This is a genomic window from Micromonospora sp. NPDC049645, from assembly GCF_040675155.1.
GTDB lineage: Bacteria > Actinomycetota > Actinomycetes > Mycobacteriales > Micromonosporaceae > Micromonospora.
Genome location: NZ_JBFAOI010000012.1, coordinates 55,896 through 110,933, shown reverse-complemented (window position 1 = coordinate 110,933; position 55,038 = coordinate 55,896). Strand labels below are relative to the sequence as shown.

The following is a 55,038-nucleotide window of genomic DNA, read 5'->3' as shown; positions in this document are numbered from 1 at the left end:
TCGACCGGGCGGTCCACCGCACCGGACAGGTGATCATTCCGTATGGACCGTCGCGATGAACGAACCGGTGACCAGCGAGACGTACGCGGCGCAGCTGCGGCGGCTGGCCGACCTGACCGCGCGGGTGCGCGAGCAACGCGCCGAGGCGCACACCTGGTACGAGCGGCAGTGCGCTGCCGCCGAACGGGCCGTCGCCGACGCGACCGAGCAGCTCCGAAGCGCCGAGGAGGAGCTCGTCGCCGCCCGTGAGCAGCAGGAACGGGTCGACGCCGAGGTGAACCACCTGTGGCAGCAGGTCCGCTCGCGCCTCGGCGCCCGCCGCCTCGGTGGCCCGCCCGCCCCGGCGAACGGCAGCGGGGCCACCGACCCCGTGCCCTTGCTCGCCAGGGCCCGCGACCTGCTCGACCGGGCCGGGCAGCCGGGCGAACTGCCGGGCTCGGTCAACCCGCTGCTGGCGCTCTGCGGGGTCGCCGGCGGTGTGCTGGCGTACGCGCTGGGCGCCGGTGCCCGTGCGCTCGGCGTCGGGTACGGCGGCGACCTGGCGGTCGGACTGCCGGTGTTGGCGCTGGTGGTGACACTGCTCGGGCCGCTGGTCGGGCTGGTGCCGGCCCGGGTGCTGGCCGACCGCCGGCACGCGGTGCTCGGCCCCCGACCGATCACGGTGGTGATCGGCGCGGGTCTGCTGACCACCGTGCTGCTCCTGGTGCTCGGCCGCTGACCCCGCGCGCGGTCCCGCCGGCGCGGGGCCCTCCCGCCGGGCGTGATCGACTCGGCTTCCTGGAAACCGCGCTGTCCCTGCCTCCCGGACACCGCGACTTCCTGAAACGCGAGTCGATCGCCCGGCGGGTCTCAGGCCGGGACGAGCACGGCCTCGCGGAGCAGCCGGCGGGCCAGGGTGACCCGGTCCGCGTCGTCGGGCAGGCCGGGCAGGTCACCGACCCGGGTGACGGTGCCGGTGAGCAGGGCGCGGGCCGCCGGCTCGCAGCTCGCCGGCAGGGTGATGGTGCGATCGAAGAGCCGCACCGCCACCGTCTGCGGATCGTGCGGCACCAGCTGCCAGCGCAGACCCGGCCGCAGGGTGACCCGGGAGTCGGCGTTCAGGGTGGCCAGCGCGTCGGCCTGGGCCAGTGGTCGGATCGGCGCCGGGCGTGCGGCCCGCCAGGCGCGCTGGCGCAGGCGCGCGGCGACCGCGCCCGGGTCGGCGCGCAGCAGCCAGTCCCGCAGAGCCTCCACGGTCTCGGTCAGCTCCGGCTCGATCGCGTCCGGGTCGGCGACGTCGGTGCCGAACGGCAGGCTGGCCCGCAGCCGCTGGTCCTCCGCGGCCAGCGCCAACAACTCCTCGACCAGGGCGTAGCGGGTGAGCGCGCGGACGCCCACGGTCAGGTGCAGCGAGCTGGCGTCCTGCGCCTGCGCGCTGTGCAGCCACCCCCGGGGCAGGTAGAGGGCGTCGCCGGGAGCGAGCACCACGTCCAGCGCGGCCGGCCCCTGCGCGGTGGCCCCGACCTCGTCGGCGCGTCCGCCCCACGGCTGCTTCTCCAGCGGGTCGGGCAGCACCGGCGGGTGGATCCGCCAGTGCTTGCGGCCGTCGACCTGAAGCACGAACACGTCGTGGGTGTCGTAGTGGGTGGCGAAACCCTGACTGCCGGCCGGGGTGAGGTACGCGTTGATCTGCAGTGGCTGGTTGAGCGCAAGGCCCAGGTCCCTGGCGAAGTCGACGAGCGGCGGCCAGATCCGGTGCAGACCCTGCAACACCAGGGTGGCGCCGGAGGCGTACTGCTCCAGGACCCGCTCGTCGAGCACCTGGTCGCCGATCTCGGCGCCCGCGCCGCCGCCGCCGGTCCAGCGCGCCGCCGCGACCAGTTGGCCGTCCTTGGCGACGCGCAGAAACGGGGTACGCAGACCGCGCCGGCTCAGCAGCTCGTCGGCGTCGGCGGGGCTGAACAGGTCGGTGAAGCCAGCCGGGTCGGGCAGTTCGGCCGCGCGGGACAGCAGCGGCGTGTGGCCCCAGTGCGCCGCGGCGAACTTGGCCGGTTCGACCGAGACGCAGCGGGCCAGCGCCGCGGCGGCGTCCGGGGACGGAACCGCCGGGCGGTGGTGGCCGCCCGGCGGGTCGAGGTACGTCATGGCGTGCCGCTACCGGGCGCTGCCGTCGGCGCCACCGTCCTGCTGGCCCGGGGTGGCGCCACCGTCGGCGGGGCCCTCCGCGCCGCCGTCGGCACCACCGTCGTGCTGGCCCGGGGTGGCGCCACCGTCGGCGGGGCCCTCCGCGCCGCCGTCGGCACCACCGTCGTGCTGGCCCGGGGTGGCACCGCCGTCGGCGGGGCCCTCCGCGCCGCCGTCGGCACCACCGTCGTGCTGACCGGGGGTCGCGCCGCCGTCGGCCGGGCCCTCCGCGCCGCCGCCCCCGGTGGTCTGCATGTCGTCATCGTTGAGTGCCATCGGTACTCCCTCGGGTGTGCCGCCCCGCCGTAGCGCCGGGGTCCGTCATGCTGCGGGTGGTACCCCACGCGCGATCTTCTCTAACCCTCACCGTAGACGCCGAACCGGGGCGACACGGGCAGTTCGCGAGCGGCGGCGGAGAGTGCCAGGATGGGGCGGTGATCCTGGTGGGCACGTCCGGCTGGCAGTACCGGGACTGGCGCGGACGCTTCTACCCGCAGCGGTTGCCGCAGCGACTCTGGCTGGAGCACTTCGCCGCCGGGTTCGCCACGGTGGAGGTGAACAACGCCTTCTACCGGCTGCCCGAGCGGGACACCTTCGCCGCCTGGCGGGCACGGACCCCGGCGGATTTCTGCGTGGCGGTGAAGATGAGCCGCTACCTCACCCACATCAAGCGGCTCCGGGATCCGGCCGAGCCGGTGGCCCGGTTCCTCGGTCGCGCCACCGCGCTCGGTGACCGGCTGGGTCCGGTGCTGCTGCAACTACCACCGAACCTGCGGGCGGACGTCGAGGCGCTCGACGCGACGTTGCGCCTGTTTCCGGCCGAGGTGCGGGTCGCGGTCGAGCCCCGGCACCCCTCCTGGTGGACCGACGCCACCCGGGCGGTGCTGGAGCGGCGTCGGGCGGCGCTGGTCTGGGCGGACCGGCTGGGTCGGCCGGTCGCCCCACGCTGGCGCACCACCGACTTCGGGTACCTGCGGCTGCACGAGGGTCGGGCGCGGCCGTGGCCGCACTACGGGCGTGCCGCGTTGCGGTCCTGGGTGAGCCGGCTGACCGACGCCTTCGGCGCGGGCGAGCCGGCGTACGTCTATTTCAACAACGACCCGGGTGGCGCCGCGATCGTGGACGCCGTGGCGTTCGCCGCGTTGGCCCGCCGGGCCGGGCATCCGGTGTCGCGGGTGCCGAGCGCCGCCGAGGCGGACGCCTCCGACGACTGAGCCCGCCCGACGACTGAGCCCGCCCGACGGTGGTCGGGCGGGCTCACGGTGTCACACCGTCACGGCATCATCACGGCGAGGTCCTTGGGCATGGTGTCCTTCACGTCCTGCCACTCACCCTGGGTGACATGGCGGCGCAGCGTGTCCAGCACCACCTGCGTCACCCGCTCCGCGCCACCCTCCGCGTCGTACGGGAAGCCCTGCCGCACCTCGTAGAGGAAGTCGTCGCGGTTGAGCTTGATCGGCACGTCGGACGGCACCCAGCCGTCGAAGTAGATTCCCCGGACCAGCACCGGCAGCTGCTGGGCGAACTCCACGCTCTCGTCCACCGGCAGCCGGTCGCGCAGCAGGTGCAGCACCGTGCGCAGGGCCGCGTACGACTGGTTGCGTCGCTCCTTCGGCCAGCCGTAGGCGTTCTCGATGTCCTTGAGAATGAGGTTCGTCTTGTCCAGCGAGGACTCGAACGCTGAGATCATCGCGTCAGCCATCGGTCGACCCCCGTTCCGTGGTGTCCCACCGTCGGTCGTCGGCGCGGCGCGGCGGCCCCACCGGGCCACGGCGGGCCCGCACCGGGCTGCCCTGCGGGGCGCGCCGGGCGTTGTCGGCCGTGCCGACCACGTGCAGGACGGCACCGCGCCGTCGATCCGTCACCAGTCGAACCGTCATCCCCGTCACCTCCGTGTCGTCTCCGGTGTCGGCCGGCCGCGGACGGCCGTACCCACCGCGTCCACCCTGCTCCCGGGTCGGGTGAGGCGGCCTCACCCCGATCGGGTGAGGTCAGTCGACGTTGAGGAGATCCGCGAGGGTCGCGGCGTTGGTCTGCGCGTAGTCGCGGTAGCAATTGTTCATGAGCACGTGGGTCTGCCCGGCCTCGTCGGCCAGCTCGCGCAGCTTCGGCGCCCAGTCGGCCAGCTCCCGCTTGGAGTAGTGGTAGCCGAACTTCTCGTGAATGTCCTTGCTGGTCCACTTGTCGCTGTGACCGTGGAAGCGCATGACCGCGAGGTCCGCGGTGGCGGCCAGCACCGGGGGCAGCGACGAGCGGTGGCCCTGCGGCATGTCCACGCAGACGTACGGCAGCTGGTGCTCGCGCAGGAAGGTCAGGGTCTCCTCGGCGTTGTCGCCGTCGAACCAGGAGGCATGCCGGAACTCGAACACCGGACGCAGCGGCGCGCAGCGCTTCGCCACCTCCAGCAGGTACTGCTTGTTGGCCCGCTTGATGGTGAACCAGGGCGGGAACTGGAACAGCAGCGCGCCCAGCTTGCCCGCCTCCACCAGCGGGTCCAGCGCGGACAGGAAGCGCGTCCACACCTCCTCGTACGACTGCGCGGGCAGGTCGTCGGGGTAGACGTTCTTCTTGTCGGTCTCCGGGCGCAGGTCCTTGTAGATGGCGCTCACCCGGGTGGGGTGCCCGGTCAGCAGGCTGAACGCCTTGATGTTGAAGGTGAAGCCGGCCGGGGTGCGCTCGGCCCACAGCCGCGCGGTCGCCTCGGCCGGCGGCGAGTAGTAGGTCGCGTCCACTTCGACCAGCGGAAACTTCCGGGCGTAGTAGGCCAGCCGCTTCTCCGGGGTGTCGGCGGTCTGCGGATACCACCCCGAGTCCAGCAGGGTGCGGTCGGTCCAGGACGCGGTGCCCACCAGGATGTCACCCATGGCTGAAGTCCATCGCGTCGCGGACCGACCGGCAACCGCTGGTCTCGCTCAGGCCGCCCGCCGCTCGCGGGTCTGCTTGCACGCCACGCAGGTGGTGGCGGACGGGAAGATTTCCAGCCGCTCCACCGGAATCGCCGCCGCGCAGCCCTCGCACCAGCCGTAGGTGCCCTCCTCCAGCCGGCCGAGGGCGTGCTCGTACTGGCCACGGCGGTCGAGGATGGTGCGCAACAGGGACTGGGCGGTGTCCCGCTCGGCCGTCTTGGTGCCACTGTCGGCCTGGTCGTCGCCGGCGGTGTCGCCGACCTCCACCAGACGCAGCACCTGGCTCTGGAGCACGGCCTGGTTGTACTCCTCGGTCAGCTCGTCGTAGCGCGCCTGGAGGGACTGCCGGATCTGATCGATCTCCGTCTGGGACCGGGTCGCACCGACCGTGTCGTGGACGAGCATCGCTGCCTGCCTTTCCTGGGCCTGTGGCTCAAGGTGAACCGGGCGCCGGCGGCGCGGAGCCCCGGTCACGGTCGCGTTCGGTACGCGGGCGATCACCCGCGCTCTGTGAGCCGGGCGAGTACCCGCCGGATCGGCCGCGCAAACCGACAAATTCTCGGTGCTCGTCAGTCGTCCCCGCCGGGCTCCACGAGCGCGGGCCGGCGGGGGTCGTCGGCCCGTACCACCACGTCGGCGAAGCTCGCCGGGACGACCTCCTCGGCGTACCGGTCGAAGGCCGGCAGCGCCCAGTACTGGGCCGGTTCGGTGCGTCGGCGCAACGCCGCCGGGGACAGCTCCAGGTGGACGGTGACGTCGAAGGGCAGACCGCCGCCGAGCAGCAGCGAACCGCTGACCAACACGACGCCACCGGGTGCCAGGTCGACGTAGTGGGCGCGGCTGGCCCGGTCGGCGTCGGCGTCCCACAGCGACGGGAGGAGCCGGCCGGTACCACCCGGGCCGGCCGGATCGAGCACCTCGCGGCGCAGTCCGGCCTCGTCGACCCAGCCCTCGTAGAAGGAGCCCGGGTTGGTACGCCCCAACTCGAAGCGCAGCGACGCGGGGCGGAGGAAGTCGGTGGCGCGGACGTGCAGCACCGGGTGACCCTGGGCGCGCAGGGGGTCGACAAGCGCGGCGGCCAGCTCGTCCGCCCTGGCGGCGGGGGCGCCGTCGACCGCCACCCGCAGCCGCGCGGGCCCGGCGGCGGCGGTCGCGGCGCGGGTCGCCGCGTCGGCCAGCCGGCCGGTCAGCTCGGTGACGAGCAGGTCGGGCGAGATGGGGCGGATGCGCACCGGACCATCCTGCCCCGGCCGCGGGTGGTCGGTGACGCCGGTCAGCCGGTGCGGTCGATGGTGACCCGGGCGTCGTCGGCCAGCCGGTAGCCCACGCCGTAGACGGTGGTGACCAGCGGGACGTCCACGCCGACCTTGCCGCGCAGCCGGCGCACGTGCACGTCGACGGTACGCACGCCGGCGTGCTCGTAGCCCCAGACGGCGTTGAGCAGTTGCAGCCGGGTGAACACCCGGCGCGGGTGGGCGACCAGGTGCAGCAGCAGGTCGAACTCCAGCCGGGTCAGCGGCAGCGGCTCCTCGTCGCGCAGCACCGAGCGCGACGAGGCGAGGATGTGCAGGGCGGGAATCGTCGAGCTGAGCGGGCGGGCCGACGCCCGGCCGGCGGGCGCCTGGTCGGGCCGGCGTTCGGCCGGGACCGACCCGATGATCACGCCCTCGCCCCGTTCCAGCATTTCCCGGGCGGCCTCCAGCAGCCGACGTGCCGCCGGGGTCAGCGACTCCTCACAGGCCAGTGGGATGGACAGCGTCACGGTGAGCACGGGCGCGGCGGTGTTCGCCGGGCGACGCTGACCGCCAGGAGGTCGACCGGGCACCGCGGGTTGGGACGTATGCCATCCGGCGCGCGACGAGGCGGGGCTGACCGACATGGTCCTCCTTGGGCTGGTCCGGGTATCTCCCCACGGCCCGGGACGCCGCTTCATCGATGCTTCCCGGCGCCTGGGCGAGGGTCAAGAGGCGGCTACGTTGCATGAATGTGACAATTGACGAACACATCGGAGCCGGATGCTCGCTCTGCGTACGAGGCCTGATGATTACAGCAGAGTCGCCGAGATGCCCCGTTACGGGGGTCCCCGACCGGTTCACCAGGCTGGTCACCTCACCGCCGGACCGGCGTTCAGCTGCTGTGATCCACGCTGATCGGGGCATCGTCGGCCAGCCGGTAACCGACCCCGTAGACCGTGGTGACCACCTCCGAGCCGGTCAGCTTGGCGCGCAGCCGGCGCACGTGCACGTCCACCGTCCGGGCCACCGCGTGCTCGTAGCCCCAGACGCTGGAGAGCAGTTGCAGGCGTGTGAAGACCCGGCGGGGCCGCTCGGCGAGGAACAGCAGCAGCTCGTACTCGATGCGGGTCAGCGGGATGACCTGGCCGCCGTGGCGGACCACCCGCGAGCCGGCCAGGATGCGGATGTGGCCCGCCTCGGCGGACGGCCCTGCGGTGGCGGGGCGCACGGCCGGCAGCGGCGCCGGCGCCCCGTCCTGCGCGGCACGCAGTTGACCCTCGCCCGATTCGGCCAGCTCGCCGAGCAACTGCACCAACCGGGCCAGCCGGGGGCTCAGCGGCCCCGGGGTGAGGTCGAGGGTGATGGTCAGGGTCGGACCGGTGCGCGGTCGGGCCGGGCGCACCCCCGGGTGGCGGCGCGTGGGGATGGCGACGACGGACATGGTGCCTCCTGAGTGGCGGTACGCCCGCCACGCCGGGTGTGGCGTGACGGTCAGTGGCGCGCCCACCCGGCGTTGACCGGGGACGCGAGGGGCGAGGAACGGTGCAGGGGGGTCGGGCCGAGCGCCGGCAGGCCGGCGATCCGCCAGGCCGCGAACCCACCGATCACGTCGGTGGCCCGGTGCAGGCCGAGGTCCTGCAGCGCGGCGGCGGCCAGCGACGAGGTGTAGCCCTCCTGGCAGAGGATCATCACCGGTACGTCGTAGTCGACGGCCTGCGGCAGCCGGGCCGGGCAGCGGGGGTCGAAGCGCCACTCCAGCACGTTGCGCTCGACGGTGAGCGAGCCCGGCACCACGCCGTGCGCGGCTCGTTGCGCGGCCGGGCGGATGTCGACCAGCAGCGCTCCGGCCCGGTACGCCAGGTGCGCCCGCTCCGGGTCCAGTCGGTGCAGTCGGTCCCGCGCGGCGGTCAGGATCTCGTCGATGCCCCGGGAGCCCGGCGGCGGCACGGGGGCGGGACACTGCGCGGCGGTTGTCGGCATTCTCGGTTCCTTCCGGGTGACAGGGGATCTCGGTTCCGCGCGGGCTACCAGGACCGGCCGGCCTCGGCGACCTCGGCGACCCGCAGCCGCCCGTCCAGCAGGTGGTAGCGGGTCATCCGCAGCAGCGCCGGCCGGTAGACGTGCACACTGACCGCCGGCTCCGCGCCCCGGTTGGTCACCTGGTGCACGTGGCGGGGGCCGAAGCGGCGACCCGCGCCGGCGGGAAGCAGTCGGGGGCGCAGTCGGCCGGCGGCGACCGTCTGCTCGGTGAGCACGCCAGCGACCACCCGGAACGCCCCGGAGGAGCCACCGTGATCGTGCAGGTCGGTGCCCTGTCCCGGCAGCCAGCTCAGCGCCCACACCTCGTGCTCGTCGTTGGCGGCGAGGCGGGCGTACCAGCGCTCCGTGGGGTCGAAGCGCAACGTGACCGGCCAGCCGGCCGGATCGGCCCAGCCGGCGGCGACGGTGAGCAGGTCGGGCTCCGGACGGTGGTGCGTCATGGCGGTTCCTCGCGGGTCGTTCGGCGGGGTGCTCCCGTACTCTAGACGGCAAAGCCTATAGGTTTAGTAGGTAATTCCGTCTGTTGGGACGCGAGTTCGGCCGCGCCGGTCGATCAACGCAGCACCGGCGGGTCCGCCCGATAGCCCGGCAGCGACGGCCAGCGCACGGTCAACACCACCGAGGCGCGCTCGGCGAACCAGGAGTGGTCCACCCCACGGGCCCACACCACGTAGTCGCCGGGCGCGGCCAGCCGTACCGTCCGGTCCGGCAGCTCCACCCGGAAACACCCCTCGACGAGTACGAGCAGAGTGGTCCGCACCTCGCCGGTCGCCCACCTGGACCGGGCCTGCCCGGGCGGATGCACGCCCCACTTCACCTCGACGTCGGTGCTGTGCCGGATCTCCCCCGGCGGCGCGAAGTGACCGAGCAGCCAACCCGCGTTGGTGGCGCCGTCGACGCCCGCGTTGCCCACGTACACCGTCTCACCCATCGGACCCTCCCCCAGCGCGCCGGCCGAGCAACCTATCAGGGCCGGTGCGACTAACCTGGTTCGGTGACCGAGGACCTTGACGCCGAGACGTTGGCGTTCGCGCACCGGATGTTCGACCTGGCCCGAGCCGGCTCCACCGAGGAGCTGGCCGCACAGCTCGACGCCGGCCTACCGGTCAACCTCACCAACGACAAGGGCGACACGCTGCTCATCCTGGCCGCGTACCACGCCCACCCGGACACGGTGGCCGCCCTGCTCAGTCGCGGCGCCGACCACTCCCGGGCCAACGACCGGGGTCAGACCGCGTTGGCCGCCGCGGTCTTTCGCAGCAGCACCGAAGCGGTCCGCGCGCTGCTCGCCGCCGGCGCGGACCCGGCACACGGCAACCCGTCGGCCATCGAGACCGCGCTCTTCTTCGACCTGCCCGAGATGACCGCGCTGCTGCGCGTCGGCTGACACCGGTACGGCCGGCCGGTATACAGGGTCGATGGAAGATCCTCTGCCGGAGCAGATGCGGGCCGCGAGCACGGCCCTGCTGGCGGCCCTCGACCCCGCCGCCCGCGAAAGCGCCGTGCGCCCGTTCGACGACGAGTCGGCGCGACGCTGGTTGGAATACCGGCCCCGGCCCCGACCGGGCGTCTGCCTCGCCGAGCTCGACGTCGCCGGCCGCAAGGCCGCACATCGGCTGCTGGCCACCGCGCTCAGCCCCTCGGCGTACGCGCAGGCGATGGCGATCATCTCGCTGGAGGAGGTGCTGGACCGGGCCGAGGGTTGGCAGCGCGGGCGGCACAGCGCCGACTACTGGGTGGCCGTGTTCGGCGACCCGGCGCGCGACGACCGCTGGGCGTGGCGGCTCGAAGGACACCACCTCTCGGTCAACATGACCGTGGTGGACGACCAGGTCTCCCCCGCGCCGATCTTCTTCGGCGCGAACCCGGCCGCGGTCCGCTACGCCGGCCGCCCGGTCTCCCGCCCACTCGGCGTGGAGGAGGACCTGGCCCGGGCCCTGCTCGACGCGCTGGGGCCGGCTGAGCGGGCCGCCGCGATCATCGCCGACGAGGCGCCGGCGGACATCATCAGCGCCACCCGTGCACGGGTCGACGCGCCGCTGGAACCGCTCGGGGTGCCGGCGGAGAGGCTGGGACCCACCGGCCGCGCGCTGCTCGACCAGGTGGTCGCGCTCTACCTCGACCGGCTACCGCCCGAGCTGGCCATCCGGGAGGCGGCACGGCTGGACGCCGGCCCGCTGCACTTCGCCTGGGCCGGCCCGACCGTCCCCGGGCAGCGGCACTACTACCGGGTGCAGGGCGACGACCTGCTGATCGAGTACGACAACACCAGCGCGGACGGCAACCACGCGCACACCGTGCTGCGCCGCCCCGCCAGCGACTTCGGCGCCGACGTCCTAGCAACCCACCACCAATCCCACCCCCACTAACCCCCACCCCCACCCCCGTCCCGTCCCACCCCCACCCTCACTCCGTCGATCTTGCAGTTTCGGTGGTCGAATCGCCCGGGTGGACGGCTTTTGTCGGTGCAGAAAGTGCAAGATCGACGCGTGCGGGGCGGGGGCGGGGCGCGGGCGGGGCGGGGGGGCGGGGTTAGGGGTGGCCTAGGTCCAGGCCGTGCTCCTCTAGGGCGGCCTGGAGGATTCCGAGCGCCTTCGGGCCCATGCCGTGCAGCTTGGCCAGGTCCGCTCGGGGGACGCCGGCGAGCTGCCGCAGCGTGGTGTAGCCGGCGTCGTGCAGGGCCCGGGTCGCGGGCGCGCCGATCTTCGGAAGAGCGTCCAGGATGGAGGTCACCGGTGGAGGGTAGACCGACCAGCCGCACTGATGCCCGACCGCCGCGCACGGGCCGGCCGGGCGGCTCGCGCGTCCAGCAGGCCGGGCTCGCGCGTCGAGCAGACCGGCTCGCGCGTCCAGCAGACCGGCTCGCGCGTCCAGCAGACCGGCTCGCGCGTCGAGCAAGCCGGCGGGCAGGTCGAGCAAGCCGGCTCGCAGGTCGAGCAAGCCGGCGGGCAGGTCGAGCAAGCCGGCTCGCAGGTCGAGCAAGCCGGCTCGCAGGTCGAGCAAGCCGGCTCGCAGGTCGAGCAAGCCGGCTCGCAGGTCGAGCAGGCCGGGGGGCAGGTCGAGATCAGGGGCTGGCGATCTCGCCGGTGGAGCTGGCGAGCGCGTCCAGGCCGCCGGCCTCGGCGCGGCCGGAGTCGAACTGGCGCATCAGCCGGGCGCCCAGGTGCACGCCGACCCCGCCGACGGCGAGCGCGACCAGCTCGGTGACCAGCATCGCGACCGACGCGCCGCGCTCCGGGGAGTGGGAGCGAACCAGGCAGGTGAGCAGGAACATGGCGGCCATCACCGCGTTCACCAGGTTGAAGGCGACGGCGGTGCGGCGGGTACGGTCGCCGGGTACGTCCCACAGGTCGACCATGCCGGCCACGGCGGTCAGCGCGGCGGCGACGAGAGCGGCGACGCCCGTCCAGTAACCGACCTCGCCGAGGAACACGGGCCCGCCGACGACGTCGGCGAGGTCGAAGACGGTGGCACTGACGAAGAGCCCGAGCGGGAACGTCACCAGCATCGGTTGGATCGGATGCCCCTGCACCCGCAGCCGGCTCTGCATCGGTCCTCCCCCAGATCGGCGCAGCTCACCCGACCAGAGTGCTACCCGAGGCCGGTCGAAGCGAAACGATGCCGCCCGACTCGCCGCTGACCGGACGAACGGACACCACAGGGCCTTGATCAGCTCGCGTTTCAGGAAACCGGGTCCATCCAACGGCCGGGACACCCCGACGTCTGGACCGATCCACTCGGGTTTCAGGAAACCGCGCCATCCCGCAAGCCCCGACAACCCGCCTTCAGGAAACGCGAGTCGATCACCGCGCCCGAGTGCGGGCGCGCGCGCCCGAATGCGCCGCGCGGACAGGCCGCCGCATGGACAGGGCCGGTCAGTTGTCGCGTTGGCGGGAGACCGTACGGACCAGACGCTCGGCCACCTCGCGCAGCGGGATGTCCAGCGACGACGCGGCGGTACGCAGCACGTCGAGGGCTTCGGCCGGCGGGCACCCGCGCTGCGTCATGATCACGCCGACGGCCTGGCCCACCACGCCGTCGTGCAGCAGCGAGGCGTCCCGCTCGTCGGCGAGGGTGAGCTGCCGGCCACGGTCGCGGACGGCGGCGAGCAGCAGGCCGGCGTGTTCGGCGAGCAGCATGGCGGTCAGTTGGTGCTGCGGGGTCAACAGGTCCGGGGCGGCGGCGTAGAGGTTGATCGCGCCGATCACCTGGTCGTCGATGTCCACCGGCGCGGAGATCACCCCGCGTACGCCGAGGTCACGGGCGCGTGTCGTCCAGGCCGGCCAGCGGGGTTCACCGGCCAGGTCGGCGGCGAGGATCATCTCGCGGCGCTGGATCGCGCTCATCGCCGGCGAGTCCGGCCCGTGGCGCAGGTCGTCGAGCCCGGCCAGCCGCTCGTCGGAGGCGGCCACCCCGGCCGGTTCGCCGGCCCGCAGGGCGGTGAAACCGCACCAGCGCACCCCGGCCACCGCGTCCCGGGTGACCCGGACCAGCGCCAGCAGCGCCTCATCAAAGTCGGTCAGGGCGATCAGGCCGGCGGTCAGCTCCCGTAACAGCGCGGCTGTTTCCAGGACGCCGAGGGTGTGCACCGCCGGTTCCCGCGTGTCGAGGTTCACCGGTTCGCAGCCTCCGTGCACTCCCACGCCTGCCCGACGGGCACCGTCACCTGTGTCATCGTCTGCTCTCTCCCGACTCGACCGACCAGCCCTACTACCCTGGGAAACACGGGTCGAAACGGCGTAAATCGGGGCCCCTTCCGCACCCGGAGGCGCGAGCGGGGCCCCGACGATCCACGTCAGCGCGAAGCGCCGCTGAGCCGCCGCCCGATCGACGCGATCAGGCGGTCGAGCTCGGACCCGAACGGATTGTCGTGCACCAGGTACGTCCAGGTGGCGGTGGGCCGGACCAGGGTGCCGTCGTCGGGCTGCCAGTCCTCATCGAATTCGGTCTCGTTGAAGGTGGCGATGGTGCGGGCCTCGATCTCCGGGATCAGGTCGTTGAACGCCGGCACCGCGGCCCGGTGGAACTCGTCCAGCGGGTCCAGCCGGCCCAGCGCGCGCAGGTGCACGCCCTCGCGGACCTCCGACAACTCGGCCAGGTGCTCCGCCCAGAGCCGGTCCAGGTGGTAGAGCGCGATCGACCGGGCGGCACGGGCGAGCAGGTCCTCGTCCATCTCGCCGGCCTTCTCCGGCTCCTTCTCCAGCAGCATCACCGCGGCCACGTCGCTGGTCAGCAGGCGCTCCCGGCGCGCGGCGAGCGCCTTGCGCTGCTGCTCGATCACCACGCTGTAGCGCCAGGTGTTGCGGTGGATCTCGTGGTTGACGCCCTCAGCGACCCGCTGAGCGTGCTCCACCGCGTAGTCCACCTGCTCGTCGGTGACCAGGCCGTCGGCGTTCATCCGCGGCGACGCCGGCACCGAGTCGGCGGCGTGCCGGACGACCAGGTCGTCCTCCAGGCTGACGAAGAAGACCGAACCGCCCGGGTCGCCCTGCCGGCCGGCCCGACCGCGCAGCTGGTCGTCCACGCGGCGGCTGTCGTGCCGGCCGCTGCCGATCACGTAGAGCCCGCCCAGCTCGGCCACCCGCTCCTGGTCGCTCTGGTCGCTGCCGCCGAGGCGGATGTCGACGCCCCGGCCGGCCATCTGGGTGGAGACGGTCACCGCGCCGTACGCGCCGGCCTCGGCGATGATCGCCGCCTCCTCGTCGTCGTTCTTGGCGTTCAGCACGACGCAGGGCACCCCGGCGGCGTTCAGCCCGGCGGCCAGCCCTTCGGACTCCTTGACGTCGAGGGTGCCGACCAGCACCGGCCGCCCCTTGGCGTGCCAGCGCTGGATCTCGTCGATCAGCGCCTCGTCCTTCTCGGCCCGGGTGGCGTAGATGCGGTCCGGCTCGTCCTCGCGGATGCACGGCGTGTTCGGCGGGATCACCGCGACCTCGAGGCCGAAGAACTCCCGCAGCTGGTCGCCGACCAGCACCGCGGTCGCGGTCATTCCGCAGACCTTCGGGTATAGCGCGATGTACGCCTGCATGGCGATGGTGCCGAGCACCTCGCCCTCGGCGGTGGCGTCGAGACCCTCCTTGGCCTCGACCGCGGCCTGCAGACCGTCCGGCCAGCGGCGGCGCTGGGCCACCCGGCCGCGCATCTCGTCGACCAGCTCGACCGAGCCGTCCCGGACGATGTAGTCCACGTCACGGTGCAACAGGGCGTGCGCGTGCAGTGCCACGTTGACCGCGGAGAGCTGCGCGACGTGCTCCTCGTCGTACAGGTCGATGCCGAGCTTGGCCTCGATGGCGGCCAGGCCGGCGGAGGTGAACGCCACGCTCCGCCCGTCCTCGGCGACCGTGTAGTGCTTGCCCTTGCGCAGGCCACGGACCAGCGCGGCGGCGGCGTGCACCGGGTCCTGCTCGCCCGGCACCGCGCCGGCCAGGACCATCGGCACCCGCGCCTCGTCGATCATGATCGAGTCGGCCTCGTCGACGATCGCGGTGGTCAACGCGGGCTGCACCCGGTCTTCCACGTCGGTGACCAGCTGGTCGCGCAGGTAGTCGAAGCCCGCCTCGCTGACCGAGACGTAGGTGACGTCGCAGGCGTACGCGTCGCGCCGCTCCTGCGGGGTGGAAGCCTCGTTGACCCAGCCGACGGTGAGGCCGAGCAGGGTGTAGACCGGCTCCATCCACTGGGCGTCCCGGCGGGCCAGGTAGTCGTTGATGGTGAGCACGTGCACCGGCCCGTTGCCGAGCCGGACGTGCCCGTACGCGGCGATGGTGGCGGTCAGTGTCTTGCCCTCGCCGGTGGCCATTTCGGCGACCTTGCCGGAGAGCAGCGACATCGCGCCGAGCAGCTGCACGTCGTACGGCCGCTGGTCGAGGCCGCGACGGGCGGCCTCGCGGCCGACGGCGCAGATCTCCTCGTAACCGACGGCGGCGCCCGCGGCCTCGGTCAGCTCGGCGTCGTCGAGCGCGGCGAGGTCAGCCTCGCGCGCCTCGATCGCGGGGAGCAGCTTCTCCAGCGGAGCAAGATCCACGGTCGAGCCGGGGCGCTGGAGGAACCGCCGGAACTTGCTCTTGAACCGTTGCGACACACCCATGAGCGGCAACGGTACGCGATTCCGGCCGCCGCGCGCGGCCCGGTGGCCCGCCAAGTTGGCCGCGCGGCGGCGGAGTTCACCCGACCAGCAGTTGGTGGCTGGCGAGCTCCCGGTAGAGCGGGTCGGTGGCGGTCAGCTCGGCGTGGGTGCCCACGGCCACCACCCGACCGCCGTCGAGGACGACGATCTGGTCGGCGTCGACCACGGTGGCGAGCCGGTGCGCCACGATCAACAGGGTCCGGCGGATGGCCACGGCGTCGATGGCGCGGCGCAGCGCGGCCTCGTTGCGGGAGTCGAGGTTGCTGGTCGGCTCGTCGAGCAGCAGCACCGGCGGGCCGGCGAGCAGCGCGCGGGCGATGGCCAGCCGCTGCCGTTCACCCCCGGAGAGCAGGACACCGCCCTCCCCCACCTGCACGTCGAGGCCCTGCGGGGTGCGCTGCGCCAGATGGGCCAGGTTGACCTCGTCGAGGACCTCGCGCAGCCGGTCGTCGGTGGCGTCCGGGGTGGTGATCAGCAGGTTCTCCCGCAGCGTGCCGGCCAGCACCGGCGCCTCCTGCTCGACGTAGCCGAGCCGGGCCCGCAGCGCGTCGCGGGGCAGGTCCCGCACGTCGTGGCCGTCGAGTCGGACCGCGCCGGCGCTCACCTCGTAGAAGCGCTCGACCAGGGCCAGCAGGGTGGACTTGCCGGCGCCGGAGGGGCCGACCAGGGCGGTCCGGGTGCCGGCGGGCACCGTGAAGCTGACCTCGTGCAGCACCGGCTCGCCACCCGGGTAGCCGAACGCCACCCGGTCGAACTCGATCATCGGGGTCGGGTGGCGCGGGGTCGCCGTCGCGGCGGCGGGCGCCGGCCGGTCGTCCGCGCCCTCCGCGGGCACCGCGAGGATCTCCTCGATCCGCTGGAGGGCGCCCAGACCGGACTGCAACTGGGTGTACGCCCGCAGCACCTGCCCCAGCGGCAGCGCCAGCAGGAACAGGTACATGACGAACGCGACCAGGTCGCCCACGGAGATCGCCCCGGCGGCGACCCGCGCCCCACCAATGCCGAGCACCAGCAGGAAAGCACCCTGCACGGTGACCGAGCCGATCGGTCCGACCAGAGCCTGCACCCGGGCCACCCGCAGCCCCGCCGCGTACGCCTCCCGGGCGCTGCCGGTGACGGCCTCCGTCTCCCGGGTCTCGGCGCGGCTGGCCCGGATGGTCCGGGCCGCCGAGATGGCCCGCTCCACCGCCGAGGTCATCTCGCCGATCCGCTCCTGGGCGGATCGGGCCAGCGCACGCACGCGGCGGGCGAAGGTGGCGGCGAAGCCCAGCCCCAGCGCCACCCCGAGCAGGGTGACGCCGAACAGCAGCGGGTCGAGCAGCACCATGGCCGTGCCGGCGCCGACCACCGTCACCGCCCCGGTGACCGTCTCGAAGAGCCCGGAGGTGACGACCGCGCGCAGCAGCGTGGTGTCCGAGCCGACCCGGGAGAGCAGGTCGCCGGTGCGCCGCCGGTCGTACTCGGCGATGGGCAGCCGCAGCAGGTGCCCGGCCAGCCGTCGCCGGGTGCCCAGCACCAGCCCTTCGGCGGTGCGTTGCAGGAGATAGTCGCGCAGCCCGCCGATCGCCGCGCCGAGCACCACGAGGGCCACCAGCACCGCCACCAGCTGGGACACGCCCTGCTCGGCGCCGATCCGGTCGAGCACCGACCGGGTGAGCAGTGGCTGCGCCAGCGACGCCGCCGCGCCGGCCAGCGACAGCGCGCCCACCACGACCAGGGTGCCGCGGTGCTCCCGCAGGTACGGCAGCAGCGCGGCGAGCCCGACCGGCCGCCCGTTCGGGGTGCCGGGGGCGGCCGGCCGGTCCTGCACAGTGCTCATGCCGGGAACGGTAGCCCGCCTCGTCACCCCGGCGAGTGCGCTCGGCCGGTCCGGCAGGTCCCGGCTCCGGCGACGCAGGGTCAGCCGGCGAGCACCACCTGAAGCTCCTGTCGGCGTCGCTCGGCCAGGTCGGTGAGCAGGGTGGGCGCCTCGTCGAACGGCACCACCGCCGAGACGAGGTGCTTGCGGATCGCGTCCCCGTACGTCCGGAGCAGGTCGACGGTCTCGGCGGAGAGCCGTTCGCGGTCCCAGCTGGGTGCGAGCCCGCGCGGCACCCGGCCGATCTGCGCGCAGCGCAGCGACAGCCCGTTGTGGTGGAACTCCTCACCGAGGCGGACCGCGTCCGCGCCGCCCTGGTAGAAGGCGAGGTCGATGACGGTGCCCTGGGGCCGCAGCAGCCGCAGGGCGAGGTGCAACGCCCACGCCTGCCCCCGGCACTGGAAGACCACGTCGGCGCCCCGGTCGCCGGCGGTGTGCGCCCAGCGGGTCTTGAGCACGACCGCCGGGTCGTCCGCGTCGGGGTCGAGGGTTTCCAGGCCGAGCGCCTCGGCGACCTGCCGGCGCTGCGGGGTGGGATCGAGCACCACCACCGACGCGGCGCCGTTGCGGCGGGCGAACAACGCCGTCAGCAGCGCCACCACACCGGCGCCGACGACGGCGACGCGTCGGCCGCGTATCCCGTCGCCGAGTGCCCGGACGTCGGCGCCGTGCAGGTCGGCGGCGGCGTGCAGCAGACCGTTGGCGCAGATCGGGCCCATGTGCGCGACGTAGACGCCGAGCAGCGGGTCCAGGTCGTCGGGCAGCGCCACGAACCGTTCGGCGAGCGGGTCGGCGAGCCAGCCGGTGCGGTGCCCGTACGTCATCGCGCCGACCGTGCCCACGGCGACCGCCGGGGTTTCGCTCTCCACCACCCGGCCCACCTGCATGTAGCCGAGCCGGGTCACCGGGTACGGCGTGCTGGCCGGGCCCGGTTGGAACAGCCCCAGGTCGGCGTTCCAGGTGACGTTGAGGTAGGGGTTCGTGCCCTTGACGTAGCTCAGCTCGGTGCCGGCGGAGACACCGCTGAACAGCGTCTCGACCCGGAACGTGCCGGGGCGCAGCGGCGCGGCGTCCTGCTGCACCAGGTCGACCCGGCCGGGGCCGGTGACCACCACCACCTTGTCACGCATCGACGGTCACCCCGGTGTCGAGCATCGTCGGCGCGGTCGCGGCGGCGAGCCGCACGGTCGTTCCGGTCCGGGCCGAGTCGGCCACCGCGAGGGCCAGGCGCTGGGTCGCGAGGGCCTCGGCGTACGGGACGCGCACGTCGTCGCCGACGCCCCGGACGGCGTCGACGAACGCCCGGTCCACCGCCACCCGGGCGGCCTCCGGGTCGGCGGGGACGTGTCGTTCGCCGTCGGCGTCGCGGATCGACAGCCCGTCCTCGGTGATCGTGAGGGCCAGCCCGTCGGCGAGGATCTCCAGGCCGGCGCGGTGCTTCCAGCCCAGGACGCAGGCGGCGCTGAGCGTGCCCACCGCGCCGTCGGCGAAGCGCAGCGCGGCGGTGGTCACCGAGTCGATGTCGGCGCCGTCGACCGGCGGCGGCGTGCCGTTGCCGTACGCGGTGACCTCGGTGACCTCGCCGGCCAGCACCCGGATCAGGTCGAGCACGTGGGCGGCCTGCTCGACCACCGGGCCGCCGGAGCGGTCCCGCCGCGACCACCACGCCACCGGCGGCACCTTGTCCAGCCAGGCGCCGCTGACCATCCGGACCGGACGGTCGGCGAGCAGGTCGCGGGCCTGGTCGAGCACGCTCAGGTAACGCCAGTGGTGGCCGACGGCGGTGCGCAGCCCGCGCCGGGCGACCAGGGCGGCGATCCGCTCGGCGGTGCCCAGGTCGACCGCGACCGGCTTCTCCACGAACATCGGCAGCCCGGCCTCGATGACCGCCTCCTCGGCGGGGCCGTGTGCGAATGGCGGCACGCAGACGTACACGGCGTCCGGGCCGGTGGCCAGCAGCTCGGTGACGTCGGCGCAGACCCGCCCGCCGTGTCGGTCGGCCAGCGTGGACGCCGCCTCCGGCGCCACGTCGGTGACGCCGACCAGCTCCACGTCGTCGAACCCGGTCAGCACCCGCGCGTGCCGCTGTGCCACGCCACCGGCGCCCACCAGACCCACCCGGCATTTCCGCATCCCGACACCCCTTCGAAGACGTTTCATGTGCGGTGGGAGCAGTCCCCTGGGGTGTGCGCAATCAAACGTTCATCCCCCGGGAACCCGTTGACGTCGCCTCTGTGATCAAGCTGTTGCCAAGAAGGCGGTTAGCGCGTGATGCGGAATGGGAACAACCAATTTCGGTTTTTCCACGCACGAACGGAGGGGTGCCCGTGCGGGATACGACATCGAGCGTGTCACCGGTGGTGGAGGCGTGGGCCACGTACCGGACGACGTCGGCGGCCGACTGGCCGATTCGTCGGCTGTTGCGTGCCAAGGGTGAGACCCGGGTCAGCGTGGTGCTGCCGGCGCGCAACGAGGAGGCCACCGTCGGCGCGATCGTGTCGACGATCCGGGAGCACCTGATGGATCGGGTCGCCCTGGTCGACGAGCTGATCGTGGTGGATTCGCGGTCGACGGACCGTACCGCGCAGGTGGCCCGTGCCGCCGGCGCGGAGGTGGTCAGTCAGGACGCGATGACCCGGGGGTTGCCCCGGCTCACCGGCAAGGGCGACGCGCTCTGGGCCGGGCTGGCCGCCGCCGAGGGGGACGTGGTGGCGTTCATCGACGCCGACCTGCGGGAGTTCCGGCCGCACTTCGTCAGCGGGCTGCTCGGCCCGCTGCTGACCGACCCGTCGGTCGACTTCGTGAAGGGCTTCTACCACCGGCCCCTGGTGGGCACCGCAAGCGTGGAGCAGGACGGCGGGGGCCGGGTCACCGAGTTGATGGCCCGACCGCTGCTCAACCTCTTCTGGCCGGAGTTGGCCGGGTTTGTGCAGCCCCTCGCCGGCGAGTACGCGGGCCGCCGGGACGTGCTGGCCCAGGTGCCGTTCGTCTCCGGGTACGGGGTGGAGACGGCCATGATGATCGATCTGCTCGACCTGGTCGGCCTGGACGCGCTGGCGCAGGTCGACCTCGGTGAGCGCAAGCACCGGCACCAGGACACCGCGGCTCTCGGCCGGATGTCCGCGCAGATCATGTTGACGGCCTGGTCCCGGCTCCAGCGGCGTGGCTGGGCGACCCCCGGGTTCGCGCCGGAGGCGTTGCTGACCCAGTTCCGTCGCGGTGGTTCGGACACCCTGCCCAACCTGGACCGCGAGATCGTGGTCAGCGACGTGTCCATCGAGGAGCGCCCGCCGTTGGCCGAGCTGCGCCACCGGGTGCCCCGCCGGCGGGTGGCCGCCGCGTGAGCGCCCTCACCGTGCTGATGAACGCCGGCCCGTGGCTGTCCGTGCCACCGCCCGGTTACGGCGGCATCGAGAACGTGATCGCCACGCTGGTGCCGGAGCTGCGGCGACTCGGCGTACGGGTGGTGCTCGCCTCGGTGGGCAGCAGCACCCTGCCGGTGGACGAGCAGGTGTCGGTCTTCGCCGACGGGCAGTTCGCCGCGTTGCAGCGGCCGTACAACCAGGTCTGCGGGATCGCCCAGGCGCACCTGGCCGGGGTGGTCCGGGAGCTGCACTCCCGCGACGACATCGACCTGGTGCACGACCACGTCGAGGCGGTCGGGCTCGCCACCCTCGCGGCGATGGGGCCGGCCGGGCCGCCGACCCTGCACACCCTGCACTGGGACCTGGCCAAGCACCCGGCGCTCTACGGCGCCCTGGACGGCGGCGACCGGGTCCGGGTCAACGGCGTGTCGGCGTCGCAGCTGGCCCGCGCCCCGCTGGCGTTGCGGGAGCACTCGGTGGGGCACGTGCACCTGTCCACGCCGCTCGCCGTCGACGCCGACCGCCGGCCCCGGCCGGAGAAGGGCGAGCACCTGCTCATCCTGGGCCGGATCAACCCGGGCAAGGGGCAGGACGTGGGCGCCCGGCTCGCGCACCGGGTCGGGCTTCCGCTGGTGCTGGCCGGGCCCGTCGGCCCGTACCATCGACCGGCCGACCTGGCCGCGGCCGGCGACGAGGCCCGGCAGAACCCGGACGTGCGGTTCTTCCTCGACGAGGTGGCTCCGCACGTCGACGGTGACCTGGTCCGGTGGGTCGGCACCGTCGCCGGCCAGGAACGCGACGACCTGCTCGCCAGCGCCCGCGCCTCGCTGTTCCCGCTGCGCTGGGAGGAACCGGGCGGCACGGCGGTCGTCGAGTCGCTCGCCCTGGGCACGCCGGTGGTGGCCACCGCCCGGGGTTGCCTGCCGGAGCTGATCGAGCATGGCCGCACCGGGCTGCTCACCACCGACGAGGAGGAACTGGCCGACCTCGTACTCGCCGCCGAGTTGCTCGACCCCGACGAGTGCCGGCGGGTGGCCGCGCAGCGCTTCACCCCGGCGGTGATGGCCCAGCGTTACGTCGAGCTGTACGAGCGGGTCCGGCAGCTCGCGAGTGCGCCGAGGCTGCTGCCGGCCTGACCCGGGCGCCGGTTTGCCGGTTGCGGTAGCGGGTAGCCGGGCAGCGCTCATGTCCGCCGCGCGACGAGGAGCCGGTGATGGTCGGACCGATGGCGCATTCCCGGGCCCGGGCCAACCCGGCCGACGGCAAGCCTCCGGTCCGGCGCGCGGCGGCGACGGTGGGAGTGCTGTTCCTGCTGGTCGGCCTGCTCGGTTTCGTGCCGGGGATCACCAGCGGCACGCGCGCGTTGCGTTTCGCCGGCCACGACTCGGGCGCGTTCCTGTTCGGCGTCTTCCAGGTGTCGGTGCTGCACAACCTGGTGCACCTGGTGTTCGGGGTGGCGGGTCTGGTGTTGGCGCGGACGGTCACCGGCGCGCGGACGTTCCTGATCGGCGGGGGCGCGGTGTACCTGGTGCTCTGGCTCTACGGGCTGGCGGTGGACCATGACACCGGGGCGAACGTGCTACCGGTCAACGCCGCCGACGGGTGGCTGCACCTGGGCCTCGGCGTCGGCATGATCGCGTTGGGTGTCCTGACCGGCCGACCTCGCCCCTGAGCTGGCGATACGGGCCGTGATCTGCCTCGCCCCGCCGTCGGTCCGGTTTGATCCGGAACGGCCTCGGGTAGTTGGCAGGTCCCGACCCAGCAGCGAATTGAGGCGACGATGTCGAGCCGGATCACCTGCGAGGTGCGCACCACGGCGCCGGTGGCGGTCGTCCGGCTCACCGGTGCGCTGCACCTGGGCACCATGCGCTCGGTGCACCACGCGCTCAACGACGCGCTCGTCGACCAGCCGGAAGCGCTGGTGGTCGACATGGCCGGGGTGAGCGTCGAGGACCGGTTGGCGCTCTCCGTCTTCGCCGCGACCGCCCGACGGGCCGAGGAGTGGCCGGCCGTGCCGGTGCTGCTGTGCGCCCCGTCGCCGGTCGCCGCGCGCTGGCTGGCCGAGTCGACCACGTGTCGGGTGCTGCCCGTGTCCGCCGACTGCGCGGAGGCGACCCGGATGGCGGGCGCGACGTCCACGTTGCGGATGCGGGCCCGGCTGGAGCCGGTGGCCGGGGCCTGCCGGCGGGCCCGGGATCTGGTCACCGACGCGTGCGCGCGGTGGAACCTGCCGGACGCGTCCGGCCCGGCCGCGTTGGTGCTCAGCGAACTGGTCGGCAACGTGGTGCGCCACGCGGGCACGCCGATGCAGGTGACGGTGACCCTGCGCCGGCCGTACCTGCACCTGGCGGTGGTGGACGGCAGCAGCGCGCAGGCCCGTCCGGGCGGCACGGACCTGCACGCCGAGGGCGGGCGAGGGCTGATGCTGGTCCGGGAGCTGACCCAGCGGTGGGGCAGCGTGCCGGCCGGGCAGGGAAAGGCCGTTTGGGCGATGCTGCCGGCAACCTGAGCGTTCGAGGGCTTGCGACCGGTACCAGCGTTCTGACCGAAATTACTGCTCTGGCCTGGTTACATGGTTCGAGGGTCGGGTAGGCACGCCCGTCCTTTCTGCCGTCACGACGGGGTGAGCAGCCATGCCCAAGCGGGTAACCACGGAACCCGGTCGCGATCGGGGCCCGGCGATCCTGGCGCCGGCCCGCTTCGGGGGCTTCCCCGGGCCGGTGCGCACTCCGATCCCCGGCAACTCGTTGATCAAGTTCCTCGCCACGACCGACCACAAGCAGATCGGCCTGTTGTACCTGCTGACCTCCTTCGGGTTCTTCCTGGTGGCCGGGCTACAGGCGATGGTGATGCGCGCCGAGCTGGCCCGACCAGGCATGCAGTTCCTCTCCTCCGAGCAGTACAACCAGCTGTTCACCTCGCACGGCGCGGTGATGCTGCTGCTGTTCGCCACACCCGCGGCGTTCGGCTTCGGCAACTTCATCGTGCCGATCCAGATCGGCGCGCCGGACGTGTCGTTTCCCCGGCTCAACGCGCTCGCCTACTGGCTCTACCTGTTCGGCGGCCTCATGGTGATCGGCGGGTTTCTCGCGCCGGGCGGCTCGGCGGACTTCGGCTGGACCGCGTACAACCCGCTCAGCAGCGTCGAGAACAGCCCCGGCGTGGGCGCGAACATGTGGGTGCTCGGCCTGGTCGTCTCCGGGCTCGGCACCATCCTCGGCGCGGTCAACCTGATCACCACGATCCTCACCCTGCGCGCGCCCGGCATGACCATGTTCCGGATGCCGATCTTCACCTGGAACATGCTGTTCACCAGCGTGCTGGTGATCCTGGTCTTCCCGCTGCTGGCCGCCGCGCTGCTGGCCCTCTCCGCCGACCGGTTGCTCAACGCGCACGTGTACGACGCGGCCACCGGCGGCCCGATGCTCTGGCAGCACCTGTTCTGGTTCTTCGGCCACCCCGAGGTGTACATCATCGCGTTGCCGTTCTTCGGCATCATCACCGAGATCATTCCGGTCTTCTCCCGCAAGCCACTCTTCGGCTACACCGGGATCGTGCTGGCCACCATCGCCATCACCGTGCTGTCCATGACGGTCTGGGCGCACCACATGTTCGCCACCGGCCAGGTGCTGCTGCCGTTCTTCAGCATCCTGAGCTACCTGATCGCGGTGCCCACCGGAGTGAAGTTCTTCAACTGGATCGGCACCATGTGGAAGGGCCAGCTCACCTTCGAGACACCGATGCTGTTCGCCATCGGCTTCCTGGTCACCTTCCTGCTCGGCGGCCTCACCGGCGTGCTGCTGGCCAGCCCGCCGGTCGACTGGCACACCCACGACAGCTACTTCGTGGTGGCGCACTTCCACTACGTGGTGTTCGGCACCGTGGTCTTCGCCCTCTTCGGCGGCTACTACTTCTGGTGGCCCAAGATGACCGGGCGGCTGCTCGACGAACGGCTCGGCAAGGCGCACTTCTGGACCATGTTCATCGGCTTCCACGGCACCTTCCTGGTGCACCACTGGCTGGGCGCCAAGGGCATGCCACGCCGGTACGCGGACTACCTGCCCACCGACGGCTTCACCGCACTGAACATGGTCTCCAGCATCTTCGCCTTCATCCTCGGCCTGTCCACCCTGTTCTTCATCTACAACGCCTGGAAGTCCTGGCGGTACGGGGCGATGGTGACGGTGGACGACCCGTGGGGCTTCGGCAACTCCCTCGAATGGGCCACCACGTGCCCACCGCCGCTGCGCAACTTCGACCGGATGCCCCGGATCCGGTCCGAACGCCCCGCCTTCGACCTGAAGTACGGCCCGCTCGTCGCCGATCTGGGCCGCGACCTGCCGCAGCGCACCACCAAGCCGCCGCAGCACTTCGCCGAGGAGTTTCGGCTGGAGCACCACGCCCCGGAGTCGCCGGCCGCCGAGGGCGCGCACGGCGCCCGCGACGCGGTCGACTACCAGCCCGCGCCGCGCTCCGGCGCCCGGCCGGTGGACGTGCCGGAGCCGGAGGGCGTCCGCCGGCCGAGCTTCGAGCAGAGCGACCCGCCGCAGGACGCCGAGGACGCGCCGAAGCCGCACGAGCGCTGGCGGCACCCGCACAGCGACGGCAAACCCGAGGAGCAGTGACCAGGGGTACGCGCGCAAGGGCCGACACCCGCCCGGGTGTCGGCCCTTCGTCCGTCCGTGCCGGTCAGTCCCGGGCCGGCGCCAGACCGGCGGCGGTGAGCGAACGGCGTACCGCGGGCTGGACCCGGGTCAACCGCAGCGGCACCCCGGTCCGCTCCGCCGCGTCCCGTCCGGCCATCAGCGCGGCGATCCCGCCGGCATCGAAGCCACCCGCGCCGACCAGGTCGACGACCACCTCACTGGGCTGGCCGGTGACCGCCTCCAGCATGGCCCGGCGCAGCTGGTCGGCGCCGTCGCGGTCGATCTCGCCGCCCACCTCGACGACCACCGAGTCGCCGTTCTGCTTCACCGAGATCCGGGTCTTGCCCGGGTCGGGTTCGGCGGCGCCGTTCTGCCACGGCGGCGGCGCGTCGGCGAGCATCGCCTGCCGCAGCCAGGTGAGCGCCCGCGACAGCAGCCGGGACACGTGCATCTGCGAGATGCCGAACCGGGCGGCGATCTCCGCCTGGGTCTGGTTGCCGTAGAAGCGCATCGCGAGGATCCGCCGCTCGCGCCACGGCAACCGGTGCAGCAGACCGCTCACCGTCACCCGGTCGTCGACCGATTCCAACGCGTTGTCCGACTCGCCGACCAGATCCCCGAACTCGGCGGAACTCTCCCCGCCCACGGGGGCGTTGAGGGAGGCCGGGCTGTAGCCGGCCGCCGACTCCAGCGCGGCGAGGATCTCCTCCTCCGGCGTCTCCAGCCGGGCCGACAGCTCGGCCACCGAGGGGGCCCGGGACAGCTCGCTGGTCAGGGCGGCGGTGGCCTGCCCCACCTCGAGGATCAGGTCCCGCAGCCGGCGGGGCACGTGTACGCCCCAGGTGCGGTCCCGGAAGTGCCGTTTGATCTCGCCCACGATGGTGATCGCGGCGTACGCGGTGAACGAGCCGCGTTCCGGGTCATAGCGGTCGACGGCGTTGACCAGCCCCAACCGGGCCACCTGCTCCAGGTCCTCCAGTGGCTCGCCCCGCCCCCGGTACCGGCGGGCGAGCCGCCCAGCGAACGGCAGCGCGAAACGCACCAGGTCGTCCCGCGCCTCTCCCCGCCGCTCGGGCGGCAGCCCGGCGATCCGGGCCGCGTACGCCAGCGCCGCCGCGTCGAGATCCTCCAGACCCCGATCGGTGGGTGGTGGTGTGGTCGTGGTCGTGCTCGTCTGTCCGAACATCCGCGCCTCCCTCAGGAAGGTCCCCCGCCCGGATCGGGAAACCGGTCGTGCGCGTGGTCGAGCCACGCACCGGGCCGGAAAGTGGGTCAGTGACTGGGATGCCAGCGGGCACACCGCCTCTACGCAGCGCAATCAGGCCGTCGCAGCCAGCGATGTTCCCGCTCCGTAGGTACTCAATCACGGGACCCCGGGTTCGCGAGGATGTTTCGGCGTCCTCCGTCTCAGGAGACCAACAACCCCTGGTGGCCGCCGCTGTCGCGGAGCACCGCGAGGGCCTCGGCGACCCTCAGCGCAGGCGGCACGGGCAGGTCGTACGGCTGGGCGCGCAGCACCTCGGTGGCCCGGCGGGTGGGCACGGAGGTGACCGGGTACCCCCGGGCGGTGGTGCGGTCCAACGCCCGACGCCGGCGACCGAACCCGGCGACGGCCAGCCACTGCGGCAGCCCGGCCAGCGCGGGCGAGCGCACCCCGGGCGGCTCGGGCAACACGTCCACCGAGCTGAACGTCTCGCTGCCGGCCAGCCACCACTCGGCCTCGTCGACGCTGCGCCGGGTGGCGTTCTCGCACCAGTACGGCACCAGCCCCGCCCGCACCACCTGCCACGGGTCGAGCAGCCGGCCGCACTCCACCACCAACCGGTCACCGGTCTTACCGGCGCGCCGCAGCCACCGCCGGTACAGGTCGGCCACGCCCGCGCTCAGCGCCGCCGGCCGGGGCACCAGCACCCGGTGCAGGGGGTGCTCGTGCCGGGCCGACCAGTCCCGCGCCGCCAACTCGAAGCCCGAGTCGACGCCGTGCTCGGCGTACGCCGACGGAACGGACACCGCGGGCGGCTGCCACCGGGTCGCGTCGCCGCCCACGGAGCGGAGCACCTGCCGCAGGGCGTGGCTGTCCGGGTGGAAGTCCACCGGGTCCAGCCCGCTGCTCGGGCAGCCGACCTGGAAGCTGTGCCCCGGCCCGCGTTCCAGCACCGGCCAGGTGCGCGCGTCGCGGACCAGCAGCACGGGGGCACCCGGGACCAGCCGGTCGGCCAGGAACTGCGCGTACGCGGCCGGTAGGGCCCGCCACGCGGCGCTCAGCGACACGGTCGCCCCGGTCAGTGGACCCCGGCTGGCCGGGCAGTGCACCTGGCGCAGGTGCAGGTCGGCGTTGCCGGCGAGCAGCCGGGTGGCGAGCACCGCGCCGTGCTCCAGCGCGTCCGCCGGGCGGTCCACCCCGCCGTCGGGCCAGTGCACGGTCATCTCGAAGCCCGCCGGTAGCCACGGCACGTCGAGGGCCACCGCGAGGTGTGCCGCCGCGCCGTGCGGGGAGCCGATCAGCACCCCGGGGTAGCGCCGACGGGGGTACTGGTCGACGAACCAGCGGGCCACCCGGGCGGCGTCCACCTCGCCGACCTGGTCGACGGTGAGCGCGACCCGACCGGCGGCGCGGGTGACGGCGGCGCGACGTACCGGCTCGGGGGCGCCGGGGAACCGCGACGTCGGCCCGGTGTGCCCGAGGTCGGCACAGTCGGCACCGCGCAGCGCCCGCGCGGTCGCGGCGACCAGCACCCGGGCGGCGCTGCCCGCCGCCACGACCCGGTCGCCGGCGAGACCGGCGCCATCGGCCGTGAGCCCCTTGTGCACCTTGTGCACCGGCCCCACCTTGCCTCGTTCGCTCACCACGCGGCCCGGCTTCCCGTCCCGATGGGGTTCAAACGGGGCATCACCCACCCGGCGGCACATTCCGCTGGTCAGCGGGGTGCCCCGGTCATCACCGGCGTTCGGCGACGATCGGCGGGAGCGGGCCGGCAACCCGCCCTCTCCCCCCTGGGGGAACATGGACGGTGATCGACGGTCGGGGTGTCCGAGCCGCCGGGATGCGACGGTTTCGGCAAACCCGAGTCGATCTCGATCGTCGTCCTCCGCGGGTGGCGGCCGGCTCGGGTTTCGCCAGGGCCAGGGCGGGCACTTCCGGGGCCATGCGCACCGACGACACCGGCGAGCCAGCCGCCGCCACGATCACCCCGTACGAGGACGGACCGCTGCTGGTCCGCGGTGACTTCGCGCTGGTCACCCCGGACGGCGAGCGGATCGACGCGCGCCGGGGCACGGTGGCGCTGTGCCGGTGCGGCAAGTCGGCGCTCAAGCCGTTCTGCGACGGCACCCACAAGGCGGTCAACTTCCGCGCGGGCACCACCCGCGAGGGCTGACTCCACCTCAGGACGGGCTCAACCGGGCCGGGGTGGAACGGCGCACGCCGGGGTGGAACGGCGCATGGTCCGACCCCGCCTCCGGAGGCGTACTAGGTCGGCGCCACCACGGTCGCCGCCGCCGAGCCGACCGGCACGGTCGCCGTTGTCGGAGCGAGCGGGACGGTCGCCGTTGTCGGAGCGAGCGGGACGGTCGGCAGCACGGTGGACGGCAGGGTCGGCGGTGCGGGTGCGCGCAGCGAGCTGCGGCCGGCGGCCCAGCTGTCCAGCAGGTGCGCGGCGAACAGCCGGTCCACCGCGAGCCCGGCCGCCGCGCCGAAGAGCACGTCGGGAGCCAGCGCCGGCTCGACGCGGACCAGGCCGGCGCACATGTCGTGGGCGGCGATCTGCTCGTGTACCGCGTCGGCCTCGACGTGCTCGTCGTAGAAACGGGTGGCCACCTCGTCGAAGCCGAGCCGGCGCAGCCCGTTGCCGTAGCGACGATTGGGTGACGAGGAGGTCATCTCGAACGCCGCCAGGTGCCCGAGCACCGCGCCGCGCAGCCGTCGGTGCAGCCCGAACAGCGACATCAGGTTGTTGGTCGCCAACGTCACCGCCGGCGCCACGTCCAGGTGCGCGCCGTACGCGGCGTCCAGGTTCAGCCGGACGAGGGTGCGCCGGAACAGCTCGGCGTGCATCCGGTCCAGCCGCCCATTGCCGTACTCGTCGGTCTGGATCTCGACGAGCGCGGCCTTGGCGGGGCCGCCCAGGCGGGGCAGCACCCAGCTGTGCGGGTCCGCCTCGCGCAGGTGGTAGACGGAGCGGTGGGCGACGAACTCGCGGAACTGGGTGAGATCGGCCCGGCGTTGCAACGTCGCGGCCAGCGGCGGGCCGTCGTCGGCCGCGACCAGCTCGGCCAGGCCGGCCGCCACCCCGGCGGCGGGCACCCGCGGCGACCCGACCAGCCGGCGCAGCGCCGCCTCGAAGACCCGTTCGCAGCGGGCGCGCAGTGCCAGCAGAGTCGGCTGCCACTCCCACGCCTCGTCCACCCCGAGCCAGCCCCGGTAGTGCAACTCGTAGCAGAGGAACAGCGTCAGCTGAAGGTCCTCGTCGCGGATCGGGTCCGGCGGGTCGAGGTCGACACCGAGTTCGGTCGGCAGGTCGTGCGGCGGGCGCCGCAGAGCCTCGACGACCGCCGCGGAGAGCGGGCCGCGCGCCCCGGGCAGGGTCGCGGGACCGTAGCTGCGGTCAGCGGGCTCGGACATGGGACCTCCAGCGTCGTCGGGCCGCTACTGATGCCCTGGTCCAGGGCGGCTAAACGAGGTCCTCGGCGTTCACGGTGACCTCCACCTGCTCCCGAACCTTGCGGGCGGGAGCGCCCTCGGCGTACAGGCCGCGCAGGTCGGCGAACGCGGGTTCCGGTGGCGCCAGCGACACCGCCGGGTCGACGACCGCCTCCAGCACGCAGGGGCGGTCCGCGGCCAGGGCCTCGTCCCACGCCGCGCCGACCAGCTCCGGGCGGTCGACCCGTACCCCGTGCAGGCCCAACAGCCGGGCCCAGCCGGCGTACGGCACGCCGGGGCGGCGGTGGGTCGGGTCGGACGACGGCTCGCGCCCGCCACCCATGCCGTTCTGGTCGCGGTTGTTGAGCACCAGCACCACCAGCCGAGGGTCGCGCCACTGCTGCCAGAGGTGCGACACGGTGATCAGCTCGGCGAGCCCGTTGAGCTGCATGGCCCCGTCGCCGACCAACGCGATCACCGGCTGGTCCGGTGCGGCGAGCTTGGCGGCCACCGCGTACGGCAGCGCGCAGCCCATCGAGCCGAGGGTGCCGCACAGCTGTGCGTTGACCCCGGGTGGCAGGACGAGGTGTCGGGCGTACCAGTAGAGGACCGAGCCGACGTCGACCGCGACCGCGCTGGTGTCGGGCATCCGGGCGGACAACTCCTGGAGGACGAGCTGTGGGTTGACCGGGTCGGCGGCAGCGGCGGCCCGCTCGGCGGCGACCTCCCGCCAGCGGTCCACCGAACTCTCCACGGTGGCGCGCCACCGCTGCTCGGACCGGCCGCGCATCCGGGTCAGTAGCGCCCGCAGCGTCTCGGCGGCGTCACCGACCAGCGGCACGTCGGCCGGGTAGCGGGTGCCGATCCGGCGGCCGTCGATGTCGATCTGCACGGTGCGCGCCTGCTCGGGCATCGGGAAGTAGCCGGTCCACGGGTCGTTGGTGCCGACCATCAGCAAGGTGTCGCAGCCGCCCATCAGCTCGGCCGCGGCCGGCGTGCCGACCTCGCCGAGCACCCCGGTGTGAAACGGCAGCCGCTCGTCGAGCACCGGCTTGCCCAGTAGCGAGGTGGCCACCCCGGCGCCGAGTCGGTCGGCCAGCTCGATGATCTCGGCGGCGGCGTCCCGACCGCCCTGGCCCACCAGGATCGCGGTGCGCTGGCCGCCGCTGAGCAGCTGCGCGGCGGCGTCGAGATCCGCCTCGTGCGGCAGGACCCGGGCCAGCGGTACGCCGGGGGTCGCCGTGACAACCCCGGCGGCGTACGTCTGCAGGTCGGGCACCAGCGCCTCCTGCAACTGCCGGGGCAGCACCACGCAGGTCGGACTGCGGGTCGCCGCCGCCGTGCGGAACGCCTGGTCCAGCAACGCCCCGACGTCCTCGGGGTTGCGGCCGTACTGGACGAACTGGTTGCACACGTCCCCGAAGAGCCGGCTCAGGCCGATCTCCTGGTGCGCACCGCCGAGCGGCCCGGAGATGTCCTCCCCGACGATCGCCACCACCGGCTTGCTGTCCAGCTTGGCGTCGTAGAGGCCGTTGAGGAGCTGGACGGCGCTGGGGCCCTGGGTGGCCAGGCAGACCCCGATGCCGCCGGTGAACTTGGCGTGTCCGGTCGCCATGAACGAGGCGGTCTCCTCGTGCCGGGCGGGGATGAACGCCGGCTCGCCGCCGGTGCGGTCCAGTGCGTCGACAAGCGGCGCGATCGCCTCACCCGGGTACCCGAAGGCGCGCGGCACCCGCCAGGCCAGGAGCCGCTCCACCAGGACGTCCGCAACCGTTCGCTCAACCATTGCCGCGCCCCGGCGTGCTGGGGTCGACGTAACGCAGCACCGCGCCGACACCGTCGGTGAGGTCGGGCGCCTCGTCCGGTCCGAGCACGGTCAGCGCCGCGTCGGTGCCGACCAGCGCCCGGACCAGCGCCGCGTCGGCGCGTACCCGCTGCGGGTCGGTGACCGACATGGCGGCCAGCTGCCCCGGGTCGACGGCGATCTCGGTGGGTTCCGCGCCGATCCACAACTCACCGTTGGCCGACGGGTCGTCCACGATGAGCATCATGTCCACCTGGTTGCGTTGCAGGGCCGAGACGACCGCGTCGAGGCCGCCGCCCACGTCCTCCTGCACGCCGAACTTGTCCAGTGCGGCGCTGATCCGCTGGTCGGCGATCTCCGCGATGGTCTGCACGGTGAGGTCGTCCAACATGGTCTGGTCCGCGCCGCCGGCCCGGGACCCGGCGTCGGTACGGACCACGAGGTCCTGCCAGCGCTCCGGCATCTGGGCGGCGATCATCCCGGTGGCCCGCACGTCACCGGCCACCACCACCACGTCCGCGCCGACCCGGTCGGCCAGTTGCACGGTCGCCGCGGTGACGTCGCCGGCGTTCTGGTGCCACGCCTCCATGGCCGCCCGCTGGTAGCGCGACTGGGACCAGCCGCCGGGCTTCACCCGACGCAGCGGGTACTCGTCCCGACCGGCGACGTGCGCCCGTCGGGGCACCCCGCCGGCGCTGACCGCCATCGCGTCGGCGCCCACCCGGTCGGCCACCACGCGAACCCAGGCCACCTGCTCGCCGCGCTGGGCGAGCAGCGGCATCACGTGCGGCAGCGGCCCGACATGGGCCAGGTCCCGCAGCGGCGGAGCGGACAGGTACTCGGAGAGCACCACCCGGCCGTGGCTGGCGAAGACGGCCAGGCCGTAGTCCCCGACCATCGGGTCGTGCCCACGGATCACCCGGTCCAGCGCGGCGATGTCCGCCTCGTCGGCCCCCTGTTCGGCCAGGCTGCGCTCCAGGGCACGCCAGCGCAGGTCCAACGCGGGGTGGGCGTCCTCCGTGTCCGCGGAGGCGTCCAGATACACCGAGCACCACGGCCCGGGACGGTCGTAGAGCGGGCGCAGGAAGGACAGCTGCATGCTCGACCCCTTTCCAGCTCGGCCCCCCGCTTACCCGGGTCGTCGGGGATGTCACCTCGCGGCCGTGAGCCCGTGACCAGGTTTCATTCACGTCGTTCAACCGAGGACGTCGATACGATCTGTGAACACAAGCGGACTCTCGGTGGTGGAGATGGACAGCGGACTCGATACCCGACGGATCGTGCACCCGACGGAACGAATCGTCACCGGGCGGCTGATCCGCCTGCTCGACGGCTACACCCGGGAGGTACGCATCGGCCAGCCGGTGCTGGTGGCGGTGCTCGCCGCGGCGGCTTTCGCCCGGTTGCCCGCCCTGCTGCTGCGCTCGCTCTTCTCGTTCGGCGGTGGCGGCACCCGGCGTCGCTGGAAGGAGCTGAAGCAGGGTCCGGAATATCTGGTCACCCCGGTGCGGCTGCGCAACACCGCCGGTCAGCTCTGCGAGGTGGAGCTGCACGGTCACCTGCCGCAGAGTGCCCTGCACCCGGCGGACCAGGTGCAGCTCACCCTGCGCCCGCAGCGTGACCCGGAGCTGCCGCCCCGGATCGAGCGGATCGTCAACCTCACCACCGGGCAGTTGCTGACGCCGCGTACCGCGACGCTCTGGTCGCATCTCGGGCCGCCACTGCTGTTGCAGGCGTTCCTGGGCGCGCTGCTGCTGGCCGGCGTCGTGGCCTGCTCCGCGCTGACCTGACCCGCGACCCGGCCCGCCCGGGGCCGGGTCGGCTCAGCCGACCGGGGCGGACGCGCGGGCCCGATTGGTGGCTCAGCCGACCGGGGCGGGCTCGCGGGCCGGTTGGCGGTCGACGCCGAGCATCCCCCGGCGGCGGGCCCAACGCTCGTAGGCCAGGGTGGCGAACGGCGGCACCGCGCTGACCAGGGCGAGCGCCGTGGCCGGCAGGCTCCACCGGTGCAGCCGGGCCACGGCCAACACCAGCAGGACGTACGCGATGAACAGGCCGCCGTGGATCGGCCCGAAGATCTTCACGCCCAGCTCGTTGTCGGTCGGGCCGTACTTGACCAGCATCCCGACCAGCAGGGCCAGCCAGGAGCAGGCCTCGGCGATCGCCGCCGCGACGAACAGCCGGGTCACCTTCTCGCGCATCCGCACGCCACCACCTCTCGGGCCGTAATGCTATCGGTGGGCCCGGGCTGGGCTAACGGGGCGGGCAGGTGGGTAGGAAAGGGTCCTCGGGTCTTCCCCCGCCCACCGATCACGTGCGAGGTTGGGGGAACCAGCGGTGACAGGGTGGTGACCATGGGCGAGGACGTCGGCGTACGAACCTTCAGTCGGGAGGATCGGGCCCGCTATCGCGACAAGGTTCGCCGCTGCCTGGACGTCTTCGCCGAAATGCTGCGCGAGTCCCGCTTCGACGTCGACCGACCGATGACCGGCGTGGAGATCGAGCTGAACCTGGTCGACGAGGCGTCGAACCCGGCGATGCGCAACGCCGACGTGCTGGCGGCCATCGCCGACCCGAGCTTCCAGACCGAGCTGGGCCAGTTCAACATCGAGATCAACGTGCCGCCGCGCCGGCTGACCGGCACCGGCACGGCGGACTTCGAGGAGTACGTGCGGGCCAGCCTCAACGCCGCCGAGCTGAAGGCGCGGACGATCGGCGCGCACATGGTCATGATCGGCATCCTGCCGACGCTGCGCCCGGAGCACCTGACCGCCGAGACCCTCTCGGCCAATCCCCGTTACAAGCTGCTCAACGAGCAGATCTTCGCGGCGCGTGGCGAGGATCTCCCGATCGCCATCAGCGGGGTGGAGCGGTTGGCGGTGACCGCCGACACGATCACCCCGGAGGCGGCCTGCACCAGCACCCAGTTTCACCTCCAGGTCAGCCCGGTGCAGTTCGCCGACTACTGGAACGCCGCCCAGGCCGTCGCCGGCATCCAGGTCGCGGTCGGCGCGAACTCGCCGCTGCTCTTCGGCCGGGAGCTGTGGCGCGAAACCCGCATCCCGCTGTTCCAGCAGGCCACCGACACCCGGTCGGAGGAGATCAAAGCCCAGGGGGTACGCCCCCGGGTGTGGTTCGGTGAACGCTGGATCACCAGCGTGTTCGACCTGTTCGAGGAGAACGTGCGCTACTTCCCGGCGCTGCTGCCGGTCTGCGACGCGGAGGACCCGGCGCAGGCCCTCGCGGCCGGCGAGGTGCCCAACCTGGCCGAGCTACGGCTGCACAACGGCACCGTCTACCGATGGAACCGCCCGGTGTACGACGTGTCGCGGGGCCGGCCGCACCTGCGGGTGGAGAATCGGGTGCTGCCCGCCGGCCCGACCGTGCTGGACACCATCGCCAACGGCGCCTTCTACTTCGGGTTGGTCCGCGCCCTCGCCGAGTCGGACCGGCCACTGTGGTCGCAGATGTCGTTCAGCGCCGCCGAAGAGAACTTCACCAGCTGCGCCCGGCACGGCATCGACGCGCAGGTCTTCTGGCCGGGTCTTGGTTACCTGCCCGTCACCGAGCTGGTGTTGCGCCGGCTACTGCCGATGGCGCACCACGGCCTGGATCGCTGGGGGCTCGACCCGGCCGAGCGCGACCGGCTGCTCGGCATCATCGAGCAGCGCTGCCTGACCGGTCGCAACGGCGCGACCTGGCAGGTGGAGACGCTGCACCGGCTGGAGTCCGCCGATCACCTGGACCGGCCGGCGGCGCTGCGTGAGGTGGTCCGGCACTACGTGGACCTGATGCACAGCAACCGCCCGGTGCACGAGTGGCCGATACCGTGAGCGCCCCGGGCGGCCCCGACCGGCGCGGGCTCAGCCCCGCGGGGTGGGAACACCGAAGAGATCGATGATGCCGCCGGGAAGCTGGGCGAGCAGGTCGTGTCGCTCGTCGTCGTTCAGCGCCTCGGCGACGGTACGCAACACCGCCTGGGCGTGTTGACGCACCTGGTCCGCGTTCGCGACCTGTTCGCGGTCCCCGACGTTCTTCAGGAACTCGCCGACGTCCCACCGGCGGCCCTGCGGATTGCGGGTGACGGACCCGTTCAGCCGCTCCGGTAGCTGCGCGGCCAGGTTGTCCGCCTCCTGTCCGGCGAGCCGTTCACCGAGCACCGACAGGACGGCCTGTACGGACCGCACGGCCTCGTTCTCACCGAGGCCCGCGCGCTGTCGTACCGTGGCGATCATCTGCTCGTACTCCATGCCCCGCTCCTTCGGTCTCGTCGGCATGCCGTGCGGCCTGCCTGCGGACGAACGGGGCGAGTTCCCACGCTCTCCGGCCACAAACGGGTCACGTGCGGACCCGGACTTCCCGCCGTCGACGCCCGAGCCCTCGCAAGCCGGCGCGAACCAGACGCGTCGTTCGGTCACCAGCGGAGCCACGTCCGGGCGTGCGGAATAGGCCCGCCCGCTGGCCCCGAAGCAACGCGCGCGCCGCGCCGCGCACCGTCCCTTGTGGACCCCACATGGCATTGATGAGTGTCGTAGGCTGTGCCCGCTCGCACATCGTCTGATCACGATGAGGGGACGCCGGTGACCACTTCTGGAACAGACCCAGCCGCCATCCAGGGGCCCGCGCGGGTGCCCCTGTCCCGTCGGCACATGCTGCGGATGGGGGCGGCGGCGGCCGGTGGCGCTGTGCTCGTCGGCTCGGCGGAGGCCGCGCCCACGCAGGCCGCGCCGGTTGGTGCGAAGCGTGTCCTGCGGGCACCGGCGTTGGCACCCGGTGACCGGGTTCGGGTCGTGTCGCCCGGCGGCACCCCCGACCCCACCAACATGGCCCGCGGCATCGAGATCCTGCAGAGCTGGGGCCTGACGGTCGAGCTGGGCCAGCACGTCTTCGCCAGGTACGGCTATCTGGCCGGCACCGACGCGCAGCGGCTGGCCGACCTGAACGCCGCGCTCAACGACCCGGGGGTGCGTGCTGTCTTCGCCGCCCGTGGCGGTTACGGCACCCAGCGGATCGTCGACCAGATCGACGTCTCCGGTCTGCGCCGGGATCCCCGGGTGGTCGTCGGCTTCAGCGACATCACCAGCATCCAGGGCAAGCTCTGGCGCGAGATCGGCCTGGTCACCTTCTACGGCCCCATGGTCAATTGGAACGACGCCCGCACCGGCCCCGAGTCGGCCGAGGCGCTGCGCAGTGCGGTGATGACCACCGCGCCCGTCACGATCACCAGGGACCCGGCCGAGACGGCCGCCCCCGTCCTGGTTCCCGGACGGGCGTCCGGTCCCCTGCTCGGTGGCTGCCTGACGTTGATCTCCACCTCGCTCGGCGCGGAGGACGCCCCGAGGTTCGACGACGCGATCCTGTTCTTCGAGGACGTGGACGAGGCTCCGTACAGCATCGACCGGATGGTGACCGAGCTGCGCCGGGTGGGTGTGCTGTCCCGGGTCGCCGGGGTGGCCATCGGCCAGATCACCGACAGCGTCGGTGGCCCGGGTGAGTGGGACGCGGCGGCGGTGCTGAAGGACCGCCTGTACGACCTCGGCGTGCCGGTCCTGGGCGGGCTCCGGCTGGGGCACGGCAACGGGCAGCTCACCGTTCCGCTCGGTGCGCGGGCCACCATCGACGCCGAGGCCGGGACCTTGACGGTGGAGCCGGGAGTCCGGCCGCGTCAGCCGTCCACCGAGCGGTAGCTGACGATGCCGCCGGCACACCAGCCGCCCGCTCAGACCTTGAGCAGCACCTTCGTACAGTCGTCCTGCTTCTTCTGAAAGATCTTGTAGCCCTTCGGGGCGTCCCGCAGCGGCATCCGGTGGCTGACGATGAAGCTCGGGTCGATCTCGCCGCGCTGGATGCGCTCCAGCAGCGGCCGGGTGTAGCGCTGGACGTGGCACTGACCGGTCCGCATGATCAGCGACCGGTTCATGAACGCGCCCATCGGGAACTTGTCGACGAAGCCGCCGTACGCGCCGACGACCGAGACCACACCTCCCGAGCGGCAGGCGAGGATCGCCTGCCGCAGGGCGAACGGCCGTTCCGTCTCGACCCGCGCGGCCTGCTTGGCCCGGTCGTAGGCGTACATGGCGGTGTTGCCGTGGTGGCCCTCCATACCGACCGCGTCGATGCACGCGTCGGGGCCTCGGCCGGCGGTCATCTCGTTGAGCGCGTCCAGCACGTCGGTTTCCTCATAGTTGATCGTCTCGGCATCGACGTGCTCCTCGGCCAGCCGCAGCCGGTACGGGAACCGGTCGATGACGATCACCCGTTCCGCGCCGAGCAGCCGGGCGCTGGCCGCGGCGAGCAACCCGACCGGTCCGGCGCCCCAGACGGCGATCACCTGCCCGGGTTTGATGTCGCACATCTCGGCGCCCATGTAGCCGGTGGGGAACACGTCGGCCAGCAGGACGGCCTGGTCGTCGCTGATCTCGGCGGGCACCTTGACCGGGCCGACGTCGGCGAACGGCACCCGGGCGTACTCGGCCTGACCGCCGGCGTACCCGCCGAGCAGATGGGAGTAGCCGAAGATGCCGCCCGGTGAGTGGCCCATGATCTTCTCGGCGATGCCGGCGTTGGGGTTGGAGTTCTCGCAGACCGAGTAGAGGCCACGCTGGCAGGACGAGCAGTGCCCGCAGGCGATCGGGAAGGGCACCACCACCCGGTCGCCGGGTGTGAGGTTGCGGACCTGCGGGCCCACCTCCACCACCTCGCCCATGAACTCGTGGCCGAGGATGTCGCCCCTGCGCATCGCGGGGATGTAGCCGTGGTACAGGTGCAGGTCGGAGCCGCAGATCGCGGTGGTGCTGATCCGGACGATCGCGTCCCGGGCATTCATGATCTTCGGGTCGGGTACGTCGATCACCTTGACGCTGTCCGCGCCCATCCAGGCGGTGGCCTTCATTTCTCGGTCCCTTTCGGATCTCGGTCCCTTTCGGAGAAGCTCACCCGCTCTAGCGGCGCGACGTCGGCAGCGGTTGGGCGGGGCGCTGCATGGCCTGGTGACGGACGGAGATGCCGTTGGGGCTGCCCTCCGAACGGACGACCTCGCCGGTCTCCAACACCTGCTTGAACCGGCGCAGGTCGTCACGGACCTGCTGCTCGGGTTCCTCGCCGAAGAGCTTCGCCACCGCCCGGCCGAGCGCGCCGGCCGGCGGCGCGTAGCGCAGCTCCACCCGGACCTCGGTGCCCCGGTCACCGGGTGCGGGCACGAACCGGACCCGGCCGGCGTTGGGCACCCCGGTTCCCGGCAGCGACCGCCAGGTGATCGACTTGTTTGGCTGGTCGTCGATGATCTCGGCGTCCCACTCGACCCGATGCCCGGCCGGGCCACGCGCGATCCAGTGCGAGCGGCGCAGGTCGTCGGCGCGTACGGACTCCAGGTGCGCCATGAACCGGGGCAGATTCTCCATGTCCCGCCAGAACCGGTACGCCTCGGCGGGCGAGCGGTTCACCGTCACCGCGATCTCCATCCGGATCACCCGGTCGCGTGCCCGTCGAGCCCGCCCGACGCGTACGGCGGCGAGCACGTCCACGGCGGTGATGCCGGCGATGGCGACGGTGGTCAGCGCGACCCGGCGGCGTCGGTCACCACCGCGGTCGGCGAGGGCTCGCCCGAGCAGGGTGAGATCCAGCGCGTCGCCGACCACCCGGCTCCAGGCCCAACCGGCTGGACGGCGACCGCTGAGCAGGCCGGCGGCGCTGCCCAACTCGCGCAGGCCGATGGCCGGGAGCACGGACCGCGCGGCGGGTGAGTCGTCCACCCCGGTCATCCGGGCGATGGGCCCGGGGGCGACCAGTGCGCCCACCCCCAGGGCCAGGCTCAGCAGGCCGAGCGCGCTCGGCAGCGTCGCCGGCACCGGCCCGTCCAGCTCCGGCAGCAGCACTGTGTCGACACGGCTCATGTCCGGTCCTTCCCGTGGGCCGCCGGTTCGGCGGGGAAGCGGCGGTTCACCGCTCCCGTGACGCTATGCCGTACGCGGGTCGCGTGTGCCCGGTTCGGTCCAGAACCTCCCGGTTGGTACGGAGCGCGGAAAAGGACTGGACGAGGTCCACCCCGGCTTGTACCTTCCTGCTGACCCGTGACATCGCCCGAGGAGGTGAGACCCATGAACGCTGCATCGATGTGGGTGCTCCCCCTCGCCGTCACGGTCGGCGACTGACGTAGGTGTCGCCGGGAGCGCCTCGCCAACCAGGCACTCCCGAAAGGCACCAGACATGGGCTCTTCCACGTTCATCGACAACACGCCCCCCAGCTTCGACGTGATCATCGCCGGGTGCGGTCCGACCGGCGCGACGCTGGCCGCCGAGCTACGGCTGCACGACGTACGGGTACTCGTCCTGGAGAAGGACACCACGCCCGCGTCGTACGCCCGCATCGTCGGACTGCACGTGCGCAGCATCGAGCTGTTGGCCATGCGCGGGCTGCTGGAGCGTGTCGCCGAACACGGACGGCGACGTCCGGCCGGCGGCTTCTTCGCGGCCATCGACAAACCCGCGCCCGAGGGCCTGGATTCCGCGCACGCCTACCTGTTGGGCATCCCGCAGCCGGTGATCGTCCGCCTGCTCGAAGAGCATGCGATCAAGCTGGGTGCGCAGGTTCGGCGCGGTGGTGCGGTGACCGGTCTCCAGCAGGACGCCGACGGGGTGAGCGTCGAGCTGGCCGACGGGGAACAGCTGCGCTCGCGCTTCCTCGTGGGCTGCGACGGCGCCCGCAGTACGGTGCGCAAGCTGCTCGGCGTCGGTTTTCCCGGCGAGCCCTCCCGGAGCGAGACGCTGATGGGCGAGCTGACGTTGGACGCGCCGCCGGGTGAGATCGCCGCCGCGATGGCCGAGATCCGCGAAACCCACAGACGGTTCTGGTTGCGGCCCATCGGCCCGGGGGTCTACAGCGTCGTGATTCCCGTCGCGGGCGTCAGCGACCGCGACGAACCACCGACCCTCGCGGATTTCCGTCAGCAGCTGCGGGCGATCGCCGGGACCGACTTCGGCGCGCACTCCCCGCGCTGGTTGTCCCGCTTCGGGGATGCCACCCGGCTGGCCGACCGCTATCGGGTCGGGCGGGTGCTGCTGGCCGGCGACGCGGCGCACATCCATCCACCCCTCGGTGGGCAGGGCCTCAATCTGGGCGTTCAGGACGCGTTCAACCTCGGTTGGAAACTGGCCGCCCAACTCCGCGGCTGGGCGCCGGAGACGCTGCTGGACAGCTACCAGACCGAACGGCAACCGGTCGCCGCGGAGGTGCTGGACAACACTCGCGCCCAGATGGAGCTGTCGTCCGCCGGTCCGGGCCCGCAGGCCGTACGCAGGTTGTTCACCGAACTGATGGATTTCGACGAGGTCAACCGTCACCTGATCGAGAAGATCACCGGGCTCGCCGTCCGCTACGACTTCGGCGCGGGCCCCGACCTGCTCGGTCGCCGCCTGCGCGACATCACCCTGCGACAGGGCCACCTCTACGGCCTGCTGCACCGCGGTCGCGGCCTGCTGCTGGACCGCACCGAACGGCTGACCGTCGGCGGCTGGTCCGACCGGGTCGACTACCTCGGGGATCCCACCGCCGGACTGGACGTCGCGGGCGTTCTGCTCCGCCCCGACGGCCACGTCGCCTGGATCGGCGACGATCAGCGGGATCTGGACGTCCACCTCTCCCGTTGGTTCGGCAAGCCCGTCGGCTAGCCGACGGCGAACCGGCGACTCCCGCTGGCCGGCACCAGCTGGCCGCGCCGCACGGTCGGACGTCGCACGGTCGCCGGTCGCACGGTCGCACGGTCGCGCGTCGCACGGTCGCACGCCGCAGGGTCGCAGGGTCGCAGGGTCGCAGGGTCGCACGTCGCAGAAGGAGCGCGGCCCGGCGTTAGGAGTGCGCCGCACCGGGTAGCCGGCATCCGCTGTTTCCAGCGCCCGAGGAGGTGGGATGTCGGCTACCAGCGCCTTCTTCGACCGGTTGGCGGTCGCCTGCCGGGATCCGCGCTTCAGCAAGGTCTCCGGAAGCGTGCGATTCGACATCCGGGACGGCGGCCACCTGGAGCAGTGGCTGCTGGACATCGATCACGGGCGGATGCGGGTGATGAAAAGCGGTGGCCCCGCCACCACGGTGATCCGGGTGTCCGCGCCGGTCGCCGAGGCGATGGCGCGAGGTGAGGTGAACGGCCTGGCTGCGATCACCCGGGGCGAGATCCTGGTCGACGGTGACCTCGGCCTGGCGCTGCGCATCGGGCGGCTGTTCCCACGAAGGCCCGAAGCGCCGCAGCCCAGCGTCCCCGGCAGCACGTCCGGGCAGCGCGACGACCCGGACAGAGGGACCTGACCGATGAGGGACATCCCGGGCACCGTGGCGTGTATCGATGGCAACACGTTCATGGTGTCCGACGCCAGCGGTGACGTGGAGGCGTCCCCGGCCACCCCGGTCGGACTGTTCGCCGCCGACACGCGTTTCCTGTCCCGCTGGGTGCTCACCGTCAACGGTGAACGCATGACCGCGTTGTCGGTGGACGACAGTCAGTACTACGAGGTCACGTTCTTCGCCGTGCCGGGCGGGGCGGTCGACTACGTGCAGGCCGACGTGTCGGCCATCCGGCGCAGGCGCATCGGCGCGGACCTCACCGAGTCACTGACGATCTTCAATTACGGCGACCACGACCGGGAACTCGATGTGCGACTGGAGGTGGGGGCCGACTTCGCCGACATCTTCGAGATCAAGTTCGATATCGGTCACAAGACCGGCACCCACGACACGCACGTCGGCCCGAACGAGTTACGCCTGGGCTACCGGCGCGGCACCTACCGACGTGAGATCGTCGTGTCGGCGAGCGAGCCCGCCGAGTTCGACCCGGACGGCCTGCGGTTCGTGGTCCGACTGGGCCCCGGGGAGCAGTGGTCGACGCGGTTGCAGGCCGCCATGCGGGCACTGCGCCCGGACGGCGTCGACCTACGCGCCGCCCTACGGGCTCAGCGTCCCGACGACTCCACCCTGCCCGCGAGCGTACGGGCCTGGGTCGCGGCGGCCCCGACGCTGGACACCGACAGCGCCGACCTTCAGCAGGTGTACAACCGCAGCCTGGTGGACCTGGCGGCGCTGCGCTTCGCCCCGCTCTCACTCGGCGGCGCAGCCGTGCCCGCAGCCGGACTGCCCTGGTTCATGACCCTGTTCGGTCGCGACAGCCTGTTGACCTGCCTGCAGACCCTGCCCGTCACACCGTCGTTGACCCCGCCGACACTGCGGATCCTCGCGTCGCTACAGGGCGCCCGCACCGACGACGTGTTGGAGGAGGACCCCGGCCGGATCCTGCACGAACTGCGCTACGGGGAGTCGGCCGCGTTCGAGGAGCAACCGCACTCCCCCTACTACGGCACCGTGGACGCCTCACCGCTGTTCGTGGTGCTGCTCGACGAGTACGAGCGGTGGAGCGGCGACACCGCGCTCGTGCGGGAGTTGGAGCAGGAGGCCCGCGCGGCCCTGGCGTGGATCGACCTGTACGCGGACCTGACCTCCACCGGCTACATCTGGTACCAGCGACGCAACCGCGCCACCGGCCTGGACAACCAGTGCTGGAAGGACTCCTGGGACAGCATCTCCTACGCCGACGGCAGGCTGCCGGGCTTCCCGAGGGCCACCTGCGAGACCCAGGGGTACGCCTATGACGCGAAGATCCGTGGGGCCCGGTTGGCCCGTACCGTCTGGGGTGACCCCGACTACGCCGAGCGGCTGGAACACGAGGCGGCGGCGCTGTACGACCGGTTCAACCGGGATTTCTGGCTGGAGGAACGCGGCTACTACGCCCTCGCGCTCGACCACGACGGCACCCCGGTCGACAGTCTGTCGTCCAACATCGGGCACCTCCTGTGGAGCGGCATCGTGCCGCCGGAGCGGGCCCCACGGATCGTCGAGCACCTGATGGGCCCGGCGCTGTTCTCCGGTTGGGGCGTGCGCACCCTCGCCGAGGGGCAGAGCCGCTACAACCCGCTCGGTTACCACAACGGCACGGTCTGGCCGTTCGACAACTCGTTCATCGCCTGGGGGTTGCGCCGCTACCGGTTCACCAGCGAGGCGGCCCGCATCGCCGAGAGCATCCTGTCCGCCGCGACCTACTTCCAGGGTCGACTGCCCGAGGCGTTCGGCGGGTTCGACCGCAACACCACCCGCTACCCCGTCCGGTACCCGACCGCCGGCAGCCCGCAGGCGTGGTCCAGCGGAGCGTCCATGCTGCTCCTGCGTACGATGCTCGGCCTCGATCCGCACGAGGACCACCTGGCCGTGGACCCCGCGCTACCGTCCACCTTCGGCCGGGTCGCGCTGCTGGACATCCCGGGGCGCTGGGGTAAGGCCGACGCCTTCGCGCGGCACCGCCCCGATCAGTCCTGATCCCTGCCGGCCGTGCGTACCGCGGCCGACCGGACGTGGCGGTCAGGGGTGCGCGCGGGCCGACAATTCGAACCCGATTCGTTACGCGGAATTGGTAATCGGCGGATCAGAACGGTGTGGCGGAAGTTAAAGAAGACTTAAGACTGGACGGGCGAAAAATTGTTATCCGGAGCCGACGTGCCGGCCACCAGGAGACCCGCGAAACCTCCTCCTTAATTCTTTCCCCACGAGTTGAGGTGGGCACCTGAGGTGCAGATACTTCCTTCGACAGGAGCTTTGTCACCGACTCGAAGGAAACCACTGGTAATGCGGACTCCCCCCGCGCACGTCGCACCGCCGGATCGGGCGCGAAAGCGTCGCCGCCGCACTCGCAGCACACTCGCCGCCGCAGTCGTCGCCGCCTTGGCCGCCAGCGGTATCTACATCGCCGGCGCCCAGGCCGAAGAGGTCGCCGTTCCCGGCCGCGTTCAGGCGGAGGCCTTCGCGGCGAAGTCCGGGGCGCAGACCGAGGGCACCGGCGACGCCGACGGCGGCAGGAACGTCGGCTGGCTCGCCACCGGCGACTGGTTGCGGTACGACGCTGTCGCGATCACCGGCGCCGACCTGACGGCGCGGGTCGCCTCGCAGAACGCCACCGGCGGCACTGTCGAGCTGCGCCTCGGCTCGCCGGACGGCCAACTGCTGGCCAGCTTCCCCATCACCGAGACCGGCGGCTGGCAGAAGTGGAGGACCGTCACCGCCAAGGCGTCCGGCGTGCCAGCCGGTGCGCAGACCGTCTTCGCCGTGATGAAGAGCGCCTCAGCGTCGGACTTCGTGAACCTGAACTGGTTCACGTTCGGCCCTGCGGCGGGCGCGTCGCCGAGCCTGTCGGCCACGCCGAGCGCGTCGCCGACGCCGAGTGCCTCGGCCACACCGAGTTCCTCCCCCTCCGCGTCGGTCCCGCCGGGTGCGCCGACCGGCGCCTGGGTTCCGGTCGACCAGGCCAGGTGGAGCAGGGAGTTGGCCGCCTTCAACGCCATCACGCCGAAGGCGGTGCCGCCGGGCACCACCCGGGTTCCCGAGTTCCACACCGACTGCGGTGTCGCCAACTCCGCCCCGGACGACCCGATCGTGCTGCCGGGCCTGTCCGGCGCCTCGCACATGCACACCTTCTTCGGCCCGAAGATCGACGCGTTCACCACGACGGACAAGCTGTTCTCCGCCGCGAACACCTGCAACGCCCCGGGTGACAAGAGCGCCTACTGGACCCCGGAGCTGCGTAAGGACGGCAAGGCTGTCCCGATCAAGAGCATGCGCGTCTACTACGGCTCGCGGGTCAAGGACCCATCGACCGTCAAGCCGTTCCCGCCGGGCCTGGTGGTGGTCGAAGGCGACGCCAAGCGGCAGGTGGACACGCCCAAGAATGCCGGTAGCAACCAGTTCTGGTGCGCGGGCAGCGCCGAGATCGGTCGCAGCGCCGACGGCAACTGGCCGAAGTGCGCCCCCGGCGGCAACCTGATCTTCCAGCTCGTGTTCAAGGACTGCTGGGACGGCAAGAACATCGACTCGCCCGATCACAAGTCGCACATGGGCGACCCGGTGAACGGTGTCTGCACCGGCAGGTACCCGGTGGCCGTGCCCGACCTCTCCTTCATGGTCAACTACGAGTCGCTGGGCGGTGACGGGCTCAGCCTCTCCTCCGGCAAACCGTCGTCCATGCACGGCGACTTCATGAACGGCTGGGAGCCGGATCGCCTCGGTGACCTGGTGAAGTCGTGCCTCAACCAGAACGCCAAGTGCGGCATCGACACGACGTTCGCCGGCGGCTGACCACCGCCTCCATTGTCGACGGACGGCCCCCACGCCCAGGCGAGGGGGCCGTCCGCCACCGCGGACACGACCGCGCCGCAGGGGTCAGGCGGGCTTGGCCGCATCGCCGCCACCACCCGGTGACTCCTGTGGATGGAGGGCTGGTAGGAAGAAGCCTGTTGCCTCACCCCAGGGAGATCATCGTGGCACGTTCCCACCTGTCCCGCCGTTCACTGCTGACCGCCGGTGGCGCCGCCGCCGTCGCGCTCGGCGCGGCCGCAGTCAGCCCGTCCGCCGCCGTCGCCAAGCCCGCCGACGACCCCATCGGTACGCCGGCCGAGGCGCTGCGCCAGCTGCTGGCCGGCAACCAGCGGTTCACCTCCGGCCACAGCCGGCACCCGCACCAGGGCCTGGCCGACCTGCACCGGCTGGCGGCCGGCCAGCACCCGTTCGCCATCACCGTCGGCTGCGCGGACTCCCGGGTGGCCCCCGAGGTGCTCTTCGACCAGGGGTTGGGTGACCTGTTCGACAACCGCGTCGCCGGCAACATCGTCGACGACCTGCTGCTCGGCAGCGTCGAGTTCGCCGTGGAGGAGTTCGGCAGCGTGCTGATCGTCGTCCTCGGCCACGAACGCTGTGGCGCGGTCACCGCCACCATCGACGCCATCCACACCGGCGGCACCGCGCCGGGGCACATCGGCACCATCGTGGACGCGCTGCGCCCGGTCGTCGAGCCGGTGCTGAACCAGCCGGGCGACCCGGTGGAGAACGGCGTCCGCGCCAACATCGTGGCGCAGGTGCGGGCGCTCTCCGCCCGCAGCACGATCATCGCCGAGAAGGTCGACGAGGGTGCGCTGCGCGTCGTGGGCGCCCGCTACGACCTGGACAACGGTCGGGTTTCGCTGGTGGCCTGACGGCCGTCAGCGATCCGGGGCCACCCGGACGGCGGCGCTGGTCGATCATCCAATGATGCCGACCAGCGTCGCCGGGCGGGTCCCGGCGGACGGGTACGGCGGTAGTAGGACAACCCGGCAAGCGGCAACGCGATCGTCCAGGCCACCAGGAGCGGAAGACCGATCAGGACACCCGTCGGGGTGAAGATGTCGTCGGAGCTGGACTCGGACAGGTCGGCGGCGAACTGCCAGGGCAGGGTCACCGAGTAGCCGATCATCAGGGCGGACCCCAACACCGTCGGCGTCAGATGAACTCAGTACGGGGACGATCCACGCCACCTGACCGGCTCGGCGGGCCCACAACGGGGGTGGCGGTGTTGATCGAGTCACGGTTCTCTCTCCGTCCGGCAGTGGGTGCTGGCACTTGCGAGATCACCCTCGCCGAACGGCGGAACGAGCGGATCGCCGCGCGGAGGGAGCCCACTCCCCCTCTCCAGGGATCGTCCTTCCGGCACGACAGCGCGTGCCGCACGGCTGCTGCGCGCCTGGATCCACCGGGACCGGCGTCGCAACTAGGGTGCAGTCATGGTCGATCGGCACCAGGTGATGAATTTCCGGGTCCGGGCCCAACAGCTCGACCGGGACCGGGGCACGCTCGCCGACACCGCCGTTCTGGACATCGGTGTGCAGAACACCGGCCCGGACGCCGCCCGGTGGGCGCTGGCGATCCGCGGGGTCGAGGTGCCGGCGTTGTCCGCGAGGGAGGTGGTCCTGCTGTGGGCCGTGCGCGGCGCCCCCCACCTCTACCGCCGGGCCGACGTGGGGAAGGTGGTCGCGGCGCTCGAACCCTACTCCGACGCTGACGCGGGCAAGCGCATCTACGACGCGTCCAAGCCGTTGAAGGCCGCGGGCATCGGCAACCTCGCCGCCCTCGACGAGGTAGCCGCCCGCCTGCGGGCCATCGTCACCACGCCGACGGTCAAGGGAGACGCCTCCGGCCGCCTGGCCGCGGTGCTGCCCGAGCCGTACCTGCGGTTCTGCCGGGCGTGCGACGCCACCCATCTCTACGAGATGCCGTTCCGGCTCGCCGCCACGCGGGCCGGGTTGGAGTTGCAGCTCGACACCTCGCCCCCGGTCCTGCGGCGCATCACCGGGTTCCGCGCGGCGACGACGCCGGGCGACCGATTCGACCTCATCCGCGCGTACCTCCGCCTGCTCGGCCCGGCCACCCCGAAACACGTGGCCGACTACCTCGACGCCCCGGTGAAGGACGTGAGGGCGCACTGGCCCGAGGATGTGATCGAGGTGAGAGTCGGCAGCGAGGTGCGTTCCCTGCTGGCCGCCGACGAGGAGGCGCTGGGGTCCGCCGACGCCAGGGGGACCCGCCTGCTCGGCCCGTTCGACCTGTTCCTACAGGCCAAGGATCGGGCGACGCTGGTGCCGGACCCCACCCACGCCAAGGAGTTGTGGCCGGTTCTGGGCCGCCCCGGCGCCGTCCTGGTCGACGGCGAACTGGTCGGCACCTGGCGCCCCCGCAAGTCCGGCAAGACGTTCACGGTCGCCGTCCAGCCGTGGCAGAGGCTGTCGACCGCCACCCGCGAAGCCATCACCGCCCAGGCCGAAGACCTCGCCGCGCACCGCTCCGCCTCGCTCACCGGCGTCGACTTCGCCAGCTAGCGGTCACGTTGGCACGGCGCTCACTCCACTGTCCAGGCGATGGCGGGCGGGCGCACCCGGGCGCAGATCGGCCCACCGGCGGCGTCGGTCAACCCGACCCGGCCGACCAGCGTCCCGCTGCCCTGGTGGGCGGCGCGCAGCAGGTCGGTCGGGACGTCGGTGAACATCAGCTTCGCCCGTCGGAACATCGCGAAGCCGTCTTCGGAGACCGCACCCCAGCTCAGATACAAGAATCGTGCACCAGGACGGCCGTGCACCCACGGGCCACCGACATCGAGCATCCCGTCGACCTCGCGGCTGGACACTTCGAAGGACCAGGTGACCCTGTCCGCGTCGGCCGGCACCCGGTCGACCACCTCGGCTCTGCGCTGGACGCCGACGTGCACGTTGCCGAGCCGCAACGCGTCGGCCTCGGCGCCGGCACGCCTACCCGGGAGGTCGTCGCCGTCGATCCGGATCCGCATGTCGCCGACTCTAGTTTCCCGGCCGGCTCAGACGGGCTGGTCGGCGGCGTTGTCGTCCTCGCCGTACTCGCCCCGGATGGGTAGGTAGTAGGCGGGCAGGAAGGCGGCGATGATGACGACGCCGGCGACCGGTACGAACGCGCCGACGAGGATGCCGGAGCCGATCCAGAGCAGGGCGAGCGCGAACCGGCGGCCGATGGCCCGGACGGCGAAGGGGCCGAGGCTGCGGTCCAGCAGGCCGGCGCGGCGCAGGTGAGCCCAAATGATGTTGAAGAGGGCCGCCGCCATCCACAGGGTGCCGCCGTAGACCACGACCGACGCGCGCAGCCCCTGTTCCGCCCGCAATGCCTCGGCCAGCAGTGACGTGGAGAACGGCAGGAACGCGATGACCATCAGGAGCAACGTGTTGAGGAACAGGACTCCTCGGTCGACGTGCCGGACCCGGTCGAACATGACGTGGTGGTTCACCCACACCTGACCGATGAGCAGGAAGCTCAGCGTGTACGCCAGGTACGACGGCCACAGCGCACCGAGACCCCGGACGAGGTGCCCGAAGTCGCGGGGCGGTTGGATCTCCAGTACGAGAAGCGTCACGGCGATCGCGAAGACACCGTCGCTGAAGGCCAACAAGCGGCCGGGACTGCGGGAGAGCCGTGAGGTTCCCTGTTGGGGAGGCACCCCGTAAATTATGCTATATGTCCTCTTTCGACGTGTGGACGACCACCGAGACCCCGGTGATCCGGAAGATGCGGTCGACGGGGTCGACGACGGCGGGCAGCATCGCGCCGGGCACGAGGGCCGGGTCGTCCGCACGGACCGTCGTCGCCTCGAAGGTGGTGAATCCGGGGCCGCTGATCCGCAGGCGCAGCTCCAGCCCCGGATCCTCCCCGCCCAGGTGGTTCGCCACCGCGAGGATCTCCGCCGTGGCGGCGACACCAGCCGCGGAGAGCCGCCGCGCGTCCTGGCGCGAACGGCTAACCACCCGCAGACCGAAGACGCCGAACCCGACGCCGACGCCGGTGGCCAGTACGCCACCGGCGACAAGTCCCCAGAAGTCCGTGGCTGACCGCGGCGGGTCAAGCCTCGCGGCGGCGGCGAGCAGGACCGGCCCGGGTAGGAAGATGGCCAGGAACATCAGCCGGCAGAGCAGCGCGCCGATCGGCCCGATAGGAGTTTCCGCTTCCCGAGGGGGGCTCGTCACTCTCGCACCGTAGTCCAGCGGCCCACCGCACCGCACGGTCCGGACGGCCGGCGAGAACAACCGCGGTGACTCCGCCACGACAGGAGGCACGATCGCCAGCGCCAAAAAGCAACGGCAGGGAGATCGCTCTCCCTGCCACTTCTAACGTATATCGCACCGGGGGGCTTGCCGCAAGACCCCGGTGATGGCGCAGAATCGGCGGCCGGACCAGCACCAACGAGGTAACGGGGGCACGGCGTGAGTGTGTTGTCGATGGGCGAGGGCCGCAACGACCTCGTACCGCTGTTGGATCTTCGAGAGGTCGACGAGACGCAGCTGTCGGTGGTCGGCGGCAAGGCGGCGCACCTGGGCGCGCTGTCCCGGATCGACGGCATCCGGGTGCCGGCCGGGTTCTGCGTGACGACGGCCGCCTTCCGGCGGGTGATGGCGCAGACACCGTCGATCAACGAGCGGCTCGATCGGCTGTCGCGGCTGAACCCGGATGACCGGGAGGCGGTTCGCGCACTCAGCGCGGAGATCCGCCGGAGCATCGAGAAGACGGCGATCCCGGACGACCTGACCGCCGCGATCACCCGTGCGCTCGGCCGGTTCGGCGAGCGGGCCGCCTACGCGGTGCGGTCCAGCGCGACGGCGGAGGACACCCCCACGGCGTCCTTCGCGGGCCAGCAGGACACGTACCTGAACGTGGTGGGGTCGGAGGCGGTCCTGCGGCACGTCAGCCGCTGCTGGGCGTCGCTGTTCACCGAGCGGGCCGTCATCTACCGCCTGCGCAACGGCGTCGACCACCGCACGGTCCAGATGGCTGTCGTCGTACAGGAAATGGTCTTTCCGGACGCGGCCGGAATCCTGTTCACGGCCGACCCGGTCACGGGTAACCGGAAGGTCGCGACCGTGGACGCCAGTTTCGGCCTCGGCGAGGCCCTGGTGTCCGGTCTGGTGAATCCGGACGTCTTCAAGGTGCGCGACGGGGAGGTCGTCACCGGGACGGTCGCCGTCAAACACCGTGCCGTCGCCGCTTCGCCCGGCGGCGGTACGCGGGAAGTGACGATCGACCCGCACCGGCAGGAGCAGCCGGCGCTGACCGAGGCGCAGGTCCTGCGGCTCGTCCGGCTCGGGCGACGGATCGAGGCCCATTTCGGCCGTCCGCAGGACATCGAGTGGTGCCTGGTCGACGACGACTTCCAGATCGTGCAGAGCCGGCCGATCACCACGCTGTTCCCCGTTCCCGCCGCCCGCGACCAGGAGAACCACGTCTACCTGTCGGTAGGTCACCAGCAGATGATGACCGACCCGATGCGGCCGCTGGGGCTCTCCATGTGGCAGTTGACGGCCATGGCTCCGATGCTGGAGGCCGGTGGGAGGTTGTTCGTCGACGCCACCGGCCTGCTGGCCTCGCCCGCGAGCCGCGACGGCTTCCTGGAGATGGCGGGAAAGTCCGATCCGCTGATGAGGGACGCGTTGGAGACGCTCATCGACCGTCGGGACTTCCTTCCGACGGTCACGAGCGACGGTGGCCCGGCCCGGCTGACGACCGGCGGTACGTCGATCGAGACCGACCCGGCCATCGTGACCGAGCTGATCGAACGCAGCGAGGCGTCCATCGCCGCGCTGCGGCGCGACATCGCGACGGTGACCGGTACGGCGCTGTTCAACTTCCTGCTGGAGGCGTTCCAGGAGCACAAGCGGGTCCTCGGTGAGCCGCTGAACATGCAGGCGATCATGGCCGGCATGCAGGCCACCTGGTGGCTCAACGACCGGCTGTACGAGTGGCTGGGCGAGAAGAACGCCGCGGACACCCTCACCCTGTCCGCCCCCGGCAACATCACGTCGGAGATGGGTCTGGCGCTGCTCGACGTCGCCGACGTGATCCGTGCGCATCCGGAGGTGGTGGCGTTCCTGCGCGGCGTCGAGGACGACGACTTCCTCGACAACCTGCCGAAACTCGCGGGCGGGACCGAGTCGCGGGCCGCGATCGAGGCGTATCTCGACCGGTACGGCATGCGCTGTGTCGGCGAGATCGACATCACCAGGCCGCGGTGGAGCGAACGCCCCAGCACGCTCGTGCCGGTGCTCCTCGACAACGTCAAGCTCTTCGAGCCGGGCGCGGCCCGGCGACGATTCGAGCAGGGAGAGCAGCAGGCACGGCAGAAGGCGCAGGAGGTGCTGACGCGCCTGCGGGCGCTGCCGGACGGGCACCGGAAGGCCGACGAGACCGAGCGGATGATCGAGCGGGTACGGACGTTCATCGGCTATCGGGAGTACCCGAAGTACGGCATCGTCAGCCGCTACTTCATCTACAAGCAGGCCCTGCTCGCAGAGGCCGACCGCCTGGTGCGGGCCGGCGTGCTCACCGAGCGGGAGGACGTCTTCTACCTGACGTTCCAGGAGTTCCACGAGGTCGTGCGGTCACACCGGGTGGACGACGAGCTGATCCGGCAGCGCCGGGACGCGTTCCGGTCGTACCAGGCGCTCACGCCGCCCCGGGTGTTGACCTCGGACGGCGAAATGATCACCGGGGCGTACCGACGTGACGACGTGCCGGCCGGCGCCCTGGTCGGTGTGCCGGTGTCCGCCGGTACGGTCGAGGGACGCGCCCGGGTCATCCTGGACATGGCGCAGGCTGATCTCGAAGCGGGTGACATCCTCGTCACGACCCACACGGACCCCAGCTGGACGCCGTTGTTCGTCGGCATCGCCGGTCTGGTGACGGAGGTCGGCGGGTTGATGACGCACGGCGCGGTGATCGCCCGGGAGTACGGGCTGCCGGCGGTGGTCAGCGTGCTGGACGCCACCCGGCTGATCCAGGATGGGCAGCGGATCCGCGTGCACGGCAGCGACGGGTACGTCGAAATCCTGCCCTGACCGACGGCACCGCGGCGCACCCGAGAGGAACGAGACATGGTGGTCCCCGTTCGACGTCTGGCAGCCGTGCTGGCCACGGCGTCGGCCCTGCTCTGGTCGACGGGGTGCGGCACCGGCGGCGCTCCCCGGGCGGGCACGACGCCGAGCCCCGAGGCGCGCCCGACGCTCAGCGCGCGGGCGACGCTCACCCCGTCGCCGGTCGCCGAGCAGGAGTTCGGGCGGTTGGAGCAGACGTTCGGGGCGCGGCTGGGAGTCTTCGCCATCGACACGGGCACCGGCCGCACGGTGGAACACCGACCCGACGAGCGGTTCGCGTACGCCTCGACGTGGAAGGCGTTGGCCGCCGCCGAGGTGCTGGACGGCACCACCGACGCCGAGCTGGATCGGGTGGTGCGCTATTCGGCGCAGGACCTGGTGTCGCACGCACCGATCACGCAGAAGCACGTCGGCGAGGGCATGAGTCTGCGTGCCCTCGCCGACGCCGCCGTGCGCTACAGCGACAACACCGCCGGCAACCTGCTGCTGCGCCACCTCGGCGGTCCCCAGGGGTTCGCGCAGAAGCTACGCGGAATCGGCGACACGGTCACCGACCCGGCCCGCTACGAGACCGCCCTCAACGAGGCGACGCCGGGCGACCGGCGGGACACCAGCACCGCGCGGGCCCTGGCCGGCGACCTCCGGGCGTACACCCTGGGGGAAGCCCTGGAGCCCGCGGACCGCGACGTGCTGCGCGGCTGGCTGCGGGGCAACACCACCGGCGCGACGCTCGTCCGCGCCGGGGTGCCCACCGGCTGGGTGGTCGGGGACAAGACCGGGACCGGAGGGTACGGCACCCGCAACGACATCGCGGTGATCTGGCCGCCCGACCGGGCCCCGATCGTGCTCGCGGTGCTGTCCAGCCGGGACAGGAAGGACGCCACCCCCGACGACGCCCTCATCGCCCAGGCCACCCGGGTGGTCGTCGCCCAGCTGAGCAGCTAGGCGGGGCGGTACTTCAGCAGGACGACCCCGGAGGCGAAGGGTTCGACGGACACCAGCTCCAGTCGGGCCGGCGGTTGACCGCCACCGAACAGGGCCTTGCCCTGGCGCAGGAACAGGGGGTGCACCAGGAGGTGCAGCTCGTCGATGAGCCGGAGGTCGGCGAGGGACCGGATCAGGGTGAGGCTGCCGTAGACCACGACGTCGCCGCCGGCCCCAGCCTTGATGTCGGCGATCTCGTCGGGGTCGACCTGGCTGAGCCTGCGGCTGTCACCCCAGGTCGCGGTGTCGCCCGAGGCGGAGACGACGAACTTTTCCAGCGCGTCGAGACGCTGGGCATACCCTCGTACCTCGTCCGGCTGGTCGGGGTCCTGGGCGACCCGCGGCCAGTGGCCGGCGAAGTCGCGGTGCGTGACCCGGCCCAGCAGCAGCGCGCTGGCGTTGTCCACCAGGTCTTGCTCGTACTTCTGTAGCTGCTCGTCGGGGAGCAGCCAGTCCATCTCGTCGTTGGGCCCGGCGACGAATCCGTCCAGGGTGGCCCACATCGACACGACAATCTTGCGCAACGTCTTCCTCCGTGATGGTGCGGTGAACCCGGAGATCCGGGTATGCGGCGGTGCTGGGTTACTCCCCGCCCTCGCCGAGCGCGGCGCGGACGGGTTGCGGTGTCCGGCTCGGGAACCGGTCCTGGAAGTCGACGACTCCGACCCAGGTGGGCCGCAGGCCGATCCGGACCATCCGCAGGCCCGGCTTGTCGATCGCCGCGAGGTAGGCGTTGCCCATGTCGTCGCCCATCCCCGCACGCTGGATGGTGGCGTACTCCGGTAGGACGCCCTCGACCTCGGTCATGGTGACCTTCCCGCGCAGCATGAGGACCTCCGGAAGCCCGTCCGCGGTGTCGATGCAGACCGCCACATCCGGCCGGGCGCGCAGGTCACGGATCTTGTATGTGCCGGCGAACGCGCCGATGACCAGCTCGTCGCCGGTCCACAGGAAGTTCACCGGGATCAGCCGCGGCGTCCCGTCCCGGCTGGTGTAGGC

Annotated in this window: 56 protein-coding genes (2 of these 56 running past the window's edge); 22 read left to right on the top strand and 34 right to left on the bottom strand. The window is 72.3% G+C overall.

The genetic code is table 11. The features are described 5' to 3' along the window. Positions 1 to 59, top strand: partial view of an FtsK/SpoIIIE domain-containing protein gene (locus AB0J33_RS24440; RefSeq protein WP_363616330.1) — the 3' end only. Its footprint begins 2,617 nt before the window's first position; 59 of the gene's 2,676 nt are visible here — the last part of the coding sequence; the start codon falls outside the window, past its left edge; it ends in the stop codon at positions 57 to 59. Then, a complete protein-coding gene (locus AB0J33_RS24435) occupies positions 56 to 718 on the top strand; it encodes a hypothetical protein (RefSeq protein WP_363616329.1) in 663 nt (220 codons plus the stop codon). The genes AB0J33_RS24440 and AB0J33_RS24435 overlap by 4 nt, the downstream gene beginning before the upstream one ends. A 131-nt stretch (positions 719 to 849) precedes the next feature. On the opposite strand, the gene AB0J33_RS24430 is transcribed toward AB0J33_RS24435, so the two are convergent. Further along, on the bottom strand, positions 850 to 2,124 hold the full coding sequence (locus AB0J33_RS24430) for a cupin domain-containing protein (RefSeq protein WP_363616328.1): 1,275 nt from the start codon (positions 2,122 to 2,124) through the stop codon (positions 850 to 852). Positions 2,125 to 2,133: 9 nt separating this feature from the next. After that, a complete protein-coding gene (locus AB0J33_RS24425; protein WP_238672152.1) occupies positions 2,134 to 2,439 on the bottom strand; it encodes a hypothetical protein in 306 nt (101 codons plus the stop codon). A 158-nt stretch (positions 2,440 to 2,597) separates the two neighbouring features. Here AB0J33_RS24425 and AB0J33_RS24420 point away from each other — a divergent pair, with 158 nt between their 5' ends. Then, positions 2,598 to 3,377: a DUF72 domain-containing protein gene (locus AB0J33_RS24420; RefSeq protein ID WP_363616327.1), complete on the top strand. Its 780-nt coding sequence runs from the start codon at positions 2,598 to 2,600 to the stop codon at positions 3,375 to 3,377. 59 nt (positions 3,378 to 3,436) lie between these two features. On the opposite strand, the gene AB0J33_RS24415 is transcribed toward AB0J33_RS24420, so the two are convergent. The 10 genes from AB0J33_RS24415 to AB0J33_RS24370 all read right to left on the bottom strand — a co-directional run bounded on the left by AB0J33_RS24415 (position 3,437) and on the right by AB0J33_RS24370 (position 9,275). After that, a complete protein-coding gene (locus tag AB0J33_RS24415; RefSeq protein WP_363616326.1) occupies positions 3,437 to 3,865 on the bottom strand; it encodes a DUF2267 domain-containing protein in 429 nt (142 codons plus the stop codon). Further along, positions 3,858 to 4,043 (bottom strand): hypothetical protein, encoded by a 186-nt coding sequence (locus tag AB0J33_RS24410; RefSeq protein ID WP_112587444.1) that lies wholly within the window; start codon positions 4,041 to 4,043, stop codon positions 3,858 to 3,860. Before AB0J33_RS24410 ends, AB0J33_RS24415 begins: the two co-directional genes overlap by 8 nt. Before the next feature lie 111 nt (positions 4,044 to 4,154). Next, positions 4,155 to 5,027, bottom strand: a complete 873-nt coding sequence (locus AB0J33_RS24405) for a DUF72 domain-containing protein (RefSeq protein WP_363616325.1) — start codon at positions 5,025 to 5,027, stop codon at positions 4,155 to 4,157. Positions 5,028 to 5,075: 48 nt separating this feature from the next. Continuing rightward, entirely contained in the window at positions 5,076 to 5,474 is a 399-nt protein-coding gene (locus tag AB0J33_RS24400; RefSeq protein WP_363616324.1) for a TraR/DksA C4-type zinc finger protein, read from the bottom strand. A 164-nt stretch (positions 5,475 to 5,638) separates the two neighbouring features. Further along, the gene (locus AB0J33_RS24395) at positions 5,639 to 6,301 is read right to left on the bottom strand and encodes a uridine kinase (RefSeq protein WP_363616323.1); all 663 of its coding nucleotides are present in this window, start codon (positions 6,299 to 6,301) and stop codon (positions 5,639 to 5,641) included. Between the two features lie 41 nt (positions 6,302 to 6,342). Next, a complete protein-coding gene (locus AB0J33_RS24390; protein WP_363616322.1) occupies positions 6,343 to 6,948 on the bottom strand; it encodes a winged helix-turn-helix domain-containing protein in 606 nt (201 codons plus the stop codon). A gap of 248 nt (positions 6,949 to 7,196) precedes the next feature. Continuing rightward, positions 7,197 to 7,745 (bottom strand): winged helix-turn-helix domain-containing protein, encoded by a 549-nt coding sequence (locus AB0J33_RS24385; protein WP_363616321.1) that lies wholly within the window; start codon positions 7,743 to 7,745, stop codon positions 7,197 to 7,199. 50 nt (positions 7,746 to 7,795) lie between these two features. Next, positions 7,796 to 8,284 (bottom strand): rhodanese-like domain-containing protein, encoded by a 489-nt coding sequence (locus AB0J33_RS24380; protein WP_363616320.1) that lies wholly within the window; start codon positions 8,282 to 8,284, stop codon positions 7,796 to 7,798. 44 nt (positions 8,285 to 8,328) lie between these two features. After that, entirely contained in the window at positions 8,329 to 8,784 is a 456-nt protein-coding gene (locus tag AB0J33_RS24375; RefSeq protein ID WP_363616319.1) for a cysteine dioxygenase family protein, read from the bottom strand. 113 nt (positions 8,785 to 8,897) lie between these two features. Further along, on the bottom strand, positions 8,898 to 9,275 hold the full coding sequence (locus AB0J33_RS24370; protein WP_030490949.1) for a signal peptidase I: 378 nt from the start codon (positions 9,273 to 9,275) through the stop codon (positions 8,898 to 8,900). A 63-nt stretch (positions 9,276 to 9,338) separates the two neighbouring features. Between AB0J33_RS24370 and AB0J33_RS24365 the strand changes: the two genes are divergently transcribed. Both AB0J33_RS24365 and AB0J33_RS24360 read left to right on the top strand, forming a co-directional pair. After that, positions 9,339 to 9,731, top strand: coding sequence for an ankyrin repeat domain-containing protein (locus AB0J33_RS24365; RefSeq protein WP_363616318.1), 393 nt, complete (start codon positions 9,339 to 9,341; stop codon positions 9,729 to 9,731). Between the two features lie 31 nt (positions 9,732 to 9,762). Next, the gene (locus tag AB0J33_RS24360; RefSeq protein ID WP_363616317.1) at positions 9,763 to 10,713 is read left to right on the top strand and encodes a DUF3500 domain-containing protein; all 951 of its coding nucleotides are present in this window, start codon (positions 9,763 to 9,765) and stop codon (positions 10,711 to 10,713) included. Positions 10,714 to 10,876: 163 nt separating this feature from the next. Here AB0J33_RS24360 and AB0J33_RS24355 read toward each other — a convergent pair whose 3' ends face one another. From AB0J33_RS24355 to AB0J33_RS24325, 7 genes are all read right to left on the bottom strand, one after another. Then, positions 10,877 to 11,368 (bottom strand): hypothetical protein, encoded by a 492-nt coding sequence (locus tag AB0J33_RS24355; protein WP_363616316.1) that lies wholly within the window; start codon positions 11,366 to 11,368, stop codon positions 10,877 to 10,879. Between the two features lie 40 nt (positions 11,369 to 11,408). Beyond that, on the bottom strand, positions 11,409 to 11,894 hold the full coding sequence (locus AB0J33_RS24350) for a DUF2231 domain-containing protein (RefSeq protein ID WP_363616315.1): 486 nt from the start codon (positions 11,892 to 11,894) through the stop codon (positions 11,409 to 11,411). A 325-nt stretch (positions 11,895 to 12,219) separates the two neighbouring features. Next, positions 12,220 to 12,960: a GAF and ANTAR domain-containing protein gene (locus tag AB0J33_RS24345; RefSeq protein ID WP_363616314.1), complete on the bottom strand. Its 741-nt coding sequence runs from the start codon at positions 12,958 to 12,960 to the stop codon at positions 12,220 to 12,222. Between the two features lie 179 nt (positions 12,961 to 13,139). Beyond that, positions 13,140 to 15,431, bottom strand: coding sequence for an accessory Sec system translocase SecA2 (secA2, locus tag AB0J33_RS24340; protein WP_363616313.1), 2,292 nt, complete (start codon positions 15,429 to 15,431; stop codon positions 13,140 to 13,142). Between the two features lie 76 nt (positions 15,432 to 15,507). Next, complete coding sequence (locus tag AB0J33_RS24335) at positions 15,508 to 17,289, bottom strand: ABC transporter ATP-binding protein (protein WP_363616312.1); 1,782 nt, start codon at positions 17,287 to 17,289, stop codon at positions 15,508 to 15,510. 80 nt (positions 17,290 to 17,369) lie between these two features. Continuing rightward, positions 17,370 to 18,458: a zinc-binding alcohol dehydrogenase gene (locus AB0J33_RS24330; RefSeq protein ID WP_363616311.1), complete on the bottom strand. Its 1,089-nt coding sequence runs from the start codon at positions 18,456 to 18,458 to the stop codon at positions 17,370 to 17,372. Then, entirely contained in the window at positions 18,451 to 19,461 is a 1,011-nt protein-coding gene (locus tag AB0J33_RS24325; protein ID WP_363616310.1) for a Gfo/Idh/MocA family oxidoreductase, read from the bottom strand. Before AB0J33_RS24325 ends, AB0J33_RS24330 begins: the two co-directional genes overlap by 8 nt. Positions 19,462 to 19,688: 227 nt before the next feature. Here AB0J33_RS24325 and AB0J33_RS24320 point away from each other — a divergent pair, with 227 nt between their 5' ends. The 5 genes from AB0J33_RS24320 (at position 19,689) to ctaD (ending at position 25,318) form a co-directional block, all read left to right on the top strand. After that, positions 19,689 to 20,672 carry a glucosyl-3-phosphoglycerate synthase gene (locus AB0J33_RS24320; protein ID WP_363616388.1) on the top strand — a complete coding sequence of 328 codons (984 nt, stop codon included), beginning with the start codon at positions 19,689 to 19,691 and terminating at the stop codon, positions 20,670 to 20,672. 17 nt (positions 20,673 to 20,689) lie between these two features. After that, positions 20,690 to 21,829, top strand: a complete 1,140-nt coding sequence (locus tag AB0J33_RS24315; RefSeq protein WP_363616387.1) for a glycosyltransferase — start codon at positions 20,690 to 20,692, stop codon at positions 21,827 to 21,829. 89 nt (positions 21,830 to 21,918) lie between these two features. After that, the gene (locus AB0J33_RS24310) at positions 21,919 to 22,365 is read left to right on the top strand and encodes a DUF4383 domain-containing protein (protein WP_363616386.1); all 447 of its coding nucleotides are present in this window, start codon (positions 21,919 to 21,921) and stop codon (positions 22,363 to 22,365) included. Between the two features lie 108 nt (positions 22,366 to 22,473). Further along, entirely contained in the window at positions 22,474 to 23,202 is a 729-nt protein-coding gene (locus AB0J33_RS24305; protein WP_363616309.1) for an ATP-binding protein, read from the top strand. Positions 23,203 to 23,326: 124 nt separating this feature from the next. Beyond that, positions 23,327 to 25,318, top strand: coding sequence for a cytochrome c oxidase subunit I (gene ctaD, locus AB0J33_RS24300; protein ID WP_363616308.1), 1,992 nt, complete (start codon positions 23,327 to 23,329; stop codon positions 25,316 to 25,318). 64 nt (positions 25,319 to 25,382) lie between these two features. On the opposite strand, the gene AB0J33_RS24295 is transcribed toward ctaD, so the two are convergent. Then, positions 25,383 to 26,525 (bottom strand): SigB/SigF/SigG family RNA polymerase sigma factor, encoded by a 1,143-nt coding sequence (locus tag AB0J33_RS24295; protein WP_363616307.1) that lies wholly within the window; start codon positions 26,523 to 26,525, stop codon positions 25,383 to 25,385. Positions 26,526 to 26,746: 221 nt separating this feature from the next. Then, on the bottom strand, positions 26,747 to 28,189 hold the full coding sequence (locus AB0J33_RS24290) for a hypothetical protein (protein WP_363616306.1): 1,443 nt from the start codon (positions 28,187 to 28,189) through the stop codon (positions 26,747 to 26,749). A gap of 296 nt (positions 28,190 to 28,485) precedes the next feature. Here AB0J33_RS24290 and AB0J33_RS24285 point away from each other — a divergent pair, with 296 nt between their 5' ends. Then, entirely contained in the window at positions 28,486 to 28,716 is a 231-nt protein-coding gene (locus AB0J33_RS24285) for a CDGSH iron-sulfur domain-containing protein (RefSeq protein WP_363616305.1), read from the top strand. 92 nt (positions 28,717 to 28,808) lie between these two features. Here AB0J33_RS24285 and AB0J33_RS24280 read toward each other — a convergent pair whose 3' ends face one another. The 3 genes from AB0J33_RS24280 to AB0J33_RS24270 are packed head-to-tail and all read right to left on the bottom strand — an operon-like array spanning position 28,809 to position 32,881. Further along, entirely contained in the window at positions 28,809 to 29,960 is a 1,152-nt protein-coding gene (locus AB0J33_RS24280) for an iron-containing redox enzyme family protein (RefSeq protein WP_363616304.1), read from the bottom strand. 49 nt (positions 29,961 to 30,009) lie between these two features. After that, positions 30,010 to 31,764, bottom strand: coding sequence for a thiamine pyrophosphate-binding protein (locus tag AB0J33_RS24275; RefSeq protein WP_363616303.1), 1,755 nt, complete (start codon positions 31,762 to 31,764; stop codon positions 30,010 to 30,012). After that, positions 31,757 to 32,881, bottom strand: a complete 1,125-nt coding sequence (locus AB0J33_RS24270; protein ID WP_363616302.1) for a Vms1/Ankzf1 family peptidyl-tRNA hydrolase — start codon at positions 32,879 to 32,881, stop codon at positions 31,757 to 31,759. Before AB0J33_RS24270 ends, AB0J33_RS24275 begins: the two co-directional genes overlap by 8 nt. A gap of 142 nt (positions 32,882 to 33,023) precedes the next feature. Here AB0J33_RS24270 and AB0J33_RS24265 point away from each other — a divergent pair, with 142 nt between their 5' ends. After that, complete coding sequence (locus AB0J33_RS24265) at positions 33,024 to 33,572, top strand: hypothetical protein (RefSeq protein ID WP_363616385.1); 549 nt, start codon at positions 33,024 to 33,026, stop codon at positions 33,570 to 33,572. A gap of 72 nt (positions 33,573 to 33,644) precedes the next feature. Here the strand turns inward: AB0J33_RS24265 and AB0J33_RS24260 are convergent, their stop codons facing one another. Next, positions 33,645 to 33,983, bottom strand: a complete 339-nt coding sequence (locus AB0J33_RS24260; RefSeq protein WP_363616384.1) for a DUF3817 domain-containing protein — start codon at positions 33,981 to 33,983, stop codon at positions 33,645 to 33,647. Between the two features lie 153 nt (positions 33,984 to 34,136). Here AB0J33_RS24260 and AB0J33_RS24255 point away from each other — a divergent pair, with 153 nt between their 5' ends. Next, complete coding sequence (locus AB0J33_RS24255) at positions 34,137 to 35,615, top strand: glutamate--cysteine ligase (RefSeq protein ID WP_363616301.1); 1,479 nt, start codon at positions 34,137 to 34,139, stop codon at positions 35,613 to 35,615. A gap of 30 nt (positions 35,616 to 35,645) precedes the next feature. Here AB0J33_RS24255 and AB0J33_RS24250 read toward each other — a convergent pair whose 3' ends face one another. Beyond that, positions 35,646 to 36,032 carry a DUF2267 domain-containing protein gene (locus AB0J33_RS24250; protein ID WP_170158688.1) on the bottom strand — a complete coding sequence of 129 codons (387 nt, stop codon included), beginning with the start codon at positions 36,030 to 36,032 and terminating at the stop codon, positions 35,646 to 35,648. Positions 36,033 to 36,362: 330 nt separating this feature from the next. On the opposite strand from AB0J33_RS24250, the gene AB0J33_RS24245 reads away from it, so the two are divergent. Further along, positions 36,363 to 37,469 carry an LD-carboxypeptidase gene (locus AB0J33_RS24245; RefSeq protein ID WP_363616300.1) on the top strand — a complete coding sequence of 369 codons (1,107 nt, stop codon included), beginning with the start codon at positions 36,363 to 36,365 and terminating at the stop codon, positions 37,467 to 37,469. Positions 37,470 to 37,501: 32 nt separating this feature from the next. On the opposite strand, the gene AB0J33_RS24240 is transcribed toward AB0J33_RS24245, so the two are convergent. Then, positions 37,502 to 38,674: a zinc-dependent alcohol dehydrogenase gene (locus tag AB0J33_RS24240; protein ID WP_363616299.1), complete on the bottom strand. Its 1,173-nt coding sequence runs from the start codon at positions 38,672 to 38,674 to the stop codon at positions 37,502 to 37,504. A 49-nt stretch (positions 38,675 to 38,723) separates the two neighbouring features. Further along, positions 38,724 to 39,674, bottom strand: coding sequence for an SRPBCC family protein (locus tag AB0J33_RS24235; protein ID WP_363616298.1), 951 nt, complete (start codon positions 39,672 to 39,674; stop codon positions 38,724 to 38,726). A 313-nt stretch (positions 39,675 to 39,987) separates the two neighbouring features. Between AB0J33_RS24235 and AB0J33_RS24230 the strand changes: the two genes are divergently transcribed. The 5 genes from AB0J33_RS24230 (at position 39,988) to AB0J33_RS24210 (ending at position 46,836) form a co-directional block, all read left to right on the top strand. Beyond that, entirely contained in the window at positions 39,988 to 41,448 is a 1,461-nt protein-coding gene (locus AB0J33_RS24230) for an FAD-dependent monooxygenase (RefSeq protein WP_363616297.1), read from the top strand. A gap of 238 nt (positions 41,449 to 41,686) precedes the next feature. Next, positions 41,687 to 42,079: an SCP2 sterol-binding domain-containing protein gene (locus AB0J33_RS24225; protein WP_363616296.1), complete on the top strand. Its 393-nt coding sequence runs from the start codon at positions 41,687 to 41,689 to the stop codon at positions 42,077 to 42,079. 12 nt (positions 42,080 to 42,091) lie between these two features. After that, the gene (locus AB0J33_RS24220) at positions 42,092 to 44,134 is read left to right on the top strand and encodes a glycogen debranching N-terminal domain-containing protein (protein WP_363616383.1); all 2,043 of its coding nucleotides are present in this window, start codon (positions 42,092 to 42,094) and stop codon (positions 44,132 to 44,134) included. Positions 44,135 to 44,440: 306 nt separating this feature from the next. Continuing rightward, positions 44,441 to 45,943 carry a DUF1996 domain-containing protein gene (locus AB0J33_RS24215; RefSeq protein ID WP_363616295.1) on the top strand — a complete coding sequence of 501 codons (1,503 nt, stop codon included), beginning with the start codon at positions 44,441 to 44,443 and terminating at the stop codon, positions 45,941 to 45,943. A gap of 182 nt (positions 45,944 to 46,125) precedes the next feature. Beyond that, on the top strand, positions 46,126 to 46,836 hold the full coding sequence (locus AB0J33_RS24210) for a carbonic anhydrase (protein WP_363616294.1): 711 nt from the start codon (positions 46,126 to 46,128) through the stop codon (positions 46,834 to 46,836). Here AB0J33_RS24210 and AB0J33_RS24205 read toward each other — a convergent pair. After that, positions 46,797 to 47,093: a hypothetical protein gene (locus AB0J33_RS24205; RefSeq protein ID WP_363616293.1), complete on the bottom strand. Its 297-nt coding sequence runs from the start codon at positions 47,091 to 47,093 to the stop codon at positions 46,797 to 46,799. The two genes, AB0J33_RS24210 and AB0J33_RS24205, sit on opposite strands and share 40 nt — an antisense overlap. Before the next feature lie 307 nt (positions 47,094 to 47,400). Here AB0J33_RS24205 and AB0J33_RS24200 point away from each other — a divergent pair, with 307 nt between their 5' ends. After that, the gene (locus AB0J33_RS24200; RefSeq protein WP_363616292.1) at positions 47,401 to 48,492 is read left to right on the top strand and encodes a winged helix DNA-binding domain-containing protein; all 1,092 of its coding nucleotides are present in this window, start codon (positions 47,401 to 47,403) and stop codon (positions 48,490 to 48,492) included. A 20-nt stretch (positions 48,493 to 48,512) separates the two neighbouring features. Here AB0J33_RS24200 and AB0J33_RS24195 read toward each other — a convergent pair whose 3' ends face one another. The 3 genes from AB0J33_RS24195 to AB0J33_RS24185 are packed head-to-tail and all read right to left on the bottom strand — an operon-like array spanning position 48,513 to position 50,157. After that, a complete protein-coding gene (locus AB0J33_RS24195; RefSeq protein WP_363616291.1) occupies positions 48,513 to 48,956 on the bottom strand; it encodes a DUF5990 family protein in 444 nt (147 codons plus the stop codon). A gap of 27 nt (positions 48,957 to 48,983) precedes the next feature. Then, complete coding sequence (locus AB0J33_RS24190; protein ID WP_363616290.1) at positions 48,984 to 49,634, bottom strand: TMEM175 family protein; 651 nt, start codon at positions 49,632 to 49,634, stop codon at positions 48,984 to 48,986. A gap of 13 nt (positions 49,635 to 49,647) precedes the next feature. Beyond that, positions 49,648 to 50,157, bottom strand: a complete 510-nt coding sequence (locus AB0J33_RS24185) for a hypothetical protein (protein WP_363616289.1) — start codon at positions 50,155 to 50,157, stop codon at positions 49,648 to 49,650. Between the two features lie 252 nt (positions 50,158 to 50,409). On the opposite strand from AB0J33_RS24185, the gene rph reads away from it, so the two are divergent. Next, positions 50,410 to 53,019 (top strand): rifamycin-inactivating phosphotransferase, encoded by a 2,610-nt coding sequence (rph, locus tag AB0J33_RS24180; protein WP_363616382.1) that lies wholly within the window; start codon positions 50,410 to 50,412, stop codon positions 53,017 to 53,019. 36 nt (positions 53,020 to 53,055) lie between these two features. Then, positions 53,056 to 54,000: a class A beta-lactamase gene (bla, locus tag AB0J33_RS24175; RefSeq protein ID WP_363616288.1), complete on the top strand. Its 945-nt coding sequence runs from the start codon at positions 53,056 to 53,058 to the stop codon at positions 53,998 to 54,000. On the opposite strand, the gene AB0J33_RS24170 is transcribed toward bla, so the two are convergent. Both AB0J33_RS24170 and AB0J33_RS24165 read right to left on the bottom strand, forming a co-directional pair. Beyond that, positions 53,997 to 54,563, bottom strand: a complete 567-nt coding sequence (locus tag AB0J33_RS24170; RefSeq protein WP_363616287.1) for a dihydrofolate reductase family protein — start codon at positions 54,561 to 54,563, stop codon at positions 53,997 to 53,999. The two genes, bla and AB0J33_RS24170, sit on opposite strands and share 4 nt — an antisense overlap. 58 nt (positions 54,564 to 54,621) lie before the next feature. Then, positions 54,622 to 55,038: the 3' portion of a pyridoxamine 5'-phosphate oxidase family protein gene (locus AB0J33_RS24165; protein ID WP_363616286.1), read on the bottom strand. 87 nt of this gene lie beyond the right edge of the window; 417 of the gene's 504 nt are visible here — the last part of the coding sequence; the start codon falls outside the window, past its right edge; its stop codon occupies positions 54,622 to 54,624.

Coding starts and splice junctions, on each gene's coding strand:
- AB0J33_RS24435 (WP_363616329.1), top strand. CDS start 56: ATGAACGAACCGGTGACCAGCGAGACGTACGCGGCGCAGCTGCGGCGG.
- AB0J33_RS24430 (WP_363616328.1), bottom strand. CDS start 2,124: ATGACGTACCTCGACCCGCCGGGCGGCCACCACCGCCCGGCGGTTCCG.
- AB0J33_RS24425 (WP_238672152.1), bottom strand. CDS start 2,439: ATGGCACTCAACGATGACGACATGCAGACCACCGGGGGCGGCGGCGCG.
- AB0J33_RS24415 (WP_363616326.1), bottom strand. CDS start 3,865: ATGGCTGACGCGATGATCTCAGCGTTCGAGTCCTCGCTGGACAAGACG.
- AB0J33_RS24410 (WP_112587444.1), bottom strand. CDS start 4,043: ATGACGGTTCGACTGGTGACGGATCGACGGCGCGGTGCCGTCCTGCAC.
- AB0J33_RS24405 (WP_363616325.1), bottom strand. CDS start 5,027: ATGGGTGACATCCTGGTGGGCACCGCGTCCTGGACCGACCGCACCCTG.
- AB0J33_RS24400 (WP_363616324.1), bottom strand. CDS start 5,474: ATGCTCGTCCACGACACGGTCGGTGCGACCCGGTCCCAGACGGAGATC.
- AB0J33_RS24390 (WP_363616322.1), bottom strand. CDS start 6,948: ATGTCGGTCAGCCCCGCCTCGTCGCGCGCCGGATGGCATACGTCCCAA.
- AB0J33_RS24385 (WP_363616321.1), bottom strand. CDS start 7,745: ATGTCCGTCGTCGCCATCCCCACGCGCCGCCACCCGGGGGTGCGCCCG.
- AB0J33_RS24380 (WP_363616320.1), bottom strand. CDS start 8,284: ATGCCGACAACCGCCGCGCAGTGTCCCGCCCCCGTGCCGCCGCCGGGC.
- AB0J33_RS24375 (WP_363616319.1), bottom strand. CDS start 8,784: ATGACGCACCACCGTCCGGAGCCCGACCTGCTCACCGTCGCCGCCGGC.
- AB0J33_RS24370 (WP_030490949.1), bottom strand. CDS start 9,275: ATGGGTGAGACGGTGTACGTGGGCAACGCGGGCGTCGACGGCGCCACC.
- AB0J33_RS24360 (WP_363616317.1), top strand. CDS start 9,763: ATGGAAGATCCTCTGCCGGAGCAGATGCGGGCCGCGAGCACGGCCCTG.
- AB0J33_RS24350 (WP_363616315.1), bottom strand. CDS start 11,894: ATGCAGAGCCGGCTGCGGGTGCAGGGGCATCCGATCCAACCGATGCTG.
- secA2 (WP_363616313.1), bottom strand. CDS start 15,431: ATGGGTGTGTCGCAACGGTTCAAGAGCAAGTTCCGGCGGTTCCTCCAG.
- AB0J33_RS24335 (WP_363616312.1), bottom strand. CDS start 17,289: ATGAGCACTGTGCAGGACCGGCCGGCCGCCCCCGGCACCCCGAACGGG.
- AB0J33_RS24330 (WP_363616311.1), bottom strand. CDS start 18,458: ATGCGTGACAAGGTGGTGGTGGTCACCGGCCCCGGCCGGGTCGACCTG.
- AB0J33_RS24325 (WP_363616310.1), bottom strand. CDS start 19,461: ATGCGGAAATGCCGGGTGGGTCTGGTGGGCGCCGGTGGCGTGGCACAG.
- AB0J33_RS24315 (WP_363616387.1), top strand. CDS start 20,690: ATGAACGCCGGCCCGTGGCTGTCCGTGCCACCGCCCGGTTACGGCGGC.
- AB0J33_RS24310 (WP_363616386.1), top strand. CDS start 21,919: ATGGCGCATTCCCGGGCCCGGGCCAACCCGGCCGACGGCAAGCCTCCG.
- AB0J33_RS24305 (WP_363616309.1), top strand. CDS start 22,474: ATGTCGAGCCGGATCACCTGCGAGGTGCGCACCACGGCGCCGGTGGCG.
- ctaD (WP_363616308.1), top strand. CDS start 23,327: ATGCCCAAGCGGGTAACCACGGAACCCGGTCGCGATCGGGGCCCGGCG.
- AB0J33_RS24295 (WP_363616307.1), bottom strand. CDS start 26,525: ATGTTCGGACAGACGAGCACGACCACGACCACACCACCACCCACCGAT.
- AB0J33_RS24285 (WP_363616305.1), top strand. CDS start 28,486: ATGCGCACCGACGACACCGGCGAGCCAGCCGCCGCCACGATCACCCCG.
- AB0J33_RS24280 (WP_363616304.1), bottom strand. CDS start 29,960: ATGTCCGAGCCCGCTGACCGCAGCTACGGTCCCGCGACCCTGCCCGGG.
- AB0J33_RS24275 (WP_363616303.1), bottom strand. CDS start 31,764: ATGGTTGAGCGAACGGTTGCGGACGTCCTGGTGGAGCGGCTCCTGGCC.
- AB0J33_RS24270 (WP_363616302.1), bottom strand. CDS start 32,881: ATGCAGCTGTCCTTCCTGCGCCCGCTCTACGACCGTCCCGGGCCGTGG.
- AB0J33_RS24260 (WP_363616384.1), bottom strand. CDS start 33,983: ATGCGCGAGAAGGTGACCCGGCTGTTCGTCGCGGCGGCGATCGCCGAG.
- AB0J33_RS24255 (WP_363616301.1), top strand. CDS start 34,137: ATGGGCGAGGACGTCGGCGTACGAACCTTCAGTCGGGAGGATCGGGCC.
- AB0J33_RS24250 (WP_170158688.1), bottom strand. CDS start 36,032: ATGGAGTACGAGCAGATGATCGCCACGGTACGACAGCGCGCGGGCCTC.
- AB0J33_RS24240 (WP_363616299.1), bottom strand. CDS start 38,674: ATGAAGGCCACCGCCTGGATGGGCGCGGACAGCGTCAAGGTGATCGAC.
- AB0J33_RS24235 (WP_363616298.1), bottom strand. CDS start 39,674: ATGAGCCGTGTCGACACAGTGCTGCTGCCGGAGCTGGACGGGCCGGTG.
- AB0J33_RS24230 (WP_363616297.1), top strand. CDS start 39,988: ATGGGCTCTTCCACGTTCATCGACAACACGCCCCCCAGCTTCGACGTG.
- AB0J33_RS24225 (WP_363616296.1), top strand. CDS start 41,687: ATGTCGGCTACCAGCGCCTTCTTCGACCGGTTGGCGGTCGCCTGCCGG.
- AB0J33_RS24215 (WP_363616295.1), top strand. CDS start 44,441: ATGCGGACTCCCCCCGCGCACGTCGCACCGCCGGATCGGGCGCGAAAG.
- AB0J33_RS24205 (WP_363616293.1), bottom strand. CDS start 47,093: ATGATCGGCTACTCGGTGACCCTGCCCTGGCAGTTCGCCGCCGACCTG.
- AB0J33_RS24200 (WP_363616292.1), top strand. CDS start 47,401: ATGGTCGATCGGCACCAGGTGATGAATTTCCGGGTCCGGGCCCAACAG.
- AB0J33_RS24195 (WP_363616291.1), bottom strand. CDS start 48,956: ATGCGGATCCGGATCGACGGCGACGACCTCCCGGGTAGGCGTGCCGGC.
- rph (WP_363616382.1), top strand. CDS start 50,410: ATGGGCGAGGGCCGCAACGACCTCGTACCGCTGTTGGATCTTCGAGAG.
- bla (WP_363616288.1), top strand. CDS start 53,056: ATGGTGGTCCCCGTTCGACGTCTGGCAGCCGTGCTGGCCACGGCGTCG.